Genomic DNA, 56078 nt, shown 5'->3' with positions numbered 1-56078 from the left:
TTCAAGTTTTTCGTTAGGGTCCCCTCGCCTTTATCCGCAGCCGGTCTAAATTTCCATGCACAATATGACATTTCCACCGGGGGTTGCTTGGAATATCCCGAATCGTGCCCTAAATCTTTCATATATGAATAATTCATAAAGTACGGAACAGCTCGACGCCACATCCGCAAGCCGCTGTTTTTATTAGGCTTAGTGGCTTATGGATTTCGATTACTCTCTTTGGATTGGTAAGCGATGTTTGACCCACGCGAAAAAATTGCACTATTCATAGACGGCGCCAACCTTTACGCTGCATCCAAGAGTCTGGGCTTTGATATCGATTACCGCAAGCTATTGAAAGCATTTCAGAAACGTGGATATCTGCTGCGCGCATACTACTATACCGCGCTTATCGAAGACCAGGAATATTCCTCGATCCGTCCTCTCATCGACTGGCTTGATTATAACGGCTACAAGGTCGTGACGAAGCCCGCCAAGGAGTTTACCGACTCCATGGGACGGCGCAAGATCAAGGGCAATATGGATATCGAGCTCGCAATCGATGCCATGGAACAGTCCGAAACGGTCGACCATCTCGTCATCTTCTCCGGCGACGGCGATTTCACCAATCTGGTCGAAGCGCTGCAACGCAAGGGACGCAAGGTTTCGGTCATTTCGACCATGTCGACCCAGCCGCCGATGATCGCCGACGATCTGCGCCGCCAGGCCGATCACTTCATCGATCTTCTGTCGCTGAAAGCCGAGATCGGCCGAGATCCTTCCGAACGCCCGCCGCGTCCTGCCGAAGTAGCACCGGCCAGCGATTTCGAAGACTGAATCTTCATTCACGAATAGCATGATGCTGCAGGCAAAGAGTCAGCCGTTGTCTTTCAACAGACGACTCTTCTGCCTGTTCCAATCGCGCTCCTTCTCGGATTCGCGCTTGTCGTGAAGCTTCTTGCCCTTCGCGAGCGCCAGCTCGATCTTGGCGCGGCCCTGATCGTTGAAGTAGATCTTCATCGGGATCAGTGTCATGCCTTCGCGATTGATGCCCGCGCGCAAACGGTTAATCTCACGCCCGGACAAAAGCAGCTTGCGGCGGCGACGCGGCTCATGGTTGAAGCGGTTCGCCTGCAGATATTCCGGCAGATAGGAATTGATCAGCCAGATCTCACCATCCTCATCGGAAGCGTAGGATTCGGCGATATTGGCCTTGCCTTCGCGCAATGACTTGACCTCGGTGCCCATCAGCACCAAGCCCGCCTCATAGGTATCGATGATCTCGTAGTTGAAGCGGGCCTTGCGGTTTTCCGCAACGACCTTCTTCACGATACGCTGGCTGCCTTTGGGGGCCATGACGATAATTCCATTAGAGGGGCGCGAATGCCGCGCCCTCATTTCCTGTTATCTATGTAGGAGAACGGCCCGGTCTTGTGAAGACGGGCCGGGTTTACGCTTAAGGCATGTCGTTATCGCAAAACCGCTGCACAGTTTTGCGCGACATGCTTTAGTTCAGCAGGCCGGCGTGACGCATAGCGGCGTCGATCGCCGCTTCCGTCGAGGGCTCGAGCGATGACATCAGCGGCGAGCGCACGCTGCGGCTCATGCGGCCGAGCTTTGCGAGGCCGTATTTCGCGCCACAGACGCCGGGTTCCATGAAGACTGCCTTATGCAGCGGCATCAGCCGGTCCTGCAGCTCCAGCGCCTTGGTGTAATTTCCTGCGGTCGTCGCTGCCTGGAACTCGGCACAAAGGCGCGGCGCGATGTTGGCCGTCACCGAGATGCAGCCAACGCCGCCATGGGCGTTGAAGCCGAGAGCCGTCGCGTCCTCGCCGGAAAGCTGCTGGAACTCCTTGCCGCAGGTGATGCGCTGCTCGGAGACACGCTCGATCTTGCCGGTCGCATCCTTGACGCCGACGATATTCTTGTGCGCCTTGGCAAGCGCACCCATCGTCTCCGGCGTCATGTCGACGACCGAACGGCCGGGGATGTTGTAGATATAGATCGGCAGCTTCACGGCCTCGGCGATCGCCGAATAGTGAGCGATCAGCCCCTTTTGCGTCGGCTTGTTGTAATAGGGCGTGACGACCAGAACGGCGTCCGCCCCGACCTTCTCGGCATGCTGGGCAAGTTCGATCGCTTCACGCGTATTGTTCGAGCCGGCGCCGGCCATGACGGGCACGCGTTTGCCGGCAACTTCGATGCAGAGCTCCACCACACGTTTGTGCTCGGCATGCGACAGCGTCGGCGACTCACCAGTCGTGCCGACCGGAACGAGGCCGCTGCTGCCCTCCCCGATCTGCCAGGCGACATGGGCGGCGAAGCTGTCTTCGTCGATCAGGCCGGCATCGGTGAAGGGGGTTACGAGCGCGGGGATGGACCCATTGAACATGCAAAGCTCCTCACGGCCGATATCCTTGCTTCAGCCGCATTCCATGAATAAGAGTTGCGCACCATAGAGCGGCGAAAAGGCTGCGACAAGCGCGCATAGGTCGGTTAGGGCAAATTCCGATAGCAAATGTGAATGAATTTTACCCGAGACGGTAAGGTTTCATTAAGATGCCTCCAGCCAAATGGAGGGGCATGGTTTCGTTGCGAGTAATCCGGATGAAGAGAGCCGTTCTGATCCTGTCCGTCTTCGGCCTGGTGGCCGCGGCATGGGGCAGCGTTGCATCGCCGCTCCCCGGCGAGGGCGCCCCTGCGCCGGCCGTCAAGCCGCTGGGTTTCGTGCCGGAAACCGCGTCTTTCCCCGAAGCGATCACGACCGGGTCCATTCCGCGCAATGCGGCGATCGCCCCCGTCAACAGCGATCTGAAGGCTGGCCTCGATGCGCTCTCCAACAAGGATCCGCAACAGGCGCTTGCCATCCGCAATACGATGGCGGCAGGTACACTCGACCGCCATATCCTGACCTGGGCAATCGCCACTTCCGGCCTGAAAGGCGTTCCCTCCTATGAGATCGCCAGTGCTTCGGACGAGCTGAATGGCTGGCCAGGTCTGGAACGTCTACGCGGCAATTCCGAGCGTGCGCTTTATGACGAGAACCCAGCCCCAGCCGCCGTGCTGAACGCCTTCGGCGATACGGCGCCCGAGACGTGGCAGGGCGCGATCATTATGTCGCGCGCGCTCGTAGCAACCGGCAAGTCTGCGCAGGCGGCAAAATATATCGGCAAGATCTGGCACGGACAGGCGCTCGACAAAGCAACCGAAGACAAGATCCTGGCCGAATTTGCCGGCCTGCTGACCGCCGCCGACCACAAGACGCGGATGGACTACCTGATGTATCGCGGCCGCGTGGCACAGGCCAAGCGCTTCGGCGACATGGGCCAGGCGCAATCGCTCTACAAGGCCTGGGCTGCCGTCGACAACAATGCTGGCAATGCCGGCGCATTGCTGAATGGGATCGATGCGAAATGGCGCAGCGATCCGGGCTTTCTCTTCGCGCGCATCGAATATCTGCGCAAGCAGGACAAGTATCTCGACGCCGCCAAGCTCTTGCAGCAGATACCGCGCGACCGAAGCGAGCTGATGAACTCGGGCGAGTGGTGGAACGAGCAGCGGATCATCAGCCGCGGCCTCGTGGACCAGGGACAGTTCAAGGCGGCTTATCAGATCGTCGCCGCCTCCGTCGCGACGGTGCCGACGGATATCGTCGAAGCGCAGTTCCATGCCGGCTGGTATGCGCTGCGCGGACTGCAGGACCCGACGACGGCCGAGACGCATTTCCACAAGATCCTGCAGGTTTCGAACGGCCCGCTTTCCGTTTCCCGTGCCTGGTACTGGCTCGGGCGATCGGCGGAAGCCGGCGGGCCGGGCAAGGCCAGCGAATTTTTCACCAAGGCTGCGAATTTTCCGGGCACCTTCTACGGCCAGCTTGCGGCCGAGCGGCTTGGACGGAAGACACTGAATGTCACCTATCCGTCGCCGACGGCGGCCGACCGACAGAGCCTGCAGCAGCGCGAGGCCGTGCAGGCGATCGGGCGGCTCGAATCGGCCGGTCATGGCTGGCGTGCGGCAGCCATTTACCTGGCACTGGCCGAGCAGCTTCAAAGCCCTGGCGAGCTCGCAATCCTGACGGCCAAAGCCGAGCAGGCGGGCGACCATCATCTTTCACTGCAGATCGGCAAGATCGCCTATGGGCGCGGTATCGATGTCGCGGCGCTGGCCTTTCCGGTTGGCGTCATTCCCGCCAACGCCAATATATCCGGCTCCGGCAAGGCGCTCGCCTATGCGATCGCTCGACAGGAAAGCGCCTTCAATCCGGCCGCCGTTTCGGCCGCCAATGCCCGTGGCCTGCTGCAGCTCCTGCCGGGCACGGCCCAGGCCGTCGCCAAGCGGAACAACATCACCTATTCCAAGGACAAGCTGACAGCCGATGCCGGCTACAACGCAACGCTCGGCGCGCATTATCTCGGCGAGCAGATCGACGCCTTCGGCGGCTCCTATATCCTGACTTTCATCGCCTATAATGCGGGACCGAAGCGCGTGCCAGAATGGATCGGCCGCTATGGTGACCCTCGCGGCAAGCCTATCGACGAAATCGTCGACTGGATCGAGCGCATCCCCTTCCCCGAGACGCGCAACTATGTGCAGCGGGTGATGGAGAATTACGAGGTCTACAAGGCCCGCCTGGGTCAGACACCGGACATCGAGCGCGACCTCATCGGTGGCCGCGGCGCGACCTGAGGCCGATTGGCAGACTTGCCGAAAGCACGCTACATCTCGTTCTGGCGGACGGGATGGAGATGTCATGGCTGACGCAGTCACGAACGGGTTTACCGAAAAATTCTATGGATCAACCGATGGGCTGAGGCTTTACGCCCGTAACTACCAGCCGACCGGCGGAGATACCGACCGGTTGCCGGTCGTCTGCCTGCCGGGCCTTACGCGCAATGTCCGCGATTTCCACGAACTTGCATTGATTCTGTCGCGCGACGCAGCTTTCCCACGGCGTGTCATGGCATTGGACTATCGCGGACGTGGCCTGTCTGATCGGGATGATAACAAGGCGAATTACAATCTCGCTGTCGAATGCGGCGATGTGATTGCCGCCTGCGCTGCGTTCGGCATCGACCGCGCCATCTTCATTGGGACCTCGCGCGGCGGGCTAATCCTGCATCTGGTGGCGGCAATAAAGCCGGAACTGCTCGCAGGCGTCATCTTGAACGATATCGGCCCAGTCATCGAGCCCGCCGGGCTGATGGCGATCAGGGACTATCTCAACCGTCCTCGCAAACCTCAAAGCTGGAGTGAGGCGGTCGATATCCTCAAGGAGAATCACGGTGCTGCCTTTCCCGCACTTGGTCTCACCGACTGGGAGGGCATGGCGCACGCCATCTATCGGGAACAGAATGGCGTACCTGTCGCCGACTATGATCCGGCCATTGCCGAGCAGTTGAAAACAGTCGATTTCAGCAATCCCCTGCCCGACCTCTGGCAGCAATTCGAGGGGCTGCGATCTATACCGCTGCTGGTGATTAAAGGAGAGACCTCCAATCTGCTATCGCGGGAGACGATGGATGAAATGGCGAAGCGGCATCCGGGAATGGTGCAGACCTTGGCACAAGGCCAAGGCCACGCACCGCTTCTGCATCTCGGGGACATTCCGACGGTGATCCGAACGTTTATCAGTGAACTCGGCTAATTCCGCTCCAGCTCCCCACCTAAGTTTTCACCGACTTCCAGATCGCCCATATGCGTCGGCCTTCCGGCAGAAACGAAAAAGCCCGGCTCGAAAGCCGGGCTTCTCTGAATGACCGAAGTCAGATCAGATTAGAAAGCGCGCTGCAGGCGGAAGTAGCCCGAGGTAACGTCGTCAGCATGTTYCGGATCGAGGTACTGAACCGAAACCTTGGCAGAGAGGTTGTCGACGATCTGGTAATCGATCGTTACGCCAGCCTTCCAGGCATTGTTGTCCGAGAAATCAGCATCGGTCGCGGCGTTAACTACGCCGTAGTTGCCGTAGTACTGGACGCCCGGGGTGATCTTCAGCTTGTCGGTCGCCTTGATAGCGTACTCGGCAGCAACAGCCCATTCAGACTTGTTGTAGTAGGCGTTCGGGCCGCTGGAGTAGACAGCTGCGAGGCCGAGCGTGCCCGGGCCGATAGCAACGGTACCCATAGCGCGAACAGCGCCTTCTTCGTTGTCGGTGTCGTAACCAGCGGTGATCTGGTAGGTGAAGGCGCCAGCCTTGCCACCGAGGCCGATTGCTACGCCGAAGTTGTTCGGCTGTTCGCCGTTGTAGAACGGGCCGTCTTCCAGTTCGTCAACGCTGATGCCAGCGTAGAAGTCGCCGGTTTCGTACTGATAACGGATGGAGTTATGCAGCGTGACCGGGGAGCCGATGTCGTCCGTTTCGCCGGAGAGACCATCGTCCCACCAAGAGTAGAAGAGACCAGCGCGGAAGCCAGCGATGTCGAGGTAAGCAGAGTCAAGCTGCGTCTTCTGAGCCGAAGCGTTGTCAGCATTGGCCTGGATAACGATCACGCCGGTGAGCGGGCCGTATTCGGTGTCGCTCTTAGCCGTGAACTGAACCTGACCACGCGTACGAGCGTCCCAGTCCGAGTCGTTCGGAACAGAACCGCCGCCGCTGGCGCCGATCGAGCTTGCGTTCGGAGCAACGTCAACCTGGAAACGGATGTAACCGTTGATCTTCAGGCAGGTTTCCGTGCCCGGGATGTAGAAGTAGCCGGTGCCGTAAGCGTCGCAGACGCGAACGTATTCAACCGGTTCCGGCTCGGCAGCAACGATTGCGTCAGCTGCCTGAGCGCCGGATACTACTGCCATAGCAGCAGCGGAGCCGAGAAGAAGGCTCTTGATGTTCATAATGACCTCCAATTCAAGTTTCGATCGGAGATAGGATCACGCCTGGACAGCGTTTCCCTGCCCCATCTCCGGTGTTTGAAGAAGTCGGGCGGTCAAGCCCTTGCTTCCGAGAGTGAAAATACAAGACGAAAGCTGTCACGCAATCACCAACTTGTGTTCGGAAGGGGTTTACGAAAGCCTTACCGAAACCCTGTTGCTGAAAGGCCACAAGTTGGGCAACGGGGCCGCCGCTTGTTTAGGCTTTATTAAGAAAGTGCTTATTTTCCCGGTATTTATTGGGCTTTGTAAGAGGGCAGCGCGTCCCGCTGTGCCAAATCGGCACCATTTTTCTGCCAGATTCGGCCTTTTTGCGATAACCGGCTAGCGACTGGCGAAACTCGCCAATGCGAAAATCGAAACCGATTTCAGCTTTGGCCGACGAGAGACGATTGATTTCCGTATGCGATTCGCCCGGCGACCATCGCGATTCGGGAACGAGGCATGCGACAGGGAGAATTTCGAGCGGAGAAAATAGGCGGCGGAAACGAGAAGCCGCGCGCAAAGACCATAACACTATCAATGACGGAAAATGGCCCTCCAACACTGTGGCCGGCTGGCCGGCGATTCCAGGCCGCTCGATCGCTGAAGCCGTTCATCGGAGGTTCACGCCTGGGGGCTCAAGCTGAAAACCTGAGAGGATACGTCGATGAGAAAGCTATTATCAGCACTCGCAGCCGTGGTCCTGGCTGCATCTTTCGCCCCACCGCTAAACGCGGCTCCGATCTTCGTGCCGAGAGCAGAGCAAGTGCAGATCGGCAATGTCGAGCAGGTCAGACATCGGAGCTATCGGCATTGGCGTGCGGATCGCTACCGGAACCACCGGTACGCCTACCGTTCCTGCGGATATTATGGCAGATGCTACGGATATCCGCGCTACGGTTATAGATACCCGCGGTATTACGATCGCGATTATTACGGCTACCGCGATTATTACGGCTACCGTCCGCGGTCAGGAGTGACTTTGTATTTTCGTTTCTAGCCGGCGACACTTGTCCGCCATATCGCAGGGCGCGGCATTCAACGGCCGTCGCCCAGCCCGATTAAGGCAAGCGAAAATCGCGTTGCGGGTGGATTGCCACCGCTGCCATCTATCTGATTTCATTTAACAGAAAATAGATGGCGGAGAAGATGGGATTCGAACCCACGATACCCTCTCGGGTATACTCCCTTAGCAGGGGAGCGCCTTCGACCACTCGGCCACCTCTCCGGTGGGAGCCCTGATATGGGTATTCACCGGTGCGATCAAGCTTTTTTTGAAGTTTTCACACCTCCTTTATTTAGGCGGCAAGCGCGGTGGCGACAGTTCAAAACTGAAACTGCCTGCAGAGCCGGGCGAGCCGGCTCCACTTCAGCCCAGCAACTGCTTCAGGTCGGCCGCAGGATCGGCCAGAACTGCCCGGTCGGGGTTGATACCTGATTCCAGCATTTTCTTGCCCGTCACATAGGCTTTTGCATCGTTGATGGCGTCGACGGCGATCAGCCTGCCCTCGCGGAAATACCAGACGGAGCTCGCTCCTTCGCGGGTGCCGGGGCGCAGCAGCGTGTCGTCATAGCCCATATTGAAGCCGGCAATCTGCAGCTTCACATCATACTGATCCGACCAGAACCAGGGCTTCGGATCATAGGGTTCGTTGCCGCCGGCGATGACGGCGGCGGCGGCGTCCGCCTGATCGACGGCGTTCTGAACCGATTCGAGCCGGATGCGGCCGCCCTGCCAAGGCAGGCTCGCGCAATCGCCGGCCGCAAAGATCGACGGGTCGGATGTGCGGGCGAATTCGTCGACGATGATTCCATTGCCGACTTCAAGCTCTGCCTCTTTCGCCAGAAGGTCGTTCGGCACGACGCCGATGCCGACAATGACGAAATCCACGTCGATGGTGCTGCCATCAGAGAGTTCGGCGCCGGTCACGCGACCATCCTTGCCGATCAGATGCTTCAGGCCGGTCTTTTCACGAATCGACACATCATGGCTCTTATGGATCGCGCGCATGATGTCGGCGGTTTCCCTGGCAGCGACGCGCTGCAGGATCCGGTCGGCCATTTCGATGACGGTCACCTCTAGGCCGAGATGGCGAGCGACGGCTGCGGCCTCGAGGCCGATATAACCGCCGCCGATGATGAGCACACGACGGCCGGGTCGCATTTCCCCTGCCAGCAGGTCGGCGTCGCGCTTGTCGCGGGCGACATAGACGCCTTCCAGATCGCCGCCGATCGCCGCCGGTAGGCGGCGGGGCGTGGAGCCCGTCACAAGCGCCAGCGTGCCATAGTCGAGAACGGAGCCATCCTGCAGCAGGACCTGTTTCGTGTCGCGCTTGATCTGCTCGGCCCAGGTCGAGAGACGGATCTCGACATTATTGTCAGGGTACCAATACTCGGGACGGAACAGCAGGCGGTCGAAGGCCATCTCCCCAAGCAGGTACTTCTTCGACAGCGGCGGGCGCTGGTAGGGAAGCACGTCTTCGGCGCCAATCAGCGTGATCGGACGCGCATCCTTCAGCGCACGCAGCTTGGCTGCCAATGCGAAGCCTGCCTGCCCCGCGCCGATGATCACCAGTCTATCCGTCACGATGTCACTCCCGAATATCAGCTTTTCCACAGGGACAAGGCCTATCCCCTGCCCCAAACGCCGTCAACGGAAGCGAGGCCATTGCCTCAGCCGATCTCGATCCAGCGGCGCTCATGGAAGGACTGTGCCATGGCATGAACCGACTTCTCTATCCTGAGACCGTCTTCGAATGTCACGATAGACGCCGGCTCTCCGGAAATCGCCCGGATCAGCTCGCGGCATTCGATGATCTTGAGATCGTTGAAGCCGAGGCCATGGCCGGGCGCCGGAATGAAGCGATCATAGGGCTGGTGGGCGGGAGCCGCCAGTATCTTGCGGAAGCCCTGTTCGGAGCCTCGTCCTTCGGCCTGATAGAGTTCGAATTCGTTCATGCGCTCCTGATCGTAGAGGATCGAGCCTTTCGAGCCATAGATCTGCAGTGCGATGCGGCCCTTGCGGCCCCAGGCGGCGCGGTTTGCCATCAGCACCGCGGAAATACCGCCGCCAAGGCGCATCAAGACATTGGCCGCATCGTGATTCTCAACAGCGCGGCGGCCGCCTTCCTTCAGAGGACGGTCAGCATAGGGTTTGACCATATCCGTGGTGACGGCCTCGACATGGCCGAAGAGATACCAGAGCAGCGACAGCGGATGGACGGCGAAATCGTCGAGTGCGCCGTAACCGGCCGACAGCTCGCTCTTCCAATAGAAGAGGACGTCAGGATCGGCCATGAAATCCTCGTCCATTTCGACGCGGATATGATTGACGGAGCCGACCGCGCCTTCGCCGATCAGCGTCTTGATATGCCGCATGATCGGGTTCTGGATATAATTATAGCCGAGTACAGCGACCTTGCCGCACTGCCTGGCGATCTGAAGCATACGCTCGGCATCGGCATAGGCAGGCGCCATCGGCTTTTCACACCAGACATGTTTGCCGGCCTGAAGGGCGGCGATCGCCATTTCGGCATGGAACTGGTTGGGTGTGGTGACGGAAACGACATCCACTTCAGGATCGGCAATCAGCGCCCGCCAATCGGCCGTCGCTTTCTCGAAACCGAATTCGGCAGCGCGGGCGGTTGCGAGCCCTGCATTCGCCTCTGCAAGATGCACGAGGCGCGGGCGCTCGACATCGCCGAAGACCGTTTTCACCGCATTCCATGCCAGTGCGTGGCACTTGCCCATATAACCGGTGCCGATCAAACCTATGCCGAGTGGCTTCATGTCAGGGTCTCCTCCTCAAATCCGGAGAATTTTTGGAATATTTGGACCATTTTGACAAGCACGTCCTGATGCATCATTTCGCCTCGCCTTGTCGAAGACTGTCTAAAACCCTTCATTTTCAGCCTATTAAAAACAATTAGGCGGCTTCGAGGAAATCGTTTATGCTCCGAAATATGGAATATTTGTTTCATCTTCTGAGCCGTCAGCATGGATAGTGACCCCCAAAGAGCGCGTGTGCCGCGCGATTTCGAAAGCCTGCGCAGTACGATCATCGAGCGGAAGGCGAGCATGCCGAAACGGTTGGCACAGGTCGCCGCCTTTGCACTCGGCAATCCCGACGAGATCGCCTTCGGCACGACGGCGAGCATTGCCGCGGCGTCCGATGTGCAGCCGTCCACGCTGGTGCGCCTCGCCCATCACCTCGGCTATGAGGGCTTCTCCGATCTCCAGAGCATTTTTCGCGAGCGGTTGCGCGACCGGACGCTGAGCTATGAGGAACGCCTCGTCACGCTGGAACAGTCCGGCGGGGATGACGAGGATGCGACCTTGCTTTCCGGCTTCATTTCGGCGGCGAGCCAGTCCGTGAACCGGCTTGCGGCGACGGTGCAGACGGACACTTTTGCCAAGGCCGTCGATATCCTCGCGGCAGCGGAGACCATCTATCTTATCGCCAAGCGGCGCTCCTATCCGCTGACCGCGCATATGACCTATGCTTTTTCCAAGCTGAACATCCGTCATCAGATCGTTGCCTCACCGAACGGCGTCGATCCGGAGATGGTGCAATTCGCCACGCCGCGCGATGCGGCGATTGCGGCAAGCTTTTCGCCCTATGCCGCCGACAGCCTCACCCAGAGCCAGGAACTTGCTGATCGCGGCGTGCCAGTCATTGCGATCACCGATTCGGCCTTTTCGCCGCTGGCGGCCTGCGCGACACATTGGTTCGAGGTAGCGGAGGCTGATTTCGGCGGTTTTCGTTCACTCTCGGCTTCGATGGCGCTCACCATGGCACTGCCGGTTGCCATTGCCGAGCGACGGCGCAAACTGCAGCATTCAAAACCCGTAAAGACCAAAATGGAATAAACATTCCGAATTGACAAAGAGACGGAACCGATGTTTCATTATTCAAAATTCGCGGGCGTTCCAGGCCGCGTAAAAATCTAGCGGGAGGACATCATGGTACAATCGAATCCGGGCTCACAGCCGGAGCCGACACTCGACGTGATCACCATCGGCCGCTCTTCCGTCGATCTCTATGGCCAGCAGATCGGCTCGCGGCTGGAAGACATCGGCTCGTTTGCGAAGTCCGTCGGCGGCTGCCCGGCCAATATTGCGATCGGTACGGCGCGGCTCGGGCTGAAATCGGCGCTGATTACCCGCGTCGGCGACGAGCAGATGGGTCGGTTCATCATTGAGCAATCGGCGCGTGAAGGTGTCGAGACCAAGGGCATAAAGACCGACAACGATCGGCTGACGGCGCTGGTGCTGCTGGCGGTAGAGGCTGAGGGCGTCTCGCCGATGATCTTCTATCGTTCCGACTGCGCCGACATGGCGCTCGAAGAAGGCGACATCGATGAGGATTTCATCAAGTCCTCGCGCGCCGTGCTCGTCTCGGGGACGCATTTCTCCCGGCCCAATACCGAGGCCGCGCAGCGCAAGGCGATCCGGATTGCCAAGGCCAACGGCCGCAAGGTGATTTTCGATATCGACTACCGACCGAATCTCTGGGGCCTTGCCGGCCATGCCGAAGGCTTCGAGCGTTATGTGAAGTCCGACCGCGTCTCCTCGAAGATGAAAGAGACGTTGCCGGATTGCGACCTGATCGTCGGCACGGAAGAGGAAATCCTGATTGCATCGGGTGCCGATGACGTACTCGGCGCATTGAAAGAAATTCGCCGCCTTTCGCCTGCGACCATCGTGCTGAAGCGTGGCGCCATGGGCTGCATCGTCTATGACGGCCCGATCAGCGACAATCTGGAAGACGGCATTGTCGGCCAGGGTTTCCCGATCGAGGTATTCAACGTGCTCGGCGCAGGCGATGCCTTCATGTCCGGCCTGCTGCGCGGCTGGCTGAAGGATGAGCCGCTGAAGACCTGTGCCACATGGGCGAACGCCTGCGGCGCCTTTGCAGTTTCCCGCCTGCTCTGCTCGCCGGAATATCCGACCTGGGCCGAGCTCGACTTCTTCCTGAAGAACGGCAGTAAACACCGCGCGCTGCGCAAGGACGAGGCGATCAACCACATTCACTGGGCCTCCACCCGCAAGGGCGCAATCCCGCTTCTGATGGCGCTCGCCATCGATCACCGTTCGCAATTGACCAGCGTCTGCGACGAGCTCGGCGTCGACTACAAGCAGATCGTCGCCTTCAAGCGGCTGGCGGTGGAAGCAGCCTCCCGCGTCGCAGGTGGGCGGCAGGGCTATGGCATGCTGATCGACGAGCGCTTCGGACGCGATGCCTTCTTCGATGCCGCCAAGAAGAATTTCACCTGGATCGGCCGGCCGGTCGAGCTTCCGGGCTCCAAGCCGCTACGCTTCGAGTTCAGCCAGGATATCGGCTCGCAACTGGTGGAATGGCCGCTCGACCATTGCATCAAGTGCCTGTGCTTCTACCATCCCGACGATCCGGCAGCGCTGAAGAGCGAGCAGCAGGAGAAGCTGCGCACGCTCTTTGAAGCCGCGCGCAAGGTCGGCCGCGAACTGCTGGTGGAGATCATCTCCAGCAAGAACGGGCCGCTGACCGACGATACGGTCTCGACGGCGCTGGAGGAACTCTATGCGCTCGGCATCAAGCCGGACTGGTGGAAGCTGGAGCCGCAGGCCTCAACCGGCGCCTGGAAGAAGATCGATGCAGTGATTGCCAAAAATGATCCATGGTGCCGCGGTATCGTGCTGCTGGGGCTCGAAGCTCCCGCCGACGAACTGTTGAAGGGTTTCGAGGCCACACTGGCTGCTCCCTCGGTCAAGGGCTTTGCGGTTGGCCGCACGATCTTTGCCGATGCCGCGCGCGGCTGGCTTTCGGGCAAGATCAACGACGAGCAAGCGATCGGCGATATGGCAGGCCGCTTCAAACAATTGACAGAGGCATGGCTGAAAACGCGTGGCCTCAATTAAGAGAGTGAATTTGGGAGGCGCCTGATGGGCAAGACGGTAAGATTGACGATGGCGCAGGCCGTCGCGCATTTCCTTAAAGTACAGATGACCATCGTCGACGGCAAAAAGGTGCCGATCTTCGGCGGCGTCTGGGCAATCTTTGGCCACGGCAATGTCGCCGGCATGGGTGAAGCGCTCTACCAGGTGCGCCAGGAACTGCCGACCTACCGCGCCCATAACGAACAGGGCATGGCGCATGCTGCGATCGCCTATGCCAAGGCGAGCTTCCGCCAGCGCTTCATGGCCTGCACGACCTCGATCGGTCCCGGCGCGCTGAACATGGTGACGGCGGCCGGTGTGGCGCATGTCAACCGCATCCCGGTGCTCTTCCTGCCTGGCGATATCTTCGCCAATCGCGCGCCCGATCCGGTGCTGCAGCAGATCGAGGATTTCGGCGACGGCACGGTTTCGGCCAATGATGCCTTCCGCCCGGTCTCGCGCTATTTCGACCGTATCACCCGGCCGGAGCAGATCATCACGGCGCTGAAGCGTGCCATGCAGGTGCTGACCGATCCGCTCGATTGCGGCCCGGTGACGCTGTCGCTCTGCCAGGACGTTCAGGCGGAAGCCTTCGACTATCCGGAGAGCCTGTTTGAGGAAAAGGTCTGGACGGTGCGTCGTCCGCAGCCGGATGCCGACGAGCTTACCAATGCGATTGCGCTGATCAAGGCCTCGCAGAAGCCCGTCATCGTTGCCGGCGGCGGCGTTCTCTATTCGCAGGCGACCAAGGAGCTTGCAGCCTTTGCGGAAGCGCATGGCGTTCCCGTCGTCGTCACACAGGCCGGCAAGTCGGCGATCGACGAGCGTCATCCTCTGGCGCTCGGTTCCGTCGGCGTGACAGGCACATCGGCTGCCAATGCGATTGCCGAGGAAACCGACCTGGTGATTGCCGTCGGTACGCGCTGCCAGGATTTCACGACCGGCTCCTGGGCGCTCTTCAAGAATGAAGGCTTCAAACTGCTCAGCCTGAACATCGCAGCCTATGACGCGCTGAAGCATGACAGCCATCCGCTCGTCGCCGATGCGCGCGAGGGACTGAAGGCACTCTCGGCCGGTCTCTCAGGCTGGAAGGCGCCTACGGCGCTTGCCGAAAAGGCAACCAAGGAAAAGAAGGTCTGGATGGAGGCTGCCGCCAAAGCGATGGGCGCCACCAATGCCGCCCTGCCCTCCGATGCGCAGGTTATCGGCGCGGTTGTCCGTTCGATCGGCGGCGAGAAGACCACGCTGCTTTGCGCGGCCGGCGGCCTTCCGGGCGAGCTGCACAAACTGTGGCCGGCCACCGTTCCCGGCAGCTACCACATGGAATACGGCTTCTCCTGCATGGGCTATGAGATTGCCGGCGGCCTCGGCGCCAAGATGGCGCATCCGGAAAAGGATGTCGTCGTCATGGTCGGCGACGGTTCCTACATGATGATGAACTCCGAGCTTGCGACCTCGGTCATGCTCGGCCTCAAGCTCAATATCGTGCTGCTCGACAACAGAGGCTATGGCTGCATCAACCGCCTGCAGATGGCGACCGGTGGCGCCAACTTCAACAACCTGTTGAAGGACTCCTATCATGAGGTGATGCCCGAGATCGATTTCCGCGCGCATGCGGAAGCGATGGGCGCCATTGCGGTGAAGGTTTCCTCCATCGCCGAGCTCGAACAGGCGATCGCCGATTCGAAGAAGAACGACCGTACTTCGGTCTTCGTCATCGATACCGACCCGCTTGTTACCACCGATGCCGGCGGCCACTGGTGGGATGTCGCGGTGCCGGAAGTCAGCCCGCGCGGCGAGGTCAACAAGGCCCATGAGGCCTATGTCAAGGCACGCGCCGCCCAGCGCGTCGGTTGATCGGATTGCTGTCATTTTCTGGAGGAGCGGAAGCGCTCCTCCGCGCTATTTTTAAGGAGACTATCGATGAAGGCCAAACTCGGCATGTCGCCCATCGCCTGGTGGAACGACGATCTTCCTGAACTCAGCGACGACGTGTCCCTCGAAGAATGCCTGCGGCAATCCCGCACCGCCGGGTTTACCGGCATGGAGCAGGGTCGCCGGTTCCCTAGCAATCCCCAGGAAATGCTGCCCATCCTGCGTGCTGCCGACGTGACGCTCTGCGGCGGCTGGTTCTCGGGTACGCTGGTCAATGAGGAGCTTGCGGCCAACAAGGACCGCATTGCGCCGATGATTGAACTCTTCAAGGCGGTCAATGCGCCCTGCATCGTCTATGGCGAAGTCGGTCGCTCGATCCAGGGCGATCGCTCCAAGCCGCTCGCGACCAAGCCGCGTCTTGGAGATGACGAGATGAAAGCCTATGCGCGCCGCGTCACCGAATTCGGCGAATGGTGCGCGGACCAGGGCATGCCGCTTTCCTATCACCACCACATGGCGGCCGTCGTCGAGACCGAGCCGGAACTCGATGCCTTCATGAAGAATTCGGGTGCCGGCATTCCGCTGCTGCTTGATGCCGGCCATCTGGCCTTTGCCGGCGGCGACGTGCTGCGTGCCATCGACAATCACCACGCCCGCATCAACCATGTGCACGTGAAGGACATCCGGAAGTCCGTCGTCGACGGGCTGGATCGCAGCAAGCAATCCTTCCTCGATGCTGTGGCGCTCGGCGCCTTCACCGTGCCGGGCGACGGCTCGCTCGATTTCGGCGCCATCGTCAAGCGGTTCGCCGAATACGGCTATGAGGGCTGGTTCGTTGTCGAGGCCGAGCAGGATCCGCGCAAGGCGCCGCCGCAGAAGATGGCGGAGATCGGCCATGCGGAATTGATGCGCGTCATGACGGCGGCCGGTTATACGGTGGAGACGGAAGGTTTCCCGAAGGGATAACGGAGGAGAAACACCAATGCCAAACCTCAAGGTAAAACCGTCGGGCAAGACCGGCCGCGTCACGCATGTGACGCCCGAAAGCGCCGGCTGGACCTATGTCGGCTTCGACATGTACCGCCTGAAGCCGGGCGAGACGACCGCTGGAGAGACGGGCGAGCGGGAAGTCTGCCTCGTCTGGGTGAGCGGCAAGGGCAAGGCTTCGGCCGGCACCAGGGATTTCGGCACGCTCGGCGAGCGCATGAGCCCCTTCGACGGCGCGCCGCACGCTCTCTATATACCGATGGAATCGACATGGTCGGTGACGGCCGAGACCGATCTCGAGCTTGCCGTGTGCTCCGCACCCGGCGGCGGTACCTATGAGGCGAAGGCCATTCCGCCCGGCACCCACCCGCCGGTGACGCGCGGCAAGGGCACGAATGTGCGCCACGTCAACAACATCATGCCTGAGGATGACAGCTCGGCGCATTCGCTGCTCGTCGTCGAGGTCATCACGCCCGGCGGTCACACCTCTTCCTATCCGCCGCACAAGCATGATCAGGACAACCTTCCGCATGAGAGCATGCTGGAAGAGACCTATTACCACCGCCTCAATCCGCCGCAGGGTTTCGGCTTCCAGCGTGTCTATACGGACGACCGCTCACTCGATGAGGCGATGGCCATCGAAGACGGCGACGTGACGCTTGTGCCGAAGGGGTATCATCCCTGTGCGGCGACGCATGGCTATGATCTCTATTATCTCAATGTCATGGCCGGGCCGAAGCGCGTTTGGAAATTCTACAATGCGCCGGAACATGAGTGGCTGCTGAAAGCCTGAACGGGCCGCAGATCGCTAAATAATCTGACAGCGGGCGGGCCGCGCAAATGGTTCAATCCTCCCATTCAAACGCAATGGATGGAGGAACACCATGCGCGGCTCAAGCCTTACCGTTTACTCTCAGACCACTCGCCGGACAGAAATCAGGCAATCCCGTCTTCTTGCCAAACTCCTTGATGGTTTGCGCTGGCTGGCGCGCAAGATTGCCGAGCGGCGCAATCGCAGCGCCGTCATGGAATTGTCCGACGATCAGCTCAAAGATATCGGTCTTTCCCGCGGCCAGATCGAAAGCGACGTGCATATCTCAAGCCACTACTGGAACAACAAAGGATTGTGATAGGCTGGTGCGGCGGGCGATGCTCGCCGCCCGAATTCCGGAAAGACCGATGTCGCAATTTTCGACCGCATTGCTCCTGAAGACGAAGACCGTCACGATCCGTGACATCGTCTGCAATGGCGAATGCCGTCACAAGAGCGACGAGGAATGCGCCCACAAGACCAGTCTCGTCTATCCCTATCGCGGCGTCTTCATGCGCCATGTCGGGCGCAACGACACCGTGGCGGAAGCCAATCAGGTACTGTTCTTCAATGTCGGGCAAGGCTACCGCATCAGCCATCCGGTCGATGGCGGCGATGCCTGCATCGATCTGTCTATCGACGAATCCCTGCTTGCCGAGCTTGCGCCTAGGGATCAGGTACAGGCCGGCGAGTTGTTCGGCTTCAAACGCCAGCGCCGGCGTGTCGATCCGCGCGCGCAGGCGCTTGTCGCCCTTCTGCGCCATGGCCTTCGCCGCAACGTTGCCGAGACATTGGAGGCGGAAACGCTGGCGCTGACGCTCGTACGCCGCTCGCTCGGCGAGCGCACCTCGCATGCGGCGGGTGCCAGTGCCGGACGGCAGAAACTTGTCGACCGGGCAAAGCTCGTGCTCTCCTCTGATCTGGCGCGGCGGTGGACGCTGGCGGAAATCGCGACCGAAGTCGGCGTTTCGCCTGTCTATCTCACGCAGGTCTTCCAGCAGGTGGAGGCGACGCCGCTCTATCGCTACCAGCTTCGGCTTCGCCTTGCCCGTGCGCTCGATCTGCTCGGTGAGTATGAGGATCTGACTGCGCTCGGCCTCGATCTCGGCTTTTCCAGCCACAGCCATTTCACCTCATCCTTCCGCCAGGCCTATGGCCAGACGCCGGCGGAATTCCAGCGCGCGACGCGGCTGCGGGCGTAAAGTCGCTAAAGAATTCGACAGCGACGAAAGGGCCAGCAGTGGTCTTATGATCCTACCCCAGACGGGGACCCAACCGGAGGATGACAAGATGAAGAAGACCACATGCGCTGCCTGCGACTGCGAACTCGGACCTGATGCCATCAGCGTCAAGCTTGGCGGGAAGACCGTCGAGGTCTGCTGCGAGGAATGCGCTCAGGCGCTCGGAGAAGCGGAGGCGGCTGTGGCATCCGCACCTGCAGCAGGTCAGAATTGAAAGCAAGGCCGCGCCGAAAAAGGCGCGGCCTTGTTTCTTTGTTTTACGCAATTCCGGACGCAAAACCGCTGCACACTTTTGCTGGAATTGCTTGCCTTCAGGCAGGCAACAGCCCGTAGCGCCAGCCAAGCCGTTTCGCATTGCGCGCAAGTACGGAAAAGGCCAGCAGGAACATGCAGGCCTCGGCAAAGACCGGCACCATCCAGATGCCCATCTCCCCGAAAGCATACGGCAGCAGAAAAGTCAGCGGCAGCGTGAAGAGATAGGCACGCGACAGACCGAAGATCGCCGCACGTTTGGCATCGCCGATCGCCTGGAAATAGCCTGACAGCACGATCATCTGACCGAACAGGAAATAAGCGCCGACCGTCCAGGGCAGGATGCGCGAGACCTCGGCGATGACGATCGGATCAGCAACGAAGATGTGGCCGATGCGAGTTGCCAGCAGCTCCACCGTAATCTCGACGCCAGTGCAGTAGACGAGCGCTGCGATCAAGGCGATCTGCAGGCTGCGGCCGACCCGCTCTGAAAGACCCGCTCCGTAATTGTTGCCGCAAATCGTCTGGGAAGCGATGTTGAGGCCAAGCAGCGGCAGATAGGCGAGCGTCATGACGCGGGTGATGATGCCGTAAGCGCCGATGGTTGCGACATAGTCGCCCTCGCCCCAGATCGACAGGTTGAAGATCACGGCTGCCGAGCAGAGCGAGATGCCGATGAAGCCGAGGCTCATCGGCGCACCAAGCGCCAGGATCGGCCGCCAATCCGAAAGCGGAAAGCGGGATGCCGGACGGAGTGCGCGCTCATTGCGCCAACGGTAGATCAGCACGGCAACGAGGCAGATCGCCTGCGCCAGCACGGAGCCCAGCGCTGAGCCGGCCACACCCCATTGCAGAATCGCCATGAAGAACCAGTTGGCGACGATGTTGAGTGCCGTGGCAGCGAGCATCACCATGGTCATGAAGCCGATCCGGCCTTCACTGCGCAGGGCGTCGATATTGAGCGACAGGAAGAAGGCGATTGGCGCGGCACCGATCATGATACCCATGAAGGTGCGGGCATTTTCGGCTACTGTGAGGTCACCACCTGCCGCATTTGCGACGACGTTCCAGCCGACGGTCCAGTAAATCACGTTGATGACAAGCACCACCACGATTGCCAGCACATGGGCAGCCGCGAAGGTGCGCCGGGCGGCATCGCGATTGCCGCCGCCAAGCTCGCGGGCAAGGATGCTTGCCATGCCGTTCGAGACGAGCGACTGCAGGGCGACGAGCATCATCAGGCCAGGGAAAATCAGGGTAACGGCCGACAGTGCGCCAGCCCCAACATAGGCGCCGAGGAAATAGGCGTCCACCACGGCGAACAGGCCGTTGATGGTAGTGATCAGAATGATCGGCAGCGCCGTGCGGGCAAAAACGGCAAGCAGCGGGCCGGTCAGAAAAGTATTGGTTTCAGAACGTGAGGTCATGGACGGAATCCGGGTGTTGCGGGCAACGATTTGGCGATCAGATATCGAGAACGAGATGCGGCAGACCGTTCGAGGTCTTGCGCGGTGAAACGCCATTCTCGTCGATCTGGGCGTGGATGCGCTGGCGGAAGGCCGAGAAGCTCTCGAAGGACACGACATCGACAGGCTCATCGAAATGGATGGTGACCCTGTAGAACTCGCTGCCGGGCACCGCCGAAAGCGCCAGAACCTTGCCGGTGAAGGGCTGGTTCAGGTAACGCCCGCGAATATGAGCGCCGACGAAGATCGGCGAGGTGGGCTTGTCATTGGGCTTGGCTGCAAGGGCCGACAGCGTGTTCCAGTCGCGGGCGCCATATTGGCGGGCGATCAGTTCGAGGGCGGCGGCATGGCTCACCTCGCTGCCGCGTTCAGTCATGGCCTGGCGCAGGCGCTTTGCCTGGGCCTTCAGTTCGTCGACCGGTGGATAGGTCCCAGTCATGGGTATACGAGTCACGGGTTCAGCCTTTCAACGGCATGCCATTCGACTGTCAGGGGGGCTCGCATTGCCGTCAGTCAGCATGCACAGGGGCTGTGACCATGATCGCGAGGGCTTCACCATGGATCTTCATCCGCGAGCGGCTGGTGCCTCGAACCGGCTTTTTTATGCGCGACGACAGACGCCAAGTCAAGATCGGCACACATCTGGTGAAAAAATGGGCAGATTCTGGACAGTATTGCCGACAATAAAATCGCTATGCCGTTAGATTTTGCACAAGCTTTTAATTTTAAAGATATTGTTCAGCAGATGTGAGCAATCCTGCGTTAAAGTCTGATCATACAACAAGCGGAGGCTGACATGGCCTTTCAGATGCACCTCGACACAGAACATCCCAAGCCCGAACAGGCTTACAGAGAATTCAACCTCGATCGGCCCGGCAACATCATCTTCGTCGGCCATCACCTCAGCACCGGAACGCAAGTCCGCTGCCTGATCCGCACCATCACGCTCGCCGGGGCGCTGCTGGAAGTCAGCCCCAGCCTGGAAATGCCGCAGAATTTCTTCCTGGAAATCCTCGGCATCCATGACGAGATCGGCGCGACCGTGGTCAAGCGCGAAGACGAGTTCGTGACCATCAGCTTCAACATGCTGCTGAACCCCGAATTCCTGCACCACGTGCTGCGGCTGAGCTTCGAAACCAGCCTCTGATTTCAGCCCTCTCCCCATAAGGAAACGAGGGCCATACGACCCGCGTTTCGAACAGCGATGACTWATCGCGATCAAGCGGCGAGGTGCCGCTCGATCTGGTCGATTGGCAGATTGGTGTAATCCTTCGCCACTTCGGCCGAGATCGCGGCCTGCGCATCGGCGCTGAGATTGGGCCGTAGCGTGCCGAGCGCGCGCGGCGGCGCCACCAGAACGATGCGGCTTGCCTCCTTCTCATGCACGAGCTCGTCGAGCTTTACGGCAACTTCCTTCAGGAAGTCGGCTTCGGCCTGGTCCTGCCAGTTGGTCTCCTCCATGGCGCTGCCGCTCAGTCCGTCAGGCGCGTAAGAGCGCCCGGGCTTGTCGGTGCCGAGTTCACGGTCAGGTTGGTTGGGCTGCGTGAGCGTTTCGCGGACCTGGAGATTCATCAGTTCCGCATCGCCGGCATTCTGCAGGATCAGGGCCTTCGCCCCATCGCAGACAACGACCCAGGATTCCCAGGGGACTTTGACGTCAGTCATTTGATTTCCTCGCTTTCATGATTGGAAGCAGCGTACCGCTTGAGGAAAAACGCCCGGCAACTGAAAGAGTTCGGGAAAAATCTGCGCAAAGAGAATCAACGGCGATCCGGAGGGCATGCCATGGCGTAGAAGGACAAAGCGGGAGATCAAAGACGATGAAGACAGCGCTTGTCGCCTATGCCGGTTGCCTTCTCACCCTTGCCGTCATCGACGCAATATGGCTCGGCATCGTCGCCCGCACCTTCTACCGCGATCAGCTCGGCGAGCTGATGCTGCCCTCGCCGAACCTTGGCATCGCCGCCCTTTTCTACCTGCTCTTCACAGTTGCAATTGTCATACTTGCGGTTTTGCCCGGGCTTTCCAGCGGCTCGCTCGGCACGACGCTGCTCTATGGTGCCATTTTGGGACTGGCGGCTTATGGCACCTACGACATCACTAATTTGTCGACACTGAAGAACTGGCCGCTCGCTATGAGCTTTATAGATATGGTCTGGGGAACCTTTCTGACGGCACTTAGCGCTGCTGGAGGCTATTGCGCGGCAAGATTGCTGGCCTGAGCGCGAATGGTTTATTCCCAAGAGGGCACAATAGATGTGCCGCTAACGCACAAATTTCAAACTCGCTAAAATTGTAGTTTTATATTTGACGAATGTGAAAAACATTCGTGTGAGCCTCTCCGTCGAACAGCCTGAAATTTGAACTGCCCCAAATTTTGAACTGCCTGACGGAGAATGCGAAATGGAAATGCTCCGCGCAACGCACCTCGCCACGGTGAAGTCGGCTGTCTACGACATTCGCTGGGAGGAGTTCAACGTCAAACGACCGGCTCGTATCGTCGCCGTTCGCCCCTGTCTGACCGGGATTTCGATGCGCAGCGCCGAAATCCTCGATATTTCCCAGGGCGGCGCGACCTTCGTCGTGTCGACCACGGCGGGCCTGCCCAAACATTATTATCTCAACATCTTGGGGCTTGCCTACCGCATCGGCTGTGCCGAGGTCTACCGCCATCATGAGCGTATCGGCGTTCGTTTCATCAACCTGATAGAGCCGGATGTTCTACGCAAGGTAGTGCGCGCCGACTTCATGATCGGCAACACGGAAGCGATCGACGCTCGCCGCAACGGCAGCCGCGTCTGAGCCGTCACGAACGAGAAATAATCTTGCTTGCCTTGGCAAAGTGAGAGCCTATTGTTGCGCGGCATTTTCAATAATTCCGGGAAATTGCCCTCGCATGTCTGCCTTTTTGCGCTTCACGCCGCTTGCCAGCGCCCTGCCCTCCACCGTTCCTTTCGTTGGCCCCGAGGCCATCGAGCGCCAGCGCGGCGTTAAAGTCGAAGCGCGCATCGGCGCCAATGAAAACGGCTTCGGCCCGGCTCCCTCGGTCATTGCCGCCATGCAGGAGCAGGCTGGCGATATCTGGAAGTACAACGATCCGGAAAATTATGCACTGCGCGAGGCGCTCGCCACCCATCTCGGCGTGAAACCGGCCAATATCGCCGTCGGCGGCGGCATTGACGAACTGCTCGGGCAAATCGTGCGGCTGGTAATCGAGCCCGGCGGCACCGTCGTGACCTCCTTCGGTGCCTATCCGACCTTCAATTTCCACGTGAACGGTTTTGGCGGCCGACTAGTCACCGTTCCCTATGCCGGCGACCGTGAAAATCTCGACGCGTTGCTCGATGCAGTCAAGCGCGAGAATGCGCCACTCGTCTATTTCGCCAACCCTGACAATCCGATGGGAAGCTGGTGGGATGCCGACAAGATCGTCGCCTTCGCGCGCGCCCTGCCGGAAACCTGCCTGATGATCCTGGATGAAGCCTATAGCGAGACCGGCCCGGCCTCTGCCTTACCGTCGATCCAATCGCTCATCGACCTGCCGAACATCGTGCGGACCCGCACCTTCTCCAAGGCCTACGGACTTGCCGGCGCCCGCGTCGGCTATGCCATCTCGACGCCGGGCACGGCGCAGGCCTTCGACAAGATCCGCAACCATTTCGGCATGAACCGGCTTGCGACGGTTGCAGCCCTCGCAGCCCTCAAGGATCAGGCCTATCTTTCCGAAGTGATCGGGAAAATCCATGCCGCGCGCGACAGGATCGCTGATATTGCCAGGGCCAACGGCTTGCAGCCGCTGGCATCGGCCACCAATTTCGTGGCTGTTGATGCCGGGCGCGACGGCGCTCACGCGCGGGCCATCGTCGACGGGCTGATGGAGCACGGCGTCTTCATCCGCATGCCGGGTGTCGCACCGCTCAACCGCTGCATCCGCGTCAGCGTCGGGCCGGAAGCCGACATGGCGCTGCTCGAAGAAGCGCTCCCGCTGGTCTTAAAAAAACTCGCCTGACAATGGGAAACCAAAACGGGTAAACCGCGGCCGGCGGGAGGGCGCCGGTCGCGGTTTCCTTCTCCCGGCGTCGGCCCCGTCCAAAGCGCCCCGCCAGCTCCCCTCTTTTGAGGTTGTTATTTCGAATTATCTTGTTGGAGACGGTCCTTACAGCGTGTCGCGCCAAGCGACGACATGCTTTAGTGGATCGTCATCCATTCGCGGGCGGCGCGGAGCGCTTCGGCAAGCTGCATTTTGCTCATCGAAGCGGCCACATCGGCGCGCAGCTCGGCGGCGCGGTCGTTGCCCTTGATTGCGGCGATGTTCAGCCACTTGTGAGCGGAGACGAGATCGATCTCGCAACCACGGCCGGTCGCATACATCAGACCCATTTCGCAGAAGACATCGGCGCTGTTGTTTTCGCCACCCATGGTGGCCATTTCAGCATTGTGCATTTCAAAGCGTGCCATCGGTTTCTATCCCTGTTTAGCCTGTTAAGACGTACCCTGTTTTACCTTTGGGCCTTGCCATCTTCTGCGGCTTTCGGCCTCTCCGGTCCGGCGGGTTTGCCCCGCTCGTTTGATGGGTTCACTATGCCAAACTGCTTTCAAAAAACGCCTAAAATGCATGATTAATTTGACGCAAACAAAGTGCAAATGCTTGGTAAACTTGGGTTTTTGTTAAACATCGGAATCCCTGCAAATTAAGGATTTTTGCGCGCCTTTTACGAAAAATTCAGATTTGGAAATTGAGGATTTGTTCACTATGAAATCAGCATCGATCCGGCGATCATCAGAAAAAACCTGACGGGAAGGCCGGAATTCGGGCTCTTCGGAGGCGTATTTACCTTTACGTTCGCGTCAGTTATTTTCGCGCCATTTCATATCTTATGGAGGAAGAGATGATCCGTACCCTCGTTCTCGCCGGCGCGCTGGCACTTGTTGCAGGCCTTGCACAGGCGGATGAACCGATCGTCGGCAACTGGAAGACCCGCGCCGGCGACACGGCGGCGATTGCGCCCTGCGGCGGCGCTTACTGCATCACGCTGAAGACGGGCAAATATGCAGGCAAGAAGATCGGCAGACTATCCGGCACCGGCGGCAGCTATAGCGGCGAGATCACCGATCCTGCCGACGACAAGACCTATAGCGGCTCGGGCAGCATCTCCGGCGGCTCGCTCAAGATGCAGGGCTGCGTGATGCAGGTCTTCTGCAAAACGCAAACCTGGACCCGTCTCTGAGACGTTCAGGCAGGCTCTGAGAACCTTAGCCGGCCTCAGAAACTGAACGCAAAATGAACCGCCATCTCAGCACCCGTTCAGCCACATCATGGCAAAACAGCACCATGAAGGGCGTATATCGGGGTAAGGACGTGGACGTGTTCATTCTGGCGAGACGGTTTACAATCATAACGCTGTTTGCGGCGATCTTCGCGATCTCTTTTTCGGCAGTCGTCGTGCGCACCGGCGGCGGCGGCGCACAGCAGTCGCATTTCGGCGCGAACTATACCTGCCTGGAAAGCAGCGGCGGTTACTGCACCACCATCCGCTGAGACCTGGAAAAATCTGGGTCTCAGCCTTCGCGCGTCGTTTGCTTGTTAAAAACAACCCCCTATAATGCGCCATGAGCAAACGAATCTATCCCCTGTCCGCTTTCGACATCTCGTCCCCTCCCCCTTTCGAGCCGCAAGCCTTCGATGATCCGGCAAAAGCCGTCGAAGCTTTGACGGAGCTCTACGAGCGCAATACCTCGTTCCTGATCGACAGCTTCACGAAGCTCGCGCAAGGGGCGCCAGTCACCTCCCGCTACCGCGCTTTCTACCCGCAGGTCAGCATCGAGACGACGAGCTTCGGTCATGTCGACTCCCGCCTTTCCTATGGTCATGTGACCGCACCGGGCGTCTATACGACGACGGTCACGCGGCCGAAGCTCTTCAAACATTATCTGAAGGAGCAGCTGCTGCTCCTGATGAAGAGCCACAATGTGCCTGTCGTCGTCTCGGAATCCTCCACGCCGATCCCGCTGCACTTCGCTTTCGGCGAAGGCGCGCATGTGGAAGCGTCTGCGGCGGCTTTCGTCGATATTCCGCTGCGCGATCTCTTCGATACGCCTGACCTCAACACGACGGATGACGAGATCGCCAACGGAGAGTATCTGCCGCCTCCGGGCGAGCCCTCACCGCTGGCACCCTTTACCGCACAGCGCATCGACTATTCGCTCGCCCGTCTGTCGCACTATACTGCCACCGGTGCCGAGCATTTCCAGAACTTCGTGCTTTTCACGAACTACCAGTTCTATATCGACGAGTTCTGCTCCTGGGCGCGCAAGATGATGGCCGAAGGCGGCGACGGCTACACGGCCTTCGTGGAGCCCGGAAACATCGTCACGCTCGCAGGATCAAGCGTTCCGGAAACGGATGTGACGCTTGCCCGCCTGCCGCAAATGCCGGCCTATCACCTTAAGAAGAAGGGCCATGCCGGGATCACCATGATCAATATCGGCGTCGGTCCTTCCAACGCCAAGACGATCACCGACCACGTGGCCGTGCTTCGCCCGCATGCCTGGCTGATGCTCGGCCATTGCGCCGGCCTGCGCAACAGCCAGCGGCTCGGCGATTATGTTCTGGCACATGCCTATATGCGCGAAGACCATGTGCTCGACGACGATCTGCCGGTCTGGGTGCCGATCCCCGCACTTGCCGAAGTGCAGGTGGCGCTCGAGGCTGCCGTTGCCGAGATCACCGGTTACGAAGGCTTCGAGCTGAAACGCATCATGCGTACCGGCACGGTCGGCACGATCGACAACCGCAACTGGGAACTGCGCGATCAGGCAGGCCCGGTTAAGCGCCTGTCGCAGGCTCGCGCCATCGCGCTTGACATGGAATCGGCAACGATCGCCGCCAACGGCTTCCGCTTCCGCGTACCCTATGGGACGCTGCTCTGCGTTTCCGACAAGCCGCTGCATGGCGAACTGAAGCTGCCGGGTATGGCGACCGCCTTCTACCGTACACAGGTGAACCAGCATCTGCAGATCGGTATCCGGGCGATCCAGAAGCTTGCCGCCATGCCGCCGGAAGCCCTGCATTCGCGCAAGCTGCGCAGCTTCTTCGAAACGGCGTTTCAATAAGATATCAGGCGCGGCCCGGCCTTGTCCGTCGGGCCGCGCACTGTTCTCAAGCGCTTGCGGCAAGCTGCAGCGCTGCGATCAGGCCGGCAAACGCCGCCAGCGCAATCACGGTCCTGACCAGCACCTTTATCACCTCGACATTCTCAAGCGGCGGCATCTTGCATGCGCCGCGTGTGACGATCAGGTGTGCTATTCCGATTTCAAGCATGCTCATTGCTCCATCTCCTCGATGTTGTCAGATGAAGCTTTGTCGAGCGCTGCCTCGGCTGTTCGACATTCAGACCGCTTAAAAGATACTTTTCTTCCCTGTCGAAAAGCGCCTAGGCTGTTCGTCCAAGGGCTGTGAAAGCACAGCGTGGAGGATAAGCAATGAAATATCTTTGCCAGGTCTGGTTCGACGGCACGGTGCTGTCGGCCATGTCGCAGGAAGAGAAGAACAAGCTCGACCGGGACTCGCTCGCCTATGACCGCGATCTTGCCGACAGCGGTCATATGATCGTTGCCCAGGCGCTGCAGTCGCCGCAATCGGCGGTCACGGTGCGGGTGCGCGGCGGCGAGATGTCGGTCACAGATGGCCCCTTCATCGAGACGAAGGAGGCGCTCGGCGGCTTCATCCTGATCGACGCCAAGGACCTCAACGATGCGATCCGTGTTGCCGCCGGCATTCCGCTGGCGAAGCTCGGCGCGATCGAGGTTCGCCCCATCCATGAATTCGGCTGAGGAGGTGACGCCATGAAGTTTCTGGGCCAGATCTGGTTCGATACCGAAAACAGCAAGCGGGTTACGCCAGAGGAATGGGAGGCTGTCACCCAAGAATGCATCGTCAGCGACGACAGCTGGCGCGAAAGCGGCCATATGCTGAGCGCGCTGGCGCTCTACGAGCCGGAGCAGGCCGTGACGCTCAGGGTTCGCAATGGCACCGTCGCTGCAACGGATGGTCCTTTCGCAGAGATCAAGGAGCATCTCGGCGGCTTCGTCGTGATCGAGGCTGGAGATATGGAGGAAGCGAAAGCGATCATCTCCACCTTCCCGATCCTCAAATATGCATCGATCGAAATCCGGCCCGGCTATTCGATCAAGGATGGGAGATAGCCATGCGCTTCGTCTGCCTCATCTATAATTCCGCCCATACGGACGGCACACTCAGCCAGGCCGAGGGCGACGAGCTCGTCAGGGCACATTTCCAGTATGACGAGGAACTTCAGCGCAAAGGCATCATGATCCATTCCGATGCGTTGGAAGGTCCTGACTGTGCCTCTGTATTGAGGGTGCGCGATGGCACTCTGTCTTCGACCGACGGCCCCTATGTCGAGACCAAGGAACATCTGGCCGGCATCTACATCATCGACGCGACCGATCTGGAAGATGCACGCAAGGTCGTTGCGGGCATTCCGAGCGTCCGGGTCGGGTCGATCGAATTGCGCCCGGTGAGACTGCTCACCCTGCCGCAGTGAGGGTCGGCCCTTGGGACAGGTGATTGGGGAACAGGCAATCGAGGATATCTACCGACAACATTCGCGCCGGGTTCTGGCGACGCTGATCCGCCTGCTCGGCGATTTCGACCGGGCGGAGGAAGCGCTGCACGATGCCTTTGCGGCGGCGGCGCGGACGTGGCCGGTTGACGGCATGCCCAACAATCCCGTCGCCTGGCTGGTTTCGACCGGCCGCTTCAAGGCGATCGATCACCTCAGGCGGCGGGCGCGCTTCAACGCCTCGCTGCAGCATATCGAGGACGGCCTTTACCCTGATGGCACAGAAACGGAGATCGGCGATATGGAACCGATCGAGGACGACATGCTGCGGCTGATCTTCATCTGCTGCCATCCGGCTCTTGCCGCCGATGCACAGACTGCGATGGCGCTGCGCGAGGTCTGCGGATTGACGACGGAAGAGATTGCCCATGCCTTCCTGGTGCCGGCGCCGACCGTCGCGCAGCGCATCGTGCGCGCCAAGAACCGCATCAGGACGGAGAATATCCCTTATGAAGTGCCTGTCGGGGCGGAGCTTCCGGAGCGGCTCGACCGGGTGCTGCATGTCATCTACCTCGTCTTCAACGAGGGCTATTCGGCATCCTCAGGCAACACGATCGTCCGCGCCGACCTGACGGCCGAGGCGATCCGGCTGGCGCGGCTGCTGGCGACCCTGCTGCCGCATCCGGATGTCGCAGGCCTGCTTTCGCTGCTGCTCCTGCAGGAGTCGCGCCGTGCTGCCCGGCAGGATGTCGACGGCGCGCTGGTGCTGCTTGCCGATCAGGATCGCTCGCGTTGGGACCGAAGCAAGATTTCAGAGGGGCTCTCGCTGCTCGCAAGCGCCATGCGCACGCCTGATATCGGCATCTATACGGTTCAGGCGGCGATCGCGGCGGAGCACGCGAAGACCGGCAGCGTCGAGGAAACGGACTGGCGGCGCATCGCCTTCTATTACGACCTGCTGATAGCTGCCCACCCTTCAGCAATTGCAGAGCTCAACCGCGCCGTGGCGATCGCCATGTCCGAGGGGCCGGAAAAAGGATTGGCACTTGTCGACGCCATTCTCGGCAAGGGGGAGCTGACGACCTATCACCTCGCCCATTCGGCGCGGGCCGATTTCCTGCGCCGGCTCGAACGCCGGGCCGAAGCGATTCAAGCTTATGAGACGGCGCTGACATTCTGCCGGCAGGAACCGGAACAGGTCTTTCTGCGCAAGCGCATTCTGGAGCTTACGACCTAGCCTTGCGCCGGCGGCCAAGGGGAAGCGAGATGGCGGTCCCGGTCAGGGCCGAGACGATGATGAGCAGGTGGGCGTTGACGCTTGCCTGGGCCAGCGCACCCAGCGCAGCGCGTTCGCTTGAAGCACCGAAGGCGATCGCGCCGGCAGTGATGCCGGCCGGATAGGTGCCAACGCCACCGGGCGCATGGACCGGAAGGACGGAGGAAAGCTCACCGCCCAGCGCGCCCCCGAAGCTCGCGGCCATCGGCATTACGCCCATCAGACCGAGCGCCCAGGCGAGCACCAGCACCTTCACCAGCCAGTTGACGATGGTCATCGCCCAGGCACGGCTAAAGGCGACGGCATCGAAAGGCAGTCCATTCTCGATTTCATGAAGCAGTGCCTGCGCCTTGCGCGGCAGAAGTTTTGCACCGAGGCGCAGCAGCGGCTTGCGGGCAGCGAAGGCGAAGACCGGCAGGAACAGGAAGATGACCCAGACAAGCCATGCAAGGGCCGCGTTCGGGGCGACCACAGCAAAGCCGAGGCCGGCGGCGGCCAGCAGCGCATGCAGGTCCAACAGCCGCATGACCAGCAGGGCGGAGGTGCCGCGTGTCAGGGGAATGCCGAATTCCGTGCGCATCAGCACCGGAAAGCTGGTCTCGCCGGCTCGGAAGGGCAGCATGATGTTTAAAAGGTTATGGATCTGGGTCACCCGGAAGAGCGTTGCGAAACGGCCCCCCGTCTCCCGTGGAAAATAATCGTAGATGCGCCATGTACGCAGGAAATAGGTGCTGGTCAGGAGTATCAGCGCGCCGATGACCGGACGTGGACCGACGGCGGCCCATTGTTCCAGTATGACCGACCAGCCCCAGAACCATTCGATGAAAAGTGCATAGGCTGCGACGATCGCGACCGTCAGGAGGCTCATGCGATTGCGCAGAAACCAGGATTGCCCGCTTTCAACACTCGGGGTCTTCATGTATCAGGCTTCCTAAGTTTGGCTGCGGCGGCTGGCTTCCATTGGCTTCCATTGCCGCGCCTTTTAGGAGAAATGAAAGTTGCAGACAACGGTAGAGTCCATTCGCGATGCGAATGATCAGGTGCAACCGCTCGAACTGTCGCTGGTCGTTCCTGTCTTCAACGAGGAAGAAAGCATCGGCCCGCTCGTCGAGCGCATTGCCGCGGCGATGGTAGACTATCCGCATCGCTGGGAACTGATCCTCGTCGACGACGGCAGCACGGACGCAACGCTCGTCAATGCCCGCAAGTTCGTCAACCGCGAAGAGCTGACGCTGCGCATCGTCGAGCTGCAGCGCAATTTCGGCCAGACCGCCGCCATGCAGGCCGGCATCGATACGGCGCGAGGCCGGCTGATCGCCACGATGGACGGCGACCTGCAGAACGACCCGAAGGATATCCCTTCGATGGTCTCGGAGCTGGAACGGCGCGAACTCGACCTGCTCGTCGGCTGGCGCAAGAACCGCCAGGACGGGTTGCTGCTGCGCAAAATCCCCTCCTGGTGCGCGAATTACCTCATCGGCCGCATCACCGGCGTGAAGCTGCACGACTATGGCTGCAGCCTGAAGATCTACCGTGCCTCGATCATCAAGCAGGTGAAGCTGATGGGCGAAATGCACCGCTTCATCCCGGCCTGGGTTGCCGGCGTCGTGCCGAGCTCGCGCATCGGCGAAATGGCTGTAACCCATCACGCACGCCAGCACGGCACGTCGAAATACGGCATCTCGCGTACCTTCCGCGTTATCCTCGACCTGCTGTCGGTGATGTTCTTCATGCGCTACAAGGCGCGTCCCGGCCATTTCTTCGGCTCGCTCGGCCTCGGCCTCGGCGGCCTCGCAGCGCTGATTCTCATCTATCTCGGCTTCGACAAGTTCATCATGGGCAACGATATCGGCACGCGACCGATGCTGATGGTCGGCGTCGTGCTGCTGCTCTCGTCCGTGCAGATGATCACGACCGGCATCCTGGCGGAGATGATCGCCCGCACCTACTACCGCGACGACGCCTCGCCGAATTATATCGTGCGCCAGATCTTCTCCCGAGAAAGCTGACGTGCAGAGCCTTTTCAGCCGCCGGCCACATCTGATCCTGGCGGTGCTCGGAACCTATTTTCTGCTCCACCTGATCGTACGGCTCAGCATTCCCAATGCGCTGGAGCTGGACGAGGCGGAGCAGATCCTGCTCTCGCAGTGGTTCGCCTTCGGCTATAATTCGCAGCCGCCTTTCTACAACTGGGTGCAGTATGGGGTGACATCGCTGCTTGGCGTGTCGCTCTTTTCGCTGTCGCTCCTCAAATGCAGCATGCTGTTCCTCTCCTACACCTTCTACTGGCTGGCGGCACGGCTGACATTGAAGAACAGCAGCTTGGTGGTGGTGGCGACGCTTGGCCTGCTCACCGTGCCGCAGATCGTCTTCGAGGCGCAGCGGGATCTCACCCATTCCGTGGCGACGATCTTTGCCGGCTCGCTGTTTCTCTATGGTTTCTTCCGCACGCTGAAGACGCCTTCGGCAATCTCTTATGCCATCGTCGGCATTGCGACCGGCATCGGCATGATATCGAAGTATAATTTTGCGCTTCTTCCTGCCGCCGCTCTGGTCGCTGCCCTCATCGACACCGATTTCCGCAAGCGGATTTTCGACTGGCGGCTCGCACTGACGATCGTCTTGTCGATCGCAATCGTGCTGCCGCATGCGCTCTGGTTCCTCCAGCATCTGGACCTTGCCGTCGATCGCACGCTGCACAAGATGACCGGTGCGGGTGAAGGCTTTCTGTCGCAGGTATCGACCGGCTTTTTCCGCTTCATCTCCGCGATGGTCGGCATCGCCGGCGTCTCGGTCGTCATTTTTCTGGCGCTCTTTGCCAAATCGCTGCGGGCAATGTGGCGCGCTTCCAGCCGCTGGACACGAATTGCCGGGCGCATCCTGCTGATCGAGATCGGCGCCATTGCGCTGATGATCCTGCTTGCCGGTGTCGACAACGTCGCCGACCGATGGCTGACGCCACTCTTCCTCATCCTGCCGCTCTATATCTGCATGAAGGCCGACAGTGCCGAAGTCGATGCAGGCGTGCCCTTACGGGCATCGCTTGCGGTAAGTGGCGTCATCATGGGCGCGGTGCTCGCCGTGCTTGCCATGCGGGCCTATTGGGGGCCGCTCATCGGCGATTATCAGCGCCTGAACATTCCCTACGACAGTTTTGCCGAGATCATCCGCAGGGATATCGGCGGCGAGCCCGGGCTGATCGTCGGCTATGATCCGCATCTCGACGGCAATATGCGCCTGCAAATGCCGGGCACCCCGGTGCAGTCCTATTTCTATCCGGAGTTCAAGCCGAAATTCCAGCTGGATGCGAAACATCCCGTCGTCTTCGTCTGGCGCGACGACAAGGGCGGGACCCCGCCGGCCTGGCCGAATGAATATTTTGGGGATGTGCTGGCGCAGACCGGCTTGAAACAGCCGGAGACGCATATCGTCGCCCTGCCCTATATCTACGGCCGGCCGGGTGATACCTATCAATTCGCCTACGCGGTCGCCTATCCTTAGGAGCGCAACTCCTTCCAGGCAGCATCCAACGCAATCTTGGTGATGCGTGCCATCTCATCGACTTCCTCGTGGCTGATGACGAGCGGTGGCGAGGCCAGCATGCGGTCGCCGGTGGCGCGCAGCACGAGGCCGTTTGCGAGCGCGTGATTGCGCACCAGCGAGCCGATCGGATCAGGCTTTTCGAAGCGGGTGCGGGTTTTCTTGTCGGCGGCAAGCTGCAGGCCGCCCATCAGGCCGACGCTTTCCGCCTGTCCTACGAAATCATGCTCGGCAAGGGCGCCCCATTTCTTGGCGAAATAGGGGCCGATATCGTCGCGAACGCGCTCGACCAGCTTCTCCTCCTCGATAATGCGCAGGTTTTCGAGGGCCGCGGCAGCGCAGACCGGGTGGCCGGAATAGGTGAAACCGTGATTGAAATCGCCGACCTCGTTGATCAGAACGTCGGCGATGCGATCGCTGACGAGCACGCCGCCGATCGGCAGATAGCCTGACGACAGCCCCTTGGCGATCGGTGCAAAATCCGGCTCGACGCCGAAATACTGATGGCCGAACCATTCACCGAGGCGACCGAAGCCGCAAATGACTTCATCGGTGACGAGCAGGATGTTGCGCGCCTTGCAGATACGGTCGATCTCCGGCCAGTAGGTCTCCGGCGGTATGATGACGCCGGCTGCCCCCTGGATCGGCTCGGCGACGAAGGCGGCGACGTTCTCCTCGCCGAGCTCATCGATCTTGGCTTCCAGCTCGCGGGCGACCTTCAGACCGAATTCGGCCGGCGTGAGATCCCCTCCCTCCCCATACCAGTAGGGTTGGCCGATATGGACGATGCCCGGGATCGGCAGATCGCCCTGTTCATGCATGTATTTCATGCCGCCGAGGCTGGCGCCAGCGACCGTCGAGCCGTGATAGCCATTGCGCCGGGCGATGACCGTCTTCTTCGACGGCTGGCCGACCGCCGCCCAATAGACGCGGGCCATGCGGAACCAGGTGTCGTTCGCCTCCGAGCCTGAGCCGGTGAAGAAGATGTGGTTGAAGCGCGGCCCGGCCTTGGACGTCACCTTCTGAGCCAGCAGGGTCGTCGGCGGCGAGGTCGTGCCGAAGAAGGCGTTGTAATAGGGGAGCTCGTTCATCTGCCTGACGACGGCATCGGCGATTTCCTTGCGGCCGTAGCCGATATTGACGCACCAGAGGCCGGCGAAACCATCGAGATATTTTTTGCCGTTGGCATCGAAGATATGCACGCCCTCGCCGCGCTGGATGATGCGCGTGCCGTCGGCATTCAGTTTCTTCATGTCGGAGAAGGGATGCAGATGATGGGCGGCATCGATCGCGGCAAGGTTCGACAACGGATAAGTATCGGACATGATTAGACCTTCGGATTGAAAGGCTTTCGGTGATAGTTTACGACCTTGGCCTTCTGCGAGAGGATTTTCAAGGTCATGGCGAGCAAGGGCAAAGAGGCTGGAGAGGGCGATCCGCGTTTCGAGATCCTGGTTGTCGGCATGAATGGCGATCTGCGCGGCAAGCAACTGCCGCTTTCGGCCGAAAAGAAAGTCTGGGCTGGCGACATCCGCCTGCCGACCTCCACGCAGTCGCTCGATATCTGGGGCGATGACAATGACGACATCACCGGCCTGTCGCTGACAATCGGCGACCCCGACGGCAATGTCATTCCCGACAAGCGCAGCCTGACGCCGATGCCCTGGGCGCCCGAGGGATCGATGCAGGTGCTTGCCATGATGCATGAATTCGACGGCAGCCGCAGCTTCATGGATCCGCGCAGCATTCTCGCTTCCGTGCTTGAACGCTATGCCGAACGCGGGCTGACGCCCGTCGTCGCGACCGAGCTGGAATTTTATGTGGTTGAGGAGAACTGGCGCGAGACGGGCATTCCCTCCCCGCCTGCAAGCCTCACCTATCGCGGCAATCCGAACGGCTTCCAGCTCTACGACATGAGCGCCGTCGATGCACTCGACGACTACCTGCAGACGCTGCGCGCCTACGCCAAGGCGATGAACCTGCCGGCGGAGGCAACGACGGCGGAATTCGGGCCCGGCCAGTTCGAGGTCAACCTGCTGCACCGGCCCGATGCGCTGGCTGCGGCCGACGACTGCCTCTACCTGAAACGCGTTGCCGAACAGGCGGCGCGCAAGCACGGGCTGAAATCGACCTGCATGGCCAAGCCCTATTCGGACCAGGCGGGATCGGGTCTGCATGTGCATGCCAGCATCATCGACAGGGATGGCAACAATATCCTCGATGCCAAGGGCGGCGAGCCGACACTTCTGAAATCGGTGACGGCAGGCATGCTGCAGACCATGCAGGAGGCGCAGCTCGTCTTCGCCCCCTTTGCCAATTCCTATCGCCGCTTCCAGCCGGGCTCGTTTGCGCCGACCGATCTGACCTGGGGTAGCGGGCATCGCGGCACGGCAATCCGCATTCCTGATAGCAACGGGCCGGCGGCGCGCATCGAGCACCGCGTGGCGGGTGCAGATGCCAATCCCTATCTGCTGCTGGCGACGATCCTCGGCGGCATGCTGCTCGGCCTCGACGGAGATCTCGATCCCGGCGAGGAAACGACGCCCGCCTATACGCCACCGGGCGCGAAGCGTCTGACGCATGATTTCCTGACGGCGGTCGAGGCCTTCCGGCAGTCGGCATTTATCGCCAATATCTTCAGCGATAAGTATCGAAAGTTGTATGGTGATACGAAGTACAAGGAAGCAATAGCGTACCTGCGCACCGTGTCGGATTTCGACTATCGCACCTATCTTGCGCGCCTCTAGTTAATAGAGCCCGTCACATAACTTTCACTTAGACGCTTTTCTTAACCCTGTTGGCATTATCGATTATCTATACTCGAAATCGGTAATATATGCCCGATATCAGCATATTCAATAAACCGGCAACGGCGCCGGATTGGATGACGAGTTGAAAGGGATCGGTTTGATGAACCGCATCACTCTTGAGGGAAAGCTGCTCTTTGCGACCGTCATCGTGGCGTTTCTGACCCTCATTCTGACAGCCAGCGCTCTCATTCCGACTTATGAAAGCTACCGCTCCACCAATAACAATCTGCTGGCTGTAGAGCGCTTCCGCCAGGTTCTGGAAGCGGCGAGCCGCATGTCGGCGGAGCGCGGACCGGCCAACGACATCATGGCGATAGAGCCAAATAGCAGCGCGCCCGCAACAGAGCGTTTAAAGGTCTTCCGGCGCATCAGCGATCTCTCGCTCGAGGCGCTCGATGAGCCGCCCGAAGTCGATCTATCCTCCTCGCTTCCCGATCTCCAGGGGGCGCTCTCTGAGACAAGGGCGCAGCTTCGCAGGGCTCGCCAAGCCGTCGACCGCGTTGCCGCCACACCGCTCGCCGACCGCGAGCCCGGCGATGTGCAAAACGCGATCGGCGAAATGATCGAGGTGATCGAAACATTCCAGCATGTCGTCGACTGGCACATAGCCGCTTTCACCACCCGCCGGTCGGAACTGACCGCGCCATTCCTGACGGGGCGGATGATCAGCGACATGCGCGAATATGGGGGCCGGGCCGCCTCGCAGATCATGGGTCCGATTGCCACCCGCCAGCCTTTACGCGACAGCCATATCACCGACGCGAACCGCACCATTGGCCGGCTTCTGGAACTGCGTGCGCTGATGCAGGGCCAGAAAATCGTCAGCGATCACGAGGCGCTCTCTGCGCAGCTCATGAAGGATGTCGATACGATCTTTTTCGGGTCTGGCCTCGAACTCGTCAAGATATTGATCGAGCAAGGCAAGATCTCGGGGGACTATTCGGTTTCCGCAGTTGACCTGACACGCGACTATGTTCCGACGCTGCAGCCGCTGGAGCGGCTGCGTACGGTCTTTCTCGACGATGTGGTGAAGCGCTACCGGACCCAGCACTACGCCGCTTCCTATCGCCTGGCGGTCATCGCTGTGATCACGGCCTCCGCTCTTGCGGTGCTGTTTACGCTCTTCCGCTCCATCCGCCTGCACATGCTCGGTCCGCTGCTGACGGCACGACGCCAGATCATCGCGCTCGCAGACGGCAGTCCCGCGACCGACCTGGAGACGATCTCCAAGGCGCCGGAGATGCGCAGCCTGTTCGAGGCGCTGGAATTGCTGCGCGGCAAGCTGGACGAACGGGCCGAATATGAGGCCCGCCTGAAGATGCAGGCCGAAAAGGACGGGCTGACCGGTGTCTGGAACCGCCGGGCGCTGGAAGGCTTCGGCAATGCCCCTTCGGAGCGCGAGGAAGATGTCTGCCTGATGCTGATCGATATCGATCACTTCAAGACGGTGAACGACACCTATGGCCATCTGACGGGCGACGCCGTGCTCATCGAAATCGCCACCCTGCTGCAGGGCGCGATGCGTCCGACGGACATCGTCGCGCGCTATGGGGGCGAGGAATTCGCCGTTCTCGTTTCCACATCCGATCTTTCGAACACCTTGGATTTTGCCGAAGAACTTCGCAGCCGCATTCAGGCGCATGTCATCCGTGACGCGGAAACCGGCGTCGCTCTCTCGATCACTGTCAGCATCGGCGTCGCCTCCGGCGCCTGTGGTGCTGAAGGCTGGCGACAGCTCATCGCATCAGCCGACGAAGCGCTGTACTGCGCCAAGAAGAAGGGGCGCAATCGCACCTGTGTTTTCGGCGACGAGGCGGACCGGGATATCGTCGAAAGCGCTCTCATTCCTTTCAGGGCCAGACGCTCCGCTTCGTTCTGAAAATCACGCGGCCGGTTCGCGCCGCTCCCTCTCGCCTTCCTGCGCGGCCAATCCCTGCTTGACCAGCACCTTCAATTCGCCCGGATGCAGCTTGACGGTGACATCGCGCTCCAGCGGCAGAAGCTCGCCATCCATCACGCAGTTCGCCTTGGCGCGCAACTTCGGGAAGTGCAGATGCACCTCGGCCGGATGCAGGACCATGACCGCATCGTTTTCCCGGAATCTGCCGCGCAGCATGTCGATCGCCAACCGTGCGACGCCGAGCGGTTTCAGCGGTTTTGCCGTGTAGAAGCCGAGTTCGCCGCTGCGCAGATTGTCGGCATAGAGCAGCGCGTTTTCGCCGAAGGGGTTGTTGGAGACTGATATCGCCGAGACGCGTCGGGTCTCCTTCATGCCGGCCGCCTCGAACTCGACCTCGAATTCCGGCGGGTTGAAGACGACGCCGAAGGCAGCGCGAGTGCTGGCGCCCATCTTTCCGAGGCGGGAGCGGTAGCTGTAGGAATTGCGGTAGCGCACCATGCGCGCATGCAGGCCGGCGGAGAACTGGTGGATGAACGGCCTTCCGTTGGCGCTGGCAATATCGATATTGTCGACTTCGCCGAAAGCCAGCACATCGAGCGCCTGCCAGATATCGAGCGGCACTTTCAGGGAGCGGGCAAAGAGGTTCATGGTGCCGGCCGGCACGACGCCGAGCGCCACGCCGTTCTTCCAGGCAATCGATGCGGCCGCCGAAATGGTGCCGTCGCCGCCGCCGGCGACGATGCCGTCGATGTCGTCGCGCCGTGCGGCCCGTTCCATGGCGGGAACGATCTCGTTGCCGGAGAAGACGATGGCATCGAAATCATGGCCGGCTTCGCGGAAGACTTCTTCCGCGCGTTTCTCATAAGCCTGCATGTCCGTCGTTCTGAAGGTACCGCCGTCGCGATTGAAAAAACCGACGAGCTTCATGAGGTGCCTGTTCCTATCCCGCTATCCATGCCCTCAAGAAATGGTTGACGCACCTGCGATTTCAAGCCGGATGGTTTTCCGGGTCACATCGCCGAAACGCAAATATTGCAATGGACGTATGCAGATAGCAGGACGCTGCACTGCAAAAAAAGCACTCGACGCTTCCGGTTTCCCGTTCAATAGATGGGATATTGGAGATCATATCTCCGCCCCCCGCCATTTCTGCCCACCAATTGCAAATGACCGGCCCTGCGCGTCCCGCCAGCGGCCGTCGCCAAGCTTAGATCCTCCGAGGACCGCCCGTGAGCCAGGTTGCCGTCAACGATTCTATCGATGCTTCTATCGATTCCGGGCCGGAGGCAGCGCTTCCCTCGGCCATGACCGTTGCCCTGGTCCAACTCGCACTTGCCGCTGGCGGCTTCGGCATCGGCACCGGTGAATTCGCGATCATGGGCCTACTGCCGAATGTGGCCGATACTTTCTCGGTCACGACCCCGCAGGCAGGTTATGTCATCAGCGCCTATGCGCTCGGCGTCGTCATCGGCGCACCGGTCATTGCCGTGCTCGCCGCCAAGATGGCGCGGCGCACGCTGCTGCTCTGCCTCATGCTGCTCTTTGCCGTCGGCAACATCCTGAGCGCCGTCGCACCGACCTTTGAGAGCTTCGCGGTGCTGCGCTTCATCACCGGCCTGCCGCATGGCGCCTATTTCGGCGTGGCAGCGCTCGTCGCCGCCTCCATGGTGCCGGTGCATCGCCGCGCACGGGCCGTCGGCCGGGTCATGCTCGGCCTGACGGTCGCAACTCTGCTCGGCACGCCGCTGACGACCTTCTTCGGCCAGGCGCTCGACTGGCAGGTCGCCTTCCTCACCGTCGGCATCATCGGTCTGTTGACGGTCGCCCTCATCTGGTTCTACGTGCCGCATGACAAGGTCGCCGAAGGGGCGAGTGCGCTGCGCGAACTCAGCGCCTTCCGTCGTCCGCAAATCCTGCTGACGCTCGCCATCGCCGCTGTCGGTTATGGCGGCATGTTTGCCATGTTCAGCTATATCGCCTCGACGACGACGCAGGTGGCGATGCTGCCGGAGACGGCCGTTGCGCTCATGCTCGTGCTGTTCGGTGTCGGTATGAATGCCGGCAATGTCATCGGCTCGTGGCTGGCGGACAAATCGCTGCTCGGCACGATCGGCGGTTCGCTGGTCTATAATATCGTCGTGCTGACGATGTTCTCGCTGACTGCCGCCAACCCCTACATGCTCGGGCTTTGCGTCTTCCTCGTCGGCTGCGGTTTTGCGGCGGGCCCGGCGCTGCAGACGCGCCTGATGGATGTTGCGGCCGATGCGCAGACGCTGGCCGCCGCTTCCAACCACTCTGCCTTCAACATCGCCAACGCACTCGGCGCCTGGCTCGGCGGTCTCGTCATTGCCTGGGGTTACGGTTTTGCGGCGACCGGCTATGTCGGCGCCGTCCTGTCCTTCCTCGGCCTCTTCGTCTTTGCGGCGTCGCTACGCTTGGAGCTCCGCAGCCGGAACGCTTAGAGCCTTTGCGATACGCAGCTCCCGTCCCTCCGGGCTGCAGAAGACGAATTCATCGCCCCAGGCGGCAAGCGCCCGGATGACCGGTTTCAGCGTGGAGCCGAGCGGTGTCAGCGCATATTCGACGCGCGGCGGCACGACCGGGTAAACAGTTCGTGAGATCACGCCGGATTCTTCCAGCTCGCGCAGCTGCTTCGTCAGCATGCGCTGGGTGATGGCAGGCAGATGGCGTCTCAGCTCGTTGAAGCGCAAAGTCTTGTCCATCAGGTGGAAAAGGATCACGCCCTTCCACTTTCCATCGAGATAAGTCAGCGTCGCTTCCACCGGGCAACCCGGGAAATTCTCGATCAGTTTGGCGCGCGGGCGTGACATTTACAGTATCCTTTTTGGTACTACGTACAGAATTTGTGCATTCTTGCGTTGCCGGAACATAGGTCGCATCTAGCTCTCGTACAACAGACACAGGAGTTACCAAGATGCGCGCCGTCGCCTACAAGACCCCACAGCCAATTGCCGCCGAAACCTCGCTGATCGATGTCGAACTGCCCACACCCGAGGCCAAGGGCCACGACCTGCTCGTCGAGATCAGGGCGGTCTCCGTCAACCCCGTCGATGTGAAGGTGCGCGCCAACATGGCGCCGCCCGCCGATGAGCTGAAAGTGCTCGGCTTCGATGCCGCCGGCATCGTCAAGGCCGTCGGTTCCGATGTGACGCTGTTTACGCCAGGCGATGAAGTCTTCTATTCCGGCGTCATCAATCGCCCCGGCTCGAATGCCGAGTTCCAGCTCGTCGACGAACGCATCGTCGGCAGGAAACCGAAGACTCTCGACTTCGCCGCTGCGGCCGCCCTGCCGCTGACATCCATCACCGCTTACGAAGCCTTGTTCGACCGCCTGCGCGTCACCGATCCGGTCCCAGGTGCTGCCCCTGCCGTGCTCATCATCGGTGGTGCGGGCGGTGTCGGCTCGATCGCTATCCAGGTCGCCCGCGCGCTGACGGACCTCACCGTTATCGCCACAGCCTCGCGTCCGGAAACGCAGAACTGGGTGAAGGAGCTTGGCGCCCATCACGTCATCGATCATTCGCAGCCGATCGCGCCGCAGGTCGCAGCACTCGGCATCGGCGCGCCGGGCTTCATCTTCTCGACGACGAATACGGACAAGCATGTCGCCGATATTGTCGAAGCGCTCGCGCCGCAAGGCCGGTTCGCACTGATCGACGACCCTAAGACCTTCGATATCGTTCCCTTCAAGCGCAAGGCCGCTTCGGTCCACTGGGAACTGATGTTCACCCGCCCACTCTTCGGCACGCCCGACATGATCGAGCAGCACAAGATCCTGAACAGGATTTCCGAGCTTGTCGATGCCGGCAAAATCCGCACGACGCTGTCGGAAACCGTCGGTGCGATCAACGCCACGAACCTGAAAAAGGCGCATGCCATGGTCGAAAGCGGCAGGATGAAGGGCAAGGTCGTTCTCGCCGGATTCTGAGGTTTTCGAGGTCGAAAATCCGCCTTTTCCGACGCTCGAAATATTGCGTAAAGGATGCTGACCTATAATGCCGCGCCGAGGGTGCGGCATTCTGGCGTTAAGCATTTAAGCAGCTTGACTTTTTCCGCATTCGAGACCACCTAGTGTGACACGTGGATGACGTACGTCGTGCACGGATATCAACGGAGCCATCATCACGATGCCAAGCGACAGTAGCAGTCGATTGCCTTTGCCGTACGCGGCCTTCGTGCGCTGACCTGGTTGCTCCGGGCTCGCCCGATCGGACGCTACGGCGGATCGACGGAAAGGCGAGCCAATGAATATCAATCGCTTCCCTCTGCGGGCCGGCTATGCCGCCCGTGCGTTCATGAATAACAGCCGTGTTGCGTCCATCGCCGAGCGCGTGGAATCTCTGAACGGGCTTGCCCCGGCTGAAGCCGGCCGCATCCTCTCGCGGATGCCGCAGGAATATGCCGTCAACATTCTCGACCGTCCGGAGCTGCGCAACGCACCGGCCATTCTGGCGCTGATGGACAGTGCGGATTCGGCCCGGCTGCTGCACGGCATGTCGAACGACCGCGTCGCCGACGTCCTGCTGGAACTCGACATCGATGACCGCGTACGCCTGTTCTCCAGCCTGGAAGAACCCGTCCGCGTCGCCATCCAGCATCTGATGGGCTATCCGCCGCGCACGGCCGGCAGCATCATGACGACGGAATTCGTCAGCGTGCCCGATGACTGGACGATCGCCCAGACATTGGACCATGTCCGGCAGGTCGAACGCTCGCGCGAAACCGTCTATGCGATCTATGTGCTGGATCATAATTCCGGCGTGCTGCTGCATGTCGTCACGCTGCGCCGCCTGATCACCGGCGAGCCCGATGCCTCGATCCTGTCTGTTGCCCAGAAGGGCACGCCGGTTTCGGCCAATGCGCTGATGAAGCAGGAAGATGTCGCGCGGCTGATCCGCAAGCATGACCTCCTGGCACTGCCCGTCGTCGACGATCACGGCATGGTGCTCGGCATCGTCACGGTCGATGACGTGATCGACACGATGATAGCTGATACGACCGAAGCCGCGCAGAAATTCGGCGGTATGGAAGCGCTCGGCAAGCCCTATATGAAGATCAGCTTCGGCGGCATGATCCGCAAGCGTGCAGGCTGGCTCTGCGCCCTCTTCCTCGGCGAAATGCTGACGGCAAGCGCCATGCAGCATTTCGAAGGCGAGCTGGAAAAGGCCGTCGTGCTGACGCTCTTCATTCCGCTGATCATGAGCTCCGGCGGTAATTCCGGTTCGCAGGCAACCTCGCTCATCATCCGGGCGCTTGCCGTCGGCGAGTTGAAGCTGACGGACTGGTGGCGAGTGCTGCTGCGCGAACTGCCGACAGGCATCGTGCTCGGCGCCATTCTCGGGCTTGTCGGCCTGCTGCGCGTGATCTTCTGGCAGACTGCCGGGCTCTATGATTACGGCCCGCATTGGCAGCTGGTCGGCCTGACGGTCTTTGCCGCATTGGTCGGTATCGTCACCTTCGGCTCCATATCGGGTTCGATGCTGCCGTTCATCTTGCAGAAGCTGCGGCTCGATCCGGCAACGGCATCGGCTCCGTTCGTCGCCACGCTGGTCGATGTGACCGGGCTCGTCATCTATTTCTCAGTGGCGCTGCTGATCCTCAGCGGGACGCTGCTGTAGATCCTGCTTCAGATTTCAGGCCGGTCGGCCTGAAATCATCCGCATCCAGAGCTTTGTTCTGATGCAATTCCGGACGAGGCCCTCAGTGCCTGCATAGGATGCATAAGATGCATAGGCAGTTTTCCACTGCTCTATAGGAAATGTCAGATACACACCTGTCATGTCACCATCTGACATTTCCCACACGGCGTATGGAAAATCCTATGCAAGTTATGCATCCTATGCACCCTATCAATGATCTGGCTGGCTCTGCGCAAGAACAGCTCCATCCCATCACCTCAACGCAAAATCGCTGCACATTTTTGTTGGAATGGCTCTAACGTTCGACGAAGGGGAGGCAGAGTGGTGTCCCATCAACGGGATGGGATATCACGACGGCGTCGATGCCGAAGACTGCGCGAATGAGCTCCGGCTTCAGAAGATCGGCAGGGCTGCCTGCCGCGTGAATGCCGCCATCGGCGACCGCGATGATGTGGTCGGCATATTGGGCGGCATGATTGAGATCGTGGACGACCATGACGATGGTGCGTCCACTCTTCTCGTTCAATTCCTTCAACAGTTCCAGAACTTCCAGCTGATGGGCGATGTCGAGATAGGTCGTCGGCTCGTCCAGCAGCAGGATCGGCGTTTCCTGCGCCAGCGCCATGGCGATCCAGGCGCGCTGGCGCTGGCCGCCGGAGAGGCGGTCGAGCGGGCGCTCGGCGAGACCGGTCAGGCCGGTCGCGGCCAGCGATGCCTCGACGATCTGCTCGTCACGGCGCGTCGTGCGCGACAACATGCCCTTGTGCGGATGGCGTCCGAAGCGGCAGAGCTGGCGCACTGTGAGACCATCGGGTGAAACAGGGCTTTGCGGCAGGAGCGCCAGCGTCTGCGCAATCGTCTTGCCGGGCATGGCGGCGATCGCCTTGCCGTCCAGCGTCACGGTGCCGCCGAGCGGCTGGATGATGCGGCCGAGCGCGCGCAGCAGCGTCGATTTACCGGAGCCGTTGGCGCCGATCAGGGCGGTGATCTTGCCGTCGGGGATCGTGACATCGACATGATCGAGAACCTTGATCGCGGCATAACCGAGCGTCAGGTCCTGCGCGGACAGGCGCGAATGGGCGGCATCAATCATACCTGCATCAGTCATGGGCGGCCTGCCTCCTTGATCAGCAGGAAAATGAGATAGGGACCGCCGATCACGGCAGCGACGATGCCGGCCGGGATCTCGTTCGGCAGGGCAACTAGCCGGCCGATCAGGTCAGCAGCGGAAAGCGTCAGGGCGCCGATCAGGGCGCTTACTGGCACCATGTGGCGGGCGCGCGGGCCGGCGAGCAGCCGGGCGGCATGCGGTGACAACAGGCCGAGGAAGCCCATGCTGCCGACGGCGGCGACGCTGCCGGCGCAGAGCAGCACCGAGACGACGATGAGGCCGCCGCGCAGGAGACCGGGCGAGATACCCAGGCTCGTCAACGTATCGTCGCCGAAACCGCCGGCATCAAGCCGGATGGTGGCGATCAGCACGAAAGGCAGACAGGCGAGAAGCCAGAGCGAGAGAGCGACCACATCGGTCATCGTCGAGCCATAGACGCTGCCGGCAAGCCAGACCATCGACTGGTCAGCGCGGGTCGGCACGAGCACCATGACATATTGCATCAACGCCTGGGCCAGCATGCCGAGGGCGACGCCGACGAGCGCCAATGCCGCTATGCCGCCACCGAAGCTGCGGCCGATCGCAAGCAGCACCAAAGCGCCGGCAACCGCGCCAGCGATGACACCTGATGGAATGGCCCAGACGGCCCAGGCCGGCGGGGTGAAGAGACCGGCGAGGAAGGCGCCGAGGCCGGCCCATTTGGTGATGCCGACCACATCGGGCGAGGCCAGCGGATTGCGCAGCGCACCTTGCAGGAAGGTGCCGGCAATGCCGAGCGAGGCCCCGGCGAGGATGGAAACGATGACGCGCGGGGCGCGGTACTGCATGACGATGAAGGCGCTCTTGCCGCCGGCGATACCATCCAGCACCTGGGCGACCGACAGGGTCACGGCGCCGATCGTCATGCCGAGCACGGCAATGATGAGGATGAGAACAGCGACGACGAGGCAGACGCTTGCCGCACGCAGGCTCTTCGATGGCAAGGCCGCACTGGTCATTTTGCCCTCTGCCGCCAGAGGATGGCAACGAAAGCCGGTGCGCCGATCAGCGCCGTCACGATGCCGACAGGGGTTTCGGCCGGAAAAGCGGCGACGCGGCCCACGAGATCGGCGGCAGTCAGGAGCAACGGGCCGGCGATGGCGCTCAGCACAATCACTGTCAGCTGGTCGTTGCCGGCGAGACGCCGCACGATATGTGGCACCAGCAGGCCGATGAAGCCAATCGGGCCGCTGACGGCGACGGCGGAGCCGGCGAGAATGACGATCAGCATTGCAGCAAGGCCGCCGACACGCCGGGCATTCTGGCCAAGCGAAACACCGGTGGTCTCATCGAGCGCCAGCACCCCGAAATGACGACCGGCGATGAGGGCGATCCCCCCGCCGAGAAGCGTGAAGGGCAGTATGATCCAGACCTTGCTCCATTGCGCGCCATTGATGGAGCCGGCAAGCCAATAGACGATATCCTGACCGGCATTGTTGGCAACGAGGATCGCCTGCACGAGGGCGGCAAGCACGAGCTGGATGGAGATGCCAGCAAGGGCCAGCTTCATCTCGTTCATGGCGCCCGATACCGACAGTGCCCACATGGCGAGACCTACGGCAGCCGCGCCAATGAAGGCCGGCCAGACCGTGCCGCCGGCACTCAGGCCGGGCATGGCGATGAGAGAGATGACGATGACCAGTGAGGCCCCGGCATTGATGCCGAAGGTCTGTGGCGAAGCGAGCGAATTGCGGGTCAGCGTCTGGATCAGCACGCCTGCAATGGCGAGATTGGCGCCGACCAGCATGGCGAGCATTGCCCGCGGCAGGCGCACATCCCAGACCAGCGCGCTATCCGGCGAGCCGTCGGGTGCAAACAGCAGATGAAGCGCGCGGGCGACCGGCAACTCGGAGACGCCGAAGGAAATGCCGGCGAGAATAACCATGGCGAGCGCCAGCAACAGGCAGAATGCCAGCAGCACGGGGCTGCCGGTTTCATGCCGCATGGCTGCGCCGCCTTTTGTCGTCATTGGCGCTTATCCGGCCTGATAGACCTTGGCGAGGATTTCGCGAGCGATCATCTCTGCCGTCGTCAACCCGCGGAAACGGGAAAACTGGTTGCGGTCGACCTGAAAGACCATGCCGGTTTTCACCGCCGCAATGTTGTTGAAGGCGGTGTTGCTCTTCCACTGGTCGAACACGGTGGCGCCGGCGTCGGTCGCGACCAAAAATACGTCCGGATTGACGGCGACGAGACGCTCGATCCCTGCCCCGCTTTCCACGGCATCGCTGGAATCGATCGCCGGCGTCAAGCCCATGGCCTTGAAGACGGAACCGGTGAAGGAGGAGGAGCTATGCAGGCTCATGGAATCGGGATTGGCGACGGCGAGCAGGAAGCGGCGCTTTTCGCCGGCCGGGATCTTTGCGACCAGTCCGGCGATGACGGCCTCATGGGCGGCGAGCGCCTGTTCACCCTTCGCCTTTTCACCCAGGGCATCGGCGATGGTTATGACCGAAGATTTGATAGTCTCGTAGCTGCCTTCCCAGCTGTTCAGCACGATGGTCGGCGCAATGGCACTCAATTGTTCGTAGATCGCCGAATGGCGGAGTTCATCGGCAATGATGAGATCGGGCGTCAGGGCGGCGACGAGCTCGAGATTGGGCTCCAGCCGCGTGCCGACCGAGCTGTAGTCGATCTTCTTGCCGAGAAGCTGTTCGATACGCTTCGGCTGGTTGTCGTCGGTAATGCCAACCGGCACGACATCGACCGCATTCAGCGCCTGCACGAAGGAGAATTCGAGGGCGACGACACGCTGCGGCTTGCCGGAGATTTCGGTAGTGCCGAGCTCGTGTTTGATCGTGCGCTTGTCATCATCGGCAAAGGCAAGGCTCGGTACGGCAGCAACCGCACCAGCCGAGAGCAACAGGCCGAACTGGCGGCGCGACAGCGGAATATCAAAAACGCTCACGGCAAATGTCCTCATACTGAAATGATCACCGGCCCTCACACCGGATGAGACACCCGCTACAGAAGTGAAGTGAATTTTTCAAGTAAAGTTTACAAAAACAATCACCTTATTGGGATGCCTTGTTGGGGGCGCGTCAGTTGCGCTCGGGCAGCTTCAGCGGTCCATGCGTCTTGATGCTGCGAATGGCGAAATTCGAGCGGATATCGGTGACATTCGGCAGGGTCAGCAGCGTCTCCGTCAATAGCCGCTCATAGGCCGAGAGGTCTTCGACCACGACTTCCGCCAGGAAATCGGCCGTGCCCGAGATCAGGAAACAGGAGACGATTTCGGGGATGGCGAGCAGTGCCGCCTGCTGGGCCTCGGAATTCTCCTTGCTGTGACGGGCAACCTTGAATTCGACGAAGACGGTGAGGCCGAGCCCGACCTCCTTGCGATCAATATCGGCTGTGTAGCGGCGGATGACGCCGAGCTTTTCGAGATTGCGGATACGGCGCAGGCAGGGTGATGGCGAGAGGTTCACCTTCTCGGCGATCTCGACATTGGTGGCGCGGGCATCCTCCTGCAGGCATTTCAGGATGGCAATATCGAACTTATCGAGATTTGGCATATTTGCGAAATCCATCAACATGAATTGGCAGATCATTGCGCATAACACGTTTTTTGAGCCACAGATAGCAAGGACATGCCTCGGCTTCCGGCGCTAAAGTTCTTTTCAACCGGATGGCATCCGGATGGAGGAAAGGACAGGACGATGAGCACGATCGCATTTTCAAACGAGAAATCGCCTTCGCAGACACTGGGTTATGCCGCCGGCACGATCACCGTGCTGATCTGGTCGACATGGTTTCTGGCAACCCGCCACAGCGCTGCAACGCCGCTCGGTTCCATCGATATCGGGCTCATCCGCTTCGGCATTCCGGCGCTCGTTCTCTCACCGGTCTGGCTGCGCACCGGGCTCTTGCCTAAGGGCCTTCCGCTTCACCTGCTGGCGATCATGGTCGCCGGCTGCGGTGCGATCTTCTTCCTGGTGACGACGCTTGCCATTCATTCGACGCCAGCCGCCTCGTCGGGCATCCTGCTCGGCGGCTCCATGCCGCTTGCCACCGCCTTGATCGGCGTTCTGCTGTTCGGCGAACGGCCGGATGCCACGCGGATTGCCGGGCTGCTCGCGATCGTCGCCGGTGTGCTGATCCTGCTCGTTCGCAGCCTTGCCGATGCTTCCCTGCCCTGGACGAGCTTCGTGCTGCTGCCATCAGGCGCCGTTCTCTGGGCAAGCTATACACATGCCTTCCGCCGTTCGGGCCTGACCGCCATCCAGGCCAGCGCGCTGATCGCCATCTGGTCCTTCCTGATCATGGCCGTCCTTGCGCTGGTCTTCGGCATTTCGCTGCCGCAGGCCCCTCTTCCGGAAATCGGCCTGCAGGTTCTGAGCCAGGGCATTCTTTCCGGCCTCGTTGCCATGGTCGCCTACGGCACGGCGGTGCGCACCCTCGGCGGAACGCAGGCTGCGGCTTTCACCGCGCTGACGCCGGTGCTTGCGACACTCGGCGGCGGCTTCCTGCTGGGCGAGCAGATGGGTCTTGCCGAAATCAGCGCGGCCGTGATCACTGGCATCGGTGTCGCGCTCTCGACCGGTATTGCCGCCAAGCGCCGCTGAGCATCCACCAAAAACAAAAGCCGCCGACAGCGATCCGCTGCGGCGGCTTTTGCATGCCTATCGTTCGGGCTTGGGGGTTCAGGCTGTCGCCTGGATGACGACGACCTTGGCACCGACTTCGACGCGGCTGTAGAGGTCGATCACATCGTGGTTCATCATGCGGATGCAGCCGCTTGACATGGCAAGGCCGATCGATTGCGGCTGGTTGGTGCCGTGGATGCGAAAATGCGTGTCGTTGCCGCCGCGATAGAGATACATGGCGCGCGCACCCAGCGGATTGTTCGGGCCGCCCGGCATGCCGCCGGCGAGCTTGCGATAGCGCTCCTCGCGACGCTGCATGTTTTCCGTCGGCGTCCAGCTCGGCCATTCCGCCTTGCGGCCGACATAGGCATTGCCGGCGAAGGCCAGCCCCTCACGGCCGACACCGACGCCATAGCGCATCGCCCTGCCGTCACCGAGGATATAATAGGCGCGCCGTATCGGGGTATCGACGACGACAGTGCCCGGCGCAAAGCTGCCCTCATAGGCAACTTCGGTGCGGCGCAGCTCCGGCTTGATCTGATCGATCGGCACCTGTCGCAGCGGAAATTTCTCATCCGGAAGTGCGGCATAATTCGTCTGGCTGTTCAGAGTGGTCGAAGAGCAACCGGCGACAAATAGGGGCAGAGCGATCAGAAAGCCCCGGCGCGAGATCGTCATGAATGTGTCCTTAACGCGTCAAGAAGATGTCGCAAGCTAAGGAGATTATGGTTAATGAAATGATAAACGGGCGCGGCAGAAAGAGATAACGAATGTGTTATCAGGTATAGGCGGCGCATTGCTCGGCGCAGCTTTCAATACTACTCGCCAGTGCAAGATATTGATCTGCGGCAAGATTTTTCCGGGGTCATTCCGGCGCCGGGGTTACGGCGCCGAACAACCGCGCGGCCTCACATATTCGGATAGACCGGCCCCTCGCCACCCTGCGGCGGCACCCAGTTAATGTTCTGGTTGGGGTCCTTGATGTCGCAGGTCTTGCAGTGGACGCAGTTCTGCGCGTTGATGACGAAGGTCTCTTGGCCGTCCTTTTCCACCCATTCATAGACGCCGGCCGGACAGTAACGCGCCGACGGGCCGGCATAGATGTCATGTTCGGACGATTTCTGCAGGGCCATGTCCTTCACCTGGAGATGGACCGGCTGATCCTCCTCATGGTTGGTGTTCGACAGGAAGACGGAGGACAGGCGGTCGAAGGTGAGCACACCATCCGGCTTCGGATAATCGATCTTCTTGTGCTGTGAAGCCGGCTCCAGCGAGGCTGCGTCGGTCTTGCCATGACCAAGCGTGCCGAAGAAGGAGAAGCCGAAGAGCTGGTTGGTCCACATGTCGAGACCGCCAAGGGCGACGCCCAAGGCTGTGCCGAACTTCGACCATAGCGGCTTGACGTTGCGCACSCGCTTCAGGTCCTTGCCGATATCGCTCTTGCGCCAGTCGGTTTCGATCTCGRCTACTTCGTCATTGGCGCGGCCGGCAGCAATCGCCTCGGCGATGCGGTCGGCGGCCATCATGCCCGAGAGCACGGCATTGTGGCTGCCCTTGATGCGCGGCACGTTGACGAAGCCCGCCGAACAGCCGATCAGCGCGCCGCCCGGGAAGGAGAGCTTCGGCACCGACTGATAGCCGCCCTCGGTGATGGCACGCGCGCCATAGGAGAGGCGCTTGCCGCCCTCGAACGTGCCGCGGATCGCCGGATGCGTCTTGAAGCGCTGGAAYTCCTCGAAGGGATAGAGATAGGGGTTCTTGTAGTTCAGGTGGATAACGAAGCCGACGGCGACAAGATTGTCTTCCAGGTGATAGAGGAAGGAGCCACCGCCGGTGGACATATCAAGCGGCCAGCCGAAGGAGTGCTGCACCAGGCCGCGGCGGTGGTTTTCCGGCTTGACCTCCCAGAGTTCCTTGATGCCGATGCCGAATTTCTGGGGTTGGCGGCCGCTCGAAAGATCGAACTTGGCAATCAGCTGCTTGGCGAGCGAGCCGCGCACGCCCTCTCCAACAAGCACATATTTGCCCATGAGAGCCATGCCACGCGCATAGTTCGGGCCGGGCTCGCCGTTCTTCTCGATACCCATGTCGCCGGTCGCGACACCGATGACAGCGCCCTCATCATTGTAGAGCATTTCGGTCGCGGCAAAGCCTGGATAGATCTCGACGCCGAGTTCTTCGGCCTTGGTCGCCAGCCAGCGACAGACATTTCCGAGCGAGACGATATAATTGCCGTGATTGCTCATCAGCGGCGGCATCATGATGTTCGGCAGGCGGATGGAACCGGCGGGGCCGAGCAGCAGGAAGTGATCGGCATTGACCTCGGTCTTGAAGGGGTGGTCAGCCTCCGTGCGCCAGCCTGGAAGCAGGCGATCGATGCCGATGGGGTCGACAACGGCGCCGGAGAGGATATGAGCGCCGACTTCGGAACCCTTCTCCAATACCACGACCGACAGTTCCGGATTGACCTGTTTCAGGCGGATGGCGGCTGAAAGGCCGGCGGGACCGGCGCCGACGATCACCACGTCGAATTCCATGCTCTCGCGTTCCGGCAGCTCAGTCATTTCGGTCATCCATCCGTCTCCGCTCGGCCCTCTCAAGGCCGTTCATCCCCATTCCTGAGGTACTCTCTTGTCAAAACCGGAAAACATTGTCGAGCCGGGAAGCGACAGCCAATCCTCCAATTCGCACAATGATGTTCCTCCGCACAGAAGATTATATGACGCTTACGTTAACGTCAATTATTGGAGTACCGTGAAAGCGGTCTTCGCGCTTTTCTTTCACGGGACTTGCGCCCTATAGAAAGGGCACAGGAAATGGAGGAAATCATGGATCTCGGCATCAAGGGCAAACGCGCACTCGTACTGGCTTCCTCGCGCGGCCTCGGGCTCGGCATTGCGAAGGCGCTGGCGCAGGAAGGGGCAAACGTTCTTCTCTGCGGGCGCAGCGGCGAGCAGCTGGACGCCAATTGCAAGGCGATCAATGAGCAAGGAAATGGCCGGGCCGACTGGATCTGGGCCGACCTTTCCGAGGACAATTTCATCGCGAGCGTAACGGCTGCCGTGCAGGAGAAATTCGGCGGGCTCGATATTCTCGTCAACAATACCGGCGGCCCGACGCCCGGCACGACCGAGGACATGTCGCCGGAAAAGCTCGAAACCTATTTTCTCTCCATGGTCGCGCGCGTCATCACGCTGACCAACGCCCTGCTGCCCGGCATGAAGGCGCAGGGCTGGGGCCGCATCCTGACAGTCGCCTCGTCAGGGGTGATCGAACCGATCGCCAATCTGGCACTGTCGAACACGCTGCGCCCGGCCCTTGCCGGCTGGAGTAAGACGCTCGCATCGGAAGTGGCCGGCCATGGCATTACCACCAACCTGCTTCTGCCCGGCAGCATTCTCACCGCACGGCTCGACGATCTCGACGGCGCGGCCGCCAAACGGACCGGCAAGAGCGTCGAGGAGATTCGCGTGGAGAAGGAAGCGCGCATTCCGGTCGGGCGGTACGGCAAGGTGGAGGAATTCGCCGCAACGGCGGCCTTCCTCTGCAGCCAGCCGGCAAGCTACATCACCGGATCGCTGATCCGTTGCGACGGGGGTGCTGCGCGCTCCGTCTGAGCAACTGCATCATCCAGCAGCGGCCCATGCTTTGACGCTGTCGATCATCTCGCCGGCATAGGTCGGATCGTCTGCAAATTCTGCGAGTTCCGACAGGCGGTGGAAGCCGGTGAGGATAGCGATGCGCCAGCGGTCGAGCCGGCGGCCGGTCAGCATCTCGTAGGCCGAGACGATGCGTGATGTCAGATCGGGCGAGATGAAGTTCGAATAGATGAACTCCTGATGCAGCGGGCCGAAGCCTGAATCCGAGAAATCATAGAGGCCGTTCAGCCTGCCCTCAGCATGGTCGAACGCCATATTCCAGCCATGACCGTCGAAGAAGCCGTAAATGACCCCGTAAGGATCTGGCGGTAAAGCAATGAAATCCCAGATAATCCTTTCTGCATAACTTACCAGCTCGGACGACAGCAGCGGTAGCGCCTTTTCCCGCACCGCGTCAGGTGATTGCCAAGGCAGGATCGGTCCGGCGCCGAGCGCGCGCAGGCGGTCGGCATCGAGAGCATGCAGTTCGGCATAGAAGCGGGCGAGATCGTCGCCGAGGCGCTGGCGGGCCGCTTCCGGCAGACGCTCGTAATCGCCGGCGATGAGATGTTCGCCCCGGATCTTGGCATGGTTGGAGAAGATCGGCGGGCCGTCATGGATGCGCATATCGGGAACCGCCATCGACAGCGACGGCCTGATGATGCCGAGAAGGGCCGCCTCTTTGACCAGTGCCCTCTCCGCGGCCAGATCGCGCGGGAACTTGAAGATCAGCCTGTCATCCACATCGATGGCTATCGAATCCCAACCCTTCGTCGCGAGCCGGAAAACGGAGGCCGTAAGCTCCGGAAAGATGTTGGTGATGAGTGAACGAAATTCACCGGCATTCAACTCGGCCATGACCGTCTGCCTCTGCGTTTTCCAGATTCTAACCCGCGCACAGGACCTGCAATTCGGAGCAAATAGTGTTCGCCAATACAGCCTGCGCTGGCAGGTCACCAAGGCGGAGGACGCTGCCTATCCGACTATATATTAGTATAGTTTGAATATTACAGAATGTTCATTACCAAAATTTAAGCCATTATAACCGCTTAGTGATCATCGCCGGGGTGATTATGTCTTTTTTGCGCCGCAATATAGGCGGCTCAATCAGCGCGGAAAATCACGCAATCTGCCCAACAAAACCGGTTTCGCTTATGAAGAAATTTTGGATCACCGTCACTATTGTAGCCGTGGCCGCGGTTGGCTTCTGGCAGTTCGGGGACAAGATCCCCTATGCTTCACGCATCCCCTATCTCTCACAGTTCATCAACAAGCCTGAGGGCAGCCAGAACAACGGCCATCAGCAGGCGCAGGCCGATCAGGCCCAGAGTGGCGGCGGGCAGCAGGGTGGTCAACAACAGGGTGGCGGGCGCAGGCGTGGCGCGAACGGTGGTCCCACGATGATCAAGACCGTTGCAGCCGTGAAGGCCGCTCTGCCCATGGATGTGACGGCGACCGGTTGGGCCGATGCCGAGGATAATACGACGATTGCCGCACAGGAACAGGGCCTCGTCGTCAGCATCGAGTCCGAAGACGGTGCGACGGTCAAGGAGGGCGATCTGATCGCCAAGCTGGACGACCGGACGGCCAAGGCCGCCGTCGACAAGGACAATGCGATGATCGTGCGCGATACGGCAACGCTCGCAGAATCCGAGACGGCGCTGACCCGGGCGCAAGACCTCTTCAACCAGAAGGCCGGCACCCAGCAGAGCCTCGATCAGGCCAGGGCTGCCCGCGATACTGCCGCCGCGACCGTCGAAGCCGACAAGGCCACGCTTGCTTCGGACCAGGTCATCCTCGAGCATACCGATATTCGCGCGCCCTTCGACGGCAGGCTCGGCGATATCGCCCTCAGCAAGGGCGCCTTCGTCAATGCCGGTGCGGCCATCGTCACCATCGCCAAATACGATCCGATCTATGTGAAGTTCCACCTGCAGGAGCGCTACCTGCGCGTCCTGAAGAAGGCGCTGGCCTCCGGTCCGGTCGAGGTCAGCACGGCGCCCAATTCCACCAAGGGGCAAGTGCGCAAGGGCGAAATCAGCTTCTACGACAATACGGTCGACACGGCATCGGGCACGATCCTCGCCAAGGCTAAGTTCGAAAACGCCTCCGGCGCTCTGTGGCCTGGCCAGTCGGTCAATATCGTCGTGCATTTCAACAACGACGAGCAGCAGGTGGTCGTACCGACGGTTGCCGTCAGCCCCGGCCCCGACGGTTTCTTTGCCTTCGTGGCCAAGGACGGAAAATCGCATCTGACGCCTGTTACCGTCGCCCGCGCCAACGGCGGCTTCACCGCCATCGCGTCGGGCCTTTCGGAGGGCGACCATGTGGTCGTCGAAGGCCAGGGTCAGCTCAGCGACCAGCAGGCGGTCAACGAACAATTCGACGACAAGACGCTCAACGTCGCGTCCGCTGACGTGCCTCAGCAACAGCAGCAACAGGCCGAGACGATCGCGGTGGGGGCTGAGCAATGATCCCGAATTTCTGTATTCAGCGCCCGGTCGCGACGACGCTGCTTGCGATCGGTGTCATTCTGGCGGGCCTCGCGGGATACCGGCTCGTGC

General features: G+C 60.7%; 55 protein-coding genes and 1 tRNA gene. 33 read left to right on the top strand and 23 right to left on the bottom strand.

The genetic code is table 11. The features are described 5' to 3' along the window. The first annotated feature begins 234 nt into the window (after positions 1-234). Complete coding sequence (locus AC1DTN_RS17545; protein WP_007820126.1) at positions 235-816, top strand: LabA-like NYN domain-containing protein; 582 nt, start codon at positions 235-237, stop codon at positions 814-816. A gap of 39 nt (positions 817-855) precedes the next feature. On the opposite strand, the gene smpB is transcribed toward AC1DTN_RS17545, so the two are convergent. Together smpB and dapA are read right to left on the bottom strand one after the other, a co-directional pair. Then, the gene (smpB, locus tag AC1DTN_RS17540) at positions 856-1335 is read right to left on the bottom strand and encodes an SsrA-binding protein SmpB (protein ID WP_007820124.1); all 480 of its coding nucleotides are present in this window, start codon (positions 1333-1335) and stop codon (positions 856-858) included. Positions 1336-1486: 151 nt separating this feature from the next. Continuing rightward, on the bottom strand, positions 1487-2371 hold the full coding sequence (gene dapA, locus AC1DTN_RS17535; RefSeq protein ID WP_439014486.1) for a 4-hydroxy-tetrahydrodipicolinate synthase: 885 nt from the start codon (positions 2369-2371) through the stop codon (positions 1487-1489). 215 nt (positions 2372-2586) lie between these two features. Between dapA and AC1DTN_RS17530 the strand changes: the two genes are divergently transcribed. Continuing rightward, a complete protein-coding gene (locus AC1DTN_RS17530) occupies positions 2587-4665 on the top strand; it encodes a lytic transglycosylase domain-containing protein (RefSeq protein ID WP_439014485.1) in 2079 nt (692 codons plus the stop codon). Between the two features lie 64 nt (positions 4666-4729). Continuing rightward, positions 4730-5623, top strand: a complete 894-nt coding sequence (locus tag AC1DTN_RS17525) for an alpha/beta fold hydrolase (protein WP_439014484.1) — start codon at positions 4730-4732, stop codon at positions 5621-5623. Positions 5624-5751: 128 nt separating this feature from the next. Here AC1DTN_RS17525 and AC1DTN_RS17520 read toward each other — a convergent pair whose 3' ends face one another. After that, the gene (locus AC1DTN_RS17520) at positions 5752-6804 is read right to left on the bottom strand and encodes a porin (protein ID WP_477921900.1); all 1053 of its coding nucleotides are present in this window, start codon (positions 6802-6804) and stop codon (positions 5752-5754) included. Between the two features lie 685 nt (positions 6805-7489). Here AC1DTN_RS17520 and AC1DTN_RS17515 point away from each other — a divergent pair. Continuing rightward, positions 7490-7822, top strand: coding sequence for a hypothetical protein (locus AC1DTN_RS17515; protein ID WP_113324158.1), 333 nt, complete (start codon positions 7490-7492; stop codon positions 7820-7822). A gap of 138 nt (positions 7823-7960) precedes the next feature. Here the strand turns inward: AC1DTN_RS17515 and AC1DTN_RS17510 are convergent. The 3 genes from AC1DTN_RS17510 to AC1DTN_RS17500 all read right to left on the bottom strand — a co-directional run bounded on the left by AC1DTN_RS17510 (position 7961) and on the right by AC1DTN_RS17500 (position 10611). Beyond that, positions 7961-8050, bottom strand: a tRNA-Ser gene (locus AC1DTN_RS17510). 141 nt (positions 8051-8191) lie between these two features. Continuing rightward, a complete protein-coding gene (locus tag AC1DTN_RS17505) occupies positions 8192-9409 on the bottom strand; it encodes an NAD(P)/FAD-dependent oxidoreductase (protein ID WP_439014482.1) in 1218 nt (405 codons plus the stop codon). A gap of 86 nt (positions 9410-9495) precedes the next feature. Next, positions 9496-10611: a Gfo/Idh/MocA family protein gene (locus tag AC1DTN_RS17500; protein WP_439014481.1), complete on the bottom strand. Its 1116-nt coding sequence runs from the start codon at positions 10609-10611 to the stop codon at positions 9496-9498. 207 nt (positions 10612-10818) lie between these two features. Between AC1DTN_RS17500 and AC1DTN_RS17495 the strand changes: the two genes are divergently transcribed. The 8 genes from AC1DTN_RS17495 to AC1DTN_RS17460 all read left to right on the top strand — a co-directional run bounded on the left by AC1DTN_RS17495 (position 10819) and on the right by AC1DTN_RS17460 (position 18865). Next, positions 10819-11691 (top strand): MurR/RpiR family transcriptional regulator, encoded by an 873-nt coding sequence (locus AC1DTN_RS17495; RefSeq protein ID WP_439014480.1) that lies wholly within the window; start codon positions 10819-10821, stop codon positions 11689-11691. Between the two features lie 93 nt (positions 11692-11784). Continuing rightward, a complete protein-coding gene (locus AC1DTN_RS17490; protein WP_439014479.1) occupies positions 11785-13719 on the top strand; it encodes a bifunctional 5-dehydro-2-deoxygluconokinase/5-dehydro-2-deoxyphosphogluconate aldolase in 1935 nt (644 codons plus the stop codon). A gap of 24 nt (positions 13720-13743) precedes the next feature. After that, complete coding sequence (gene iolD, locus AC1DTN_RS17485) at positions 13744-15594, top strand: 3D-(3,5/4)-trihydroxycyclohexane-1,2-dione acylhydrolase (decyclizing) (protein ID WP_113324162.1); 1851 nt, start codon at positions 13744-13746, stop codon at positions 15592-15594. Between the two features lie 66 nt (positions 15595-15660). Continuing rightward, positions 15661-16578 carry a myo-inosose-2 dehydratase gene (gene iolE, locus AC1DTN_RS17480; RefSeq protein WP_439014478.1) on the top strand — a complete coding sequence of 306 codons (918 nt, stop codon included), beginning with the start codon at positions 15661-15663 and terminating at the stop codon, positions 16576-16578. A 16-nt stretch (positions 16579-16594) separates the two neighbouring features. After that, positions 16595-17392 (top strand): 5-deoxy-glucuronate isomerase, encoded by a 798-nt coding sequence (gene iolB, locus AC1DTN_RS17475; protein ID WP_310382793.1) that lies wholly within the window; start codon positions 16595-16597, stop codon positions 17390-17392. Between the two features lie 91 nt (positions 17393-17483). Then, entirely contained in the window at positions 17484-17729 is a 246-nt protein-coding gene (locus AC1DTN_RS17470; protein ID WP_113324165.1) for a DUF1127 domain-containing protein, read from the top strand. Positions 17730-17778: 49 nt separating this feature from the next. Beyond that, positions 17779-18612, top strand: a complete 834-nt coding sequence (locus AC1DTN_RS17465; protein ID WP_113324166.1) for a helix-turn-helix transcriptional regulator — start codon at positions 17779-17781, stop codon at positions 18610-18612. An 88-nt stretch (positions 18613-18700) separates the two neighbouring features. After that, positions 18701-18865, top strand: a complete 165-nt coding sequence (locus AC1DTN_RS17460) for a hypothetical protein (RefSeq protein ID WP_439014477.1) — start codon at positions 18701-18703, stop codon at positions 18863-18865. Between the two features lie 97 nt (positions 18866-18962). On the opposite strand, the gene AC1DTN_RS17455 is transcribed toward AC1DTN_RS17460, so the two are convergent. Together AC1DTN_RS17455 and AC1DTN_RS17450 are read right to left on the bottom strand one after the other, a co-directional pair. After that, positions 18963-20330: an MATE family efflux transporter gene (locus AC1DTN_RS17455; RefSeq protein ID WP_439014476.1), complete on the bottom strand. Its 1368-nt coding sequence runs from the start codon at positions 20328-20330 to the stop codon at positions 18963-18965. A gap of 37 nt (positions 20331-20367) precedes the next feature. Further along, entirely contained in the window at positions 20368-20808 is a 441-nt protein-coding gene (locus AC1DTN_RS17450) for a glyoxalase superfamily protein (RefSeq protein WP_439017186.1), read from the bottom strand. A 369-nt stretch (positions 20809-21177) separates the two neighbouring features. On the opposite strand from AC1DTN_RS17450, the gene AC1DTN_RS17445 reads away from it, so the two are divergent. Next, the gene (locus AC1DTN_RS17445; protein WP_112544807.1) at positions 21178-21516 is read left to right on the top strand and encodes a hypothetical protein; all 339 of its coding nucleotides are present in this window, start codon (positions 21178-21180) and stop codon (positions 21514-21516) included. Between the two features lie 71 nt (positions 21517-21587). On the opposite strand, the gene AC1DTN_RS17440 is transcribed toward AC1DTN_RS17445, so the two are convergent. Beyond that, positions 21588-22034: a baeRF12 domain-containing protein gene (locus tag AC1DTN_RS17440; RefSeq protein ID WP_007821673.1), complete on the bottom strand. Its 447-nt coding sequence runs from the start codon at positions 22032-22034 to the stop codon at positions 21588-21590. A 155-nt stretch (positions 22035-22189) separates the two neighbouring features. On the opposite strand from AC1DTN_RS17440, the gene AC1DTN_RS17435 reads away from it, so the two are divergent. The 3 genes from AC1DTN_RS17435 to AC1DTN_RS17425 all read left to right on the top strand — a co-directional run bounded on the left by AC1DTN_RS17435 (position 22190) and on the right by AC1DTN_RS17425 (position 24378). Further along, complete coding sequence (locus tag AC1DTN_RS17435) at positions 22190-22591, top strand: DUF2177 family protein (protein WP_439014475.1); 402 nt, start codon at positions 22190-22192, stop codon at positions 22589-22591. Between the two features lie 181 nt (positions 22592-22772). After that, positions 22773-23171: a hypothetical protein gene (locus AC1DTN_RS17430; protein WP_007821677.1), complete on the top strand. Its 399-nt coding sequence runs from the start codon at positions 22773-22775 to the stop codon at positions 23169-23171. A gap of 94 nt (positions 23172-23265) precedes the next feature. After that, positions 23266-24378, top strand: a complete 1113-nt coding sequence (locus AC1DTN_RS17425; RefSeq protein WP_439014474.1) for a pyridoxal phosphate-dependent aminotransferase — start codon at positions 23266-23268, stop codon at positions 24376-24378. Positions 24379-24557: 179 nt separating this feature from the next. Here AC1DTN_RS17425 and AC1DTN_RS17420 read toward each other — a convergent pair whose 3' ends face one another. After that, entirely contained in the window at positions 24558-24827 is a 270-nt protein-coding gene (locus tag AC1DTN_RS17420; protein WP_007821684.1) for an SEL1-like repeat protein, read from the bottom strand. 431 nt (positions 24828-25258) lie between these two features. Here AC1DTN_RS17420 and AC1DTN_RS17415 point away from each other — a divergent pair, with 431 nt between their 5' ends. From AC1DTN_RS17415 to amn, 3 genes are all read left to right on the top strand, one after another. Next, positions 25259-25597: a DUF2147 domain-containing protein gene (locus AC1DTN_RS17415; RefSeq protein ID WP_113324171.1), complete on the top strand. Its 339-nt coding sequence runs from the start codon at positions 25259-25261 to the stop codon at positions 25595-25597. Positions 25598-25728: 131 nt separating this feature from the next. Beyond that, complete coding sequence (locus AC1DTN_RS17410) at positions 25729-25908, top strand: hypothetical protein (protein WP_113324199.1); 180 nt, start codon at positions 25729-25731, stop codon at positions 25906-25908. A 71-nt stretch (positions 25909-25979) separates the two neighbouring features. Further along, on the top strand, positions 25980-27482 hold the full coding sequence (gene amn / locus AC1DTN_RS17405; protein WP_113324172.1) for an AMP nucleosidase: 1503 nt from the start codon (positions 25980-25982) through the stop codon (positions 27480-27482). 46 nt (positions 27483-27528) lie between these two features. On the opposite strand, the gene AC1DTN_RS17400 is transcribed toward amn, so the two are convergent. After that, the gene (locus AC1DTN_RS17400; protein WP_439014473.1) at positions 27529-27696 is read right to left on the bottom strand and encodes a hypothetical protein; all 168 of its coding nucleotides are present in this window, start codon (positions 27694-27696) and stop codon (positions 27529-27531) included. 155 nt (positions 27697-27851) lie between these two features. Between AC1DTN_RS17400 and AC1DTN_RS17395 the strand changes: the two genes are divergently transcribed. Genes AC1DTN_RS17395 through AC1DTN_RS17380 form a run of 4 tightly spaced genes read left to right on the top strand, consistent with a single transcriptional unit; the run spans position 27852 to position 30191 of the window. Next, on the top strand, positions 27852-28202 hold the full coding sequence (locus tag AC1DTN_RS17395) for a YciI family protein (RefSeq protein ID WP_007821693.1): 351 nt from the start codon (positions 27852-27854) through the stop codon (positions 28200-28202). A gap of 12 nt (positions 28203-28214) precedes the next feature. Then, positions 28215-28574 carry a YciI family protein gene (locus AC1DTN_RS17390; RefSeq protein ID WP_477921898.1) on the top strand — a complete coding sequence of 120 codons (360 nt, stop codon included), beginning with the start codon at positions 28215-28217 and terminating at the stop codon, positions 28572-28574. Between the two features lie 2 nt (positions 28575-28576). After that, the gene (locus AC1DTN_RS17385) at positions 28577-28936 is read left to right on the top strand and encodes a YciI family protein (protein ID WP_439014471.1); all 360 of its coding nucleotides are present in this window, start codon (positions 28577-28579) and stop codon (positions 28934-28936) included. 19 nt (positions 28937-28955) lie between these two features. Further along, the gene (locus AC1DTN_RS17380) at positions 28956-30191 is read left to right on the top strand and encodes an RNA polymerase sigma factor (RefSeq protein WP_439017185.1); all 1236 of its coding nucleotides are present in this window, start codon (positions 28956-28958) and stop codon (positions 30189-30191) included. Here AC1DTN_RS17380 and AC1DTN_RS17375 read toward each other — a convergent pair. Next, positions 30181-31149, bottom strand: coding sequence for a lysylphosphatidylglycerol synthase domain-containing protein (locus tag AC1DTN_RS17375; RefSeq protein ID WP_439014470.1), 969 nt, complete (start codon positions 31147-31149; stop codon positions 30181-30183). The genes AC1DTN_RS17380 and AC1DTN_RS17375 overlap by 11 nt on opposite strands. A gap of 79 nt (positions 31150-31228) precedes the next feature. Between AC1DTN_RS17375 and AC1DTN_RS17370 the strand changes: the two genes are divergently transcribed. Together AC1DTN_RS17370 and AC1DTN_RS17365 are read left to right on the top strand one after the other, a co-directional pair. After that, positions 31229-32239 (top strand): glycosyltransferase family 2 protein, encoded by a 1011-nt coding sequence (locus tag AC1DTN_RS17370; protein WP_439014469.1) that lies wholly within the window; start codon positions 31229-31231, stop codon positions 32237-32239. 1 nt (position 32240) lies between these two features. Beyond that, the gene (locus AC1DTN_RS17365; RefSeq protein ID WP_439014468.1) at positions 32241-33731 is read left to right on the top strand and encodes an ArnT family glycosyltransferase; all 1491 of its coding nucleotides are present in this window, start codon (positions 32241-32243) and stop codon (positions 33729-33731) included. Here the strand turns inward: AC1DTN_RS17365 and AC1DTN_RS17360 are convergent. After that, positions 33728-35095 carry an aspartate aminotransferase family protein gene (locus AC1DTN_RS17360; protein WP_439014467.1) on the bottom strand — a complete coding sequence of 456 codons (1368 nt, stop codon included), beginning with the start codon at positions 35093-35095 and terminating at the stop codon, positions 33728-33730. The genes AC1DTN_RS17365 and AC1DTN_RS17360 overlap by 4 nt on opposite strands. Positions 35096-35140: 45 nt before the next feature. On the opposite strand from AC1DTN_RS17360, the gene AC1DTN_RS17355 reads away from it, so the two are divergent. Further along, positions 35141-36517 (top strand): glutamine synthetase family protein, encoded by a 1377-nt coding sequence (locus tag AC1DTN_RS17355; protein WP_439014466.1) that lies wholly within the window; start codon positions 35141-35143, stop codon positions 36515-36517. A 163-nt stretch (positions 36518-36680) separates the two neighbouring features. Next, complete coding sequence (locus tag AC1DTN_RS17350) at positions 36681-38459, top strand: GGDEF domain-containing protein (RefSeq protein WP_439014465.1); 1779 nt, start codon at positions 36681-36683, stop codon at positions 38457-38459. Between the two features lie 3 nt (positions 38460-38462). Here AC1DTN_RS17350 and AC1DTN_RS17345 read toward each other — a convergent pair whose 3' ends face one another. Continuing rightward, positions 38463-39407, bottom strand: a complete 945-nt coding sequence (locus tag AC1DTN_RS17345; RefSeq protein ID WP_439014464.1) for a diacylglycerol/lipid kinase family protein — start codon at positions 39405-39407, stop codon at positions 38463-38465. Positions 39408-39709: 302 nt separating this feature from the next. On the opposite strand from AC1DTN_RS17345, the gene AC1DTN_RS17340 reads away from it, so the two are divergent. Then, positions 39710-40942, top strand: coding sequence for an MFS transporter (locus tag AC1DTN_RS17340; protein WP_439014463.1), 1233 nt, complete (start codon positions 39710-39712; stop codon positions 40940-40942). On the opposite strand, the gene AC1DTN_RS17335 is transcribed toward AC1DTN_RS17340, so the two are convergent. Further along, positions 40910-41311: a winged helix-turn-helix transcriptional regulator gene (locus tag AC1DTN_RS17335; protein WP_477921896.1), complete on the bottom strand. Its 402-nt coding sequence runs from the start codon at positions 41309-41311 to the stop codon at positions 40910-40912. The two genes, AC1DTN_RS17340 and AC1DTN_RS17335, sit on opposite strands and share 33 nt — an antisense overlap. Before the next feature lie 104 nt (positions 41312-41415). Between AC1DTN_RS17335 and AC1DTN_RS17330 the strand changes: the two genes are divergently transcribed. Together AC1DTN_RS17330 and mgtE are read left to right on the top strand one after the other, a co-directional pair. Continuing rightward, a complete protein-coding gene (locus tag AC1DTN_RS17330; RefSeq protein ID WP_439014460.1) occupies positions 41416-42429 on the top strand; it encodes a zinc-binding alcohol dehydrogenase family protein in 1014 nt (337 codons plus the stop codon). Between the two features lie 316 nt (positions 42430-42745). Further along, complete coding sequence (gene mgtE, locus AC1DTN_RS17325; protein ID WP_113324186.1) at positions 42746-44119, top strand: magnesium transporter; 1374 nt, start codon at positions 42746-42748, stop codon at positions 44117-44119. A gap of 316 nt (positions 44120-44435) precedes the next feature. Here the strand turns inward: mgtE and AC1DTN_RS17320 are convergent, their stop codons facing one another. From AC1DTN_RS17320 to AC1DTN_RS17300, 5 genes are all read right to left on the bottom strand, one after another. Beyond that, positions 44436-45248: an ABC transporter ATP-binding protein gene (locus AC1DTN_RS17320; protein ID WP_113324187.1), complete on the bottom strand. Its 813-nt coding sequence runs from the start codon at positions 45246-45248 to the stop codon at positions 44436-44438. Then, complete coding sequence (locus AC1DTN_RS17315) at positions 45245-46249, bottom strand: FecCD family ABC transporter permease (RefSeq protein ID WP_113324188.1); 1005 nt, start codon at positions 46247-46249, stop codon at positions 45245-45247. The genes AC1DTN_RS17320 and AC1DTN_RS17315 overlap by 4 nt, the downstream gene beginning before the upstream one ends. After that, positions 46246-47259, bottom strand: coding sequence for a FecCD family ABC transporter permease (locus AC1DTN_RS17310; protein WP_439014459.1), 1014 nt, complete (start codon positions 47257-47259; stop codon positions 46246-46248). Before AC1DTN_RS17310 ends, AC1DTN_RS17315 begins: the two co-directional genes overlap by 4 nt. 6 nt (positions 47260-47265) lie before the next feature. After that, entirely contained in the window at positions 47266-48198 is a 933-nt protein-coding gene (locus AC1DTN_RS17305; protein WP_439014458.1) for an ABC transporter substrate-binding protein, read from the bottom strand. A gap of 133 nt (positions 48199-48331) precedes the next feature. Next, positions 48332-48805 (bottom strand): Lrp/AsnC family transcriptional regulator, encoded by a 474-nt coding sequence (locus AC1DTN_RS17300; protein WP_037071926.1) that lies wholly within the window; start codon positions 48803-48805, stop codon positions 48332-48334. A 144-nt stretch (positions 48806-48949) separates the two neighbouring features. Between AC1DTN_RS17300 and AC1DTN_RS17295 the strand changes: the two genes are divergently transcribed. Then, positions 48950-49855: a DMT family transporter gene (locus tag AC1DTN_RS17295; RefSeq protein ID WP_439014457.1), complete on the top strand. Its 906-nt coding sequence runs from the start codon at positions 48950-48952 to the stop codon at positions 49853-49855. A gap of 78 nt (positions 49856-49933) precedes the next feature. On the opposite strand, the gene AC1DTN_RS17290 is transcribed toward AC1DTN_RS17295, so the two are convergent. Further along, complete coding sequence (locus tag AC1DTN_RS17290) at positions 49934-50554, bottom strand: L,D-transpeptidase (RefSeq protein ID WP_439014456.1); 621 nt, start codon at positions 50552-50554, stop codon at positions 49934-49936. A gap of 230 nt (positions 50555-50784) precedes the next feature. Next, positions 50785-52449 (bottom strand): electron transfer flavoprotein-ubiquinone oxidoreductase, encoded by a 1665-nt coding sequence (locus AC1DTN_RS17285; protein WP_477921894.1) that lies wholly within the window; start codon positions 52447-52449, stop codon positions 50785-50787. Positions 52450-52704: 255 nt separating this feature from the next. Here AC1DTN_RS17285 and AC1DTN_RS17280 point away from each other — a divergent pair, with 255 nt between their 5' ends. Beyond that, entirely contained in the window at positions 52705-53493 is a 789-nt protein-coding gene (locus tag AC1DTN_RS17280; protein ID WP_007825239.1) for an SDR family oxidoreductase, read from the top strand. 9 nt (positions 53494-53502) lie between these two features. On the opposite strand, the gene AC1DTN_RS17275 is transcribed toward AC1DTN_RS17280, so the two are convergent. Beyond that, positions 53503-54372, bottom strand: a complete 870-nt coding sequence (locus tag AC1DTN_RS17275) for a phosphotransferase family protein (protein WP_439014454.1) — start codon at positions 54370-54372, stop codon at positions 53503-53505. Between the two features lie 296 nt (positions 54373-54668). Here AC1DTN_RS17275 and AC1DTN_RS17270 point away from each other — a divergent pair, with 296 nt between their 5' ends. Next, on the top strand, positions 54669-55988 hold the full coding sequence (locus tag AC1DTN_RS17270; protein ID WP_439014453.1) for an efflux RND transporter periplasmic adaptor subunit: 1320 nt from the start codon (positions 54669-54671) through the stop codon (positions 55986-55988). Positions 55989-56078 lie beyond the last annotated feature (90 nt).

Source organism: Rhizobium sp. 01T444 (genome assembly GCF_056398305.1).
Note: the sequence above shows the minus strand (reverse complement) of the source record. Positions and strands in the feature narration are given on the sequence as shown.

Bases quoted from the DNA above. Each gene is read 5' to 3' on its own strand.
- AC1DTN_RS17545 (WP_007820126.1), top strand. From the start codon at position 235: ATGTTTGACCCACGCGAAAAAATTGCACTATTCATAGACGGCGCCAAC.
- smpB (WP_007820124.1), bottom strand. From the start codon at position 1,335: ATGGCCCCCAAAGGCAGCCAGCGTATCGTGAAGAAGGTCGTTGCGGAA.
- dapA (WP_439014486.1), bottom strand. From the start codon at position 2,371: ATGTTCAATGGGTCCATCCCCGCGCTCGTAACCCCCTTCACCGATGCC.
- AC1DTN_RS17530 (WP_439014485.1), top strand. From the start codon at position 2,587: ATGAAGAGAGCCGTTCTGATCCTGTCCGTCTTCGGCCTGGTGGCCGCG.
- AC1DTN_RS17525 (WP_439014484.1), top strand. From the start codon at position 4,730: ATGGCTGACGCAGTCACGAACGGGTTTACCGAAAAATTCTATGGATCA.
- AC1DTN_RS17515 (WP_113324158.1), top strand. From the start codon at position 7,490: ATGAGAAAGCTATTATCAGCACTCGCAGCCGTGGTCCTGGCTGCATCT.
- AC1DTN_RS17500 (WP_439014481.1), bottom strand. From the start codon at position 10,611: ATGAAGCCACTCGGCATAGGTTTGATCGGCACCGGTTATATGGGCAAG.
- AC1DTN_RS17495 (WP_439014480.1), top strand. From the start codon at position 10,819: ATGGATAGTGACCCCCAAAGAGCGCGTGTGCCGCGCGATTTCGAAAGC.
- AC1DTN_RS17490 (WP_439014479.1), top strand. From the start codon at position 11,785: ATGGTACAATCGAATCCGGGCTCACAGCCGGAGCCGACACTCGACGTG.
- iolD (WP_113324162.1), top strand. From the start codon at position 13,744: ATGGGCAAGACGGTAAGATTGACGATGGCGCAGGCCGTCGCGCATTTC.
- iolE (WP_439014478.1), top strand. From the start codon at position 15,661: ATGAAGGCCAAACTCGGCATGTCGCCCATCGCCTGGTGGAACGACGAT.
- iolB (WP_310382793.1), top strand. From the start codon at position 16,595: ATGCCAAACCTCAAGGTAAAACCGTCGGGCAAGACCGGCCGCGTCACG.
- AC1DTN_RS17470 (WP_113324165.1), top strand. From the start codon at position 17,484: ATGCGCGGCTCAAGCCTTACCGTTTACTCTCAGACCACTCGCCGGACA.
- AC1DTN_RS17465 (WP_113324166.1), top strand. From the start codon at position 17,779: ATGTCGCAATTTTCGACCGCATTGCTCCTGAAGACGAAGACCGTCACG.
- AC1DTN_RS17460 (WP_439014477.1), top strand. From the start codon at position 18,701: ATGAAGAAGACCACATGCGCTGCCTGCGACTGCGAACTCGGACCTGAT.
- AC1DTN_RS17455 (WP_439014476.1), bottom strand. From the start codon at position 20,330: ATGACCTCACGTTCTGAAACCAATACTTTTCTGACCGGCCCGCTGCTT.
- AC1DTN_RS17450 (WP_439017186.1), bottom strand. From the start codon at position 20,808: ATGACTGGGACCTATCCACCGGTCGACGAACTGAAGGCCCAGGCAAAG.
- AC1DTN_RS17445 (WP_112544807.1), top strand. From the start codon at position 21,178: ATGCACCTCGACACAGAACATCCCAAGCCCGAACAGGCTTACAGAGAA.
- AC1DTN_RS17440 (WP_007821673.1), bottom strand. From the start codon at position 22,034: ATGACTGACGTCAAAGTCCCCTGGGAATCCTGGGTCGTTGTCTGCGAT.
- AC1DTN_RS17435 (WP_439014475.1), top strand. From the start codon at position 22,190: ATGAAGACAGCGCTTGTCGCCTATGCCGGTTGCCTTCTCACCCTTGCC.
- AC1DTN_RS17430 (WP_007821677.1), top strand. From the start codon at position 22,773: ATGGAAATGCTCCGCGCAACGCACCTCGCCACGGTGAAGTCGGCTGTC.
- AC1DTN_RS17425 (WP_439014474.1), top strand. From the start codon at position 23,266: ATGTCTGCCTTTTTGCGCTTCACGCCGCTTGCCAGCGCCCTGCCCTCC.
- AC1DTN_RS17420 (WP_007821684.1), bottom strand. From the start codon at position 24,827: ATGGCACGCTTTGAAATGCACAATGCTGAAATGGCCACCATGGGTGGC.
- AC1DTN_RS17415 (WP_113324171.1), top strand. From the start codon at position 25,259: ATGATCCGTACCCTCGTTCTCGCCGGCGCGCTGGCACTTGTTGCAGGC.
- amn (WP_113324172.1), top strand. From the start codon at position 25,980: ATGAGCAAACGAATCTATCCCCTGTCCGCTTTCGACATCTCGTCCCCT.
- AC1DTN_RS17400 (WP_439014473.1), bottom strand. From the start codon at position 27,696: ATGAGCATGCTTGAAATCGGAATAGCACACCTGATCGTCACACGCGGC.
- AC1DTN_RS17395 (WP_007821693.1), top strand. From the start codon at position 27,852: ATGAAATATCTTTGCCAGGTCTGGTTCGACGGCACGGTGCTGTCGGCC.
- AC1DTN_RS17390 (WP_477921898.1), top strand. From the start codon at position 28,215: ATGAAGTTTCTGGGCCAGATCTGGTTCGATACCGAAAACAGCAAGCGG.
- AC1DTN_RS17385 (WP_439014471.1), top strand. From the start codon at position 28,577: ATGCGCTTCGTCTGCCTCATCTATAATTCCGCCCATACGGACGGCACA.
- AC1DTN_RS17375 (WP_439014470.1), bottom strand. From the start codon at position 31,149: ATGAAGACCCCGAGTGTTGAAAGCGGGCAATCCTGGTTTCTGCGCAAT.
- AC1DTN_RS17360 (WP_439014467.1), bottom strand. From the start codon at position 35,095: ATGTCCGATACTTATCCGTTGTCGAACCTTGCCGCGATCGATGCCGCC.
- AC1DTN_RS17350 (WP_439014465.1), top strand. From the start codon at position 36,681: ATGAACCGCATCACTCTTGAGGGAAAGCTGCTCTTTGCGACCGTCATC.
- AC1DTN_RS17345 (WP_439014464.1), bottom strand. From the start codon at position 39,407: ATGAAGCTCGTCGGTTTTTTCAATCGCGACGGCGGTACCTTCAGAACG.
- AC1DTN_RS17335 (WP_477921896.1), bottom strand. From the start codon at position 41,311: ATGTCACGCCCGCGCGCCAAACTGATCGAGAATTTCCCGGGTTGCCCG.
- AC1DTN_RS17330 (WP_439014460.1), top strand. From the start codon at position 41,416: ATGCGCGCCGTCGCCTACAAGACCCCACAGCCAATTGCCGCCGAAACC.
- mgtE (WP_113324186.1), top strand. From the start codon at position 42,746: ATGAATATCAATCGCTTCCCTCTGCGGGCCGGCTATGCCGCCCGTGCG.
- AC1DTN_RS17320 (WP_113324187.1), bottom strand. From the start codon at position 45,248: ATGACTGATGCAGGTATGATTGATGCCGCCCATTCGCGCCTGTCCGCG.
- AC1DTN_RS17315 (WP_113324188.1), bottom strand. From the start codon at position 46,249: ATGACCAGTGCGGCCTTGCCATCGAAGAGCCTGCGTGCGGCAAGCGTC.
- AC1DTN_RS17310 (WP_439014459.1), bottom strand. From the start codon at position 47,259: ATGACGACAAAAGGCGGCGCAGCCATGCGGCATGAAACCGGCAGCCCC.
- AC1DTN_RS17300 (WP_037071926.1), bottom strand. From the start codon at position 48,805: ATGCCAAATCTCGATAAGTTCGATATTGCCATCCTGAAATGCCTGCAG.
- AC1DTN_RS17295 (WP_439014457.1), top strand. From the start codon at position 48,950: ATGAGCACGATCGCATTTTCAAACGAGAAATCGCCTTCGCAGACACTG.
- AC1DTN_RS17290 (WP_439014456.1), bottom strand. From the start codon at position 50,554: ATGACGATCTCGCGCCGGGGCTTTCTGATCGCTCTGCCCCTATTTGTC.
- AC1DTN_RS17280 (WP_007825239.1), top strand. From the start codon at position 52,705: ATGGATCTCGGCATCAAGGGCAAACGCGCACTCGTACTGGCTTCCTCG.
- AC1DTN_RS17275 (WP_439014454.1), bottom strand. From the start codon at position 54,372: ATGGCCGAGTTGAATGCCGGTGAATTTCGTTCACTCATCACCAACATC.
- AC1DTN_RS17270 (WP_439014453.1), top strand. From the start codon at position 54,669: ATGAAGAAATTTTGGATCACCGTCACTATTGTAGCCGTGGCCGCGGTT.